Annotated in this window: 25 protein-coding genes and 1 pseudogene (1 of these 26 running past the window's edge); 12 read left to right on the top strand and 14 right to left on the bottom strand. The window is 47.2% G+C overall.

What is annotated here, in order from left to right:
* Positions 1-544: 544 nt before the first annotated feature.
* Positions 545-1,654: pseudogene (locus QUB39_RS14240) on the top strand (IS630 family transposase).
* Positions 1,655-1,920: 266 nt separating this feature from the next.
* Entirely contained in the window at positions 1,921-2,640 is a 720-nt protein-coding gene (locus QUB39_RS14245) for a PHP domain-containing protein (protein WP_333209391.1), read from the top strand.
* A gap of 482 nt (positions 2,641-3,122) precedes the next feature.
* Here QUB39_RS14245 and QUB39_RS14250 read toward each other — a convergent pair whose 3' ends face one another.
* Together QUB39_RS14250 and QUB39_RS14255 are read right to left on the bottom strand one after the other, a co-directional pair.
* Positions 3,123-4,289 (bottom strand): CO2 hydration protein, encoded by a 1,167-nt coding sequence (locus QUB39_RS14250; protein ID WP_333209389.1) that lies wholly within the window; start codon positions 4,287-4,289, stop codon positions 3,123-3,125.
* 312 nt (positions 4,290-4,601) lie between these two features.
* On the bottom strand, positions 4,602-6,116 hold the full coding sequence (locus QUB39_RS14255) for an NADH-quinone oxidoreductase subunit M (RefSeq protein WP_333209387.1): 1,515 nt from the start codon (positions 6,114-6,116) through the stop codon (positions 4,602-4,604).
* Between the two features lie 230 nt (positions 6,117-6,346).
* Between QUB39_RS14255 and QUB39_RS14260 the strand changes: the two genes are divergently transcribed.
* A complete protein-coding gene (locus QUB39_RS14260) occupies positions 6,347-6,958 on the top strand; it encodes a Uma2 family endonuclease (RefSeq protein ID WP_333053456.1) in 612 nt (203 codons plus the stop codon).
* Positions 6,959-7,081: 123 nt separating this feature from the next.
* On the opposite strand, the gene QUB39_RS14265 is transcribed toward QUB39_RS14260, so the two are convergent.
* Entirely contained in the window at positions 7,082-8,956 is a 1,875-nt protein-coding gene (locus tag QUB39_RS14265; protein WP_333053457.1) for an NAD(P)H-quinone oxidoreductase subunit F, read from the bottom strand.
* A 623-nt stretch (positions 8,957-9,579) separates the two neighbouring features.
* Between QUB39_RS14265 and QUB39_RS14270 the strand changes: the two genes are divergently transcribed.
* The 7 genes from QUB39_RS14270 to QUB39_RS14300 all read left to right on the top strand — a co-directional run bounded on the left by QUB39_RS14270 (position 9,580) and on the right by QUB39_RS14300 (position 16,396).
* Positions 9,580-9,891, top strand: coding sequence for a carbon dioxide-concentrating mechanism protein CcmK (locus QUB39_RS14270; RefSeq protein WP_006635059.1), 312 nt, complete (start codon positions 9,580-9,582; stop codon positions 9,889-9,891).
* 96 nt (positions 9,892-9,987) lie between these two features.
* On the top strand, positions 9,988-10,329 hold the full coding sequence (locus tag QUB39_RS14275) for a carbon dioxide-concentrating mechanism protein CcmK (protein WP_006635058.1): 342 nt from the start codon (positions 9,988-9,990) through the stop codon (positions 10,327-10,329).
* A gap of 404 nt (positions 10,330-10,733) precedes the next feature.
* A complete protein-coding gene (locus QUB39_RS14280) occupies positions 10,734-11,039 on the top strand; it encodes a EutN/CcmL family microcompartment protein (RefSeq protein ID WP_006635057.1) in 306 nt (101 codons plus the stop codon).
* A gap of 118 nt (positions 11,040-11,157) precedes the next feature.
* On the top strand, positions 11,158-12,795 hold the full coding sequence (locus tag QUB39_RS14285) for a ribulose bisphosphate carboxylase small subunit (protein WP_333053458.1): 1,638 nt from the start codon (positions 11,158-11,160) through the stop codon (positions 12,793-12,795).
* A 289-nt stretch (positions 12,796-13,084) separates the two neighbouring features.
* On the top strand, positions 13,085-13,783 hold the full coding sequence (locus QUB39_RS14290) for a carbon dioxide concentrating mechanism protein (RefSeq protein ID WP_333053460.1): 699 nt from the start codon (positions 13,085-13,087) through the stop codon (positions 13,781-13,783).
* A gap of 348 nt (positions 13,784-14,131) precedes the next feature.
* Positions 14,132-14,905, top strand: coding sequence for a BMC domain-containing protein (locus QUB39_RS14295; protein ID WP_333053461.1), 774 nt, complete (start codon positions 14,132-14,134; stop codon positions 14,903-14,905).
* A 450-nt stretch (positions 14,906-15,355) separates the two neighbouring features.
* The gene (locus QUB39_RS14300; RefSeq protein WP_333053462.1) at positions 15,356-16,396 is read left to right on the top strand and encodes a tetratricopeptide repeat protein; all 1,041 of its coding nucleotides are present in this window, start codon (positions 15,356-15,358) and stop codon (positions 16,394-16,396) included.
* Positions 16,397-16,700: 304 nt separating this feature from the next.
* On the opposite strand, the gene QUB39_RS14305 is transcribed toward QUB39_RS14300, so the two are convergent.
* From QUB39_RS14305 to QUB39_RS14355, 11 genes are all read right to left on the bottom strand, one after another.
* Positions 16,701-17,888 carry an aldo/keto reductase gene (locus tag QUB39_RS14305; protein ID WP_333053463.1) on the bottom strand — a complete coding sequence of 396 codons (1,188 nt, stop codon included), beginning with the start codon at positions 17,886-17,888 and terminating at the stop codon, positions 16,701-16,703.
* A gap of 58 nt (positions 17,889-17,946) precedes the next feature.
* Entirely contained in the window at positions 17,947-22,296 is a 4,350-nt protein-coding gene (locus QUB39_RS14310) for an amino acid adenylation domain-containing protein (RefSeq protein ID WP_333209384.1), read from the bottom strand.
* A gap of 191 nt (positions 22,297-22,487) precedes the next feature.
* Positions 22,488-28,223 (bottom strand): amino acid adenylation domain-containing protein, encoded by a 5,736-nt coding sequence (locus tag QUB39_RS14315; protein WP_333209382.1) that lies wholly within the window; start codon positions 28,221-28,223, stop codon positions 22,488-22,490.
* Between the two features lie 136 nt (positions 28,224-28,359).
* Positions 28,360-31,602 carry an amino acid adenylation domain-containing protein gene (locus QUB39_RS14320; RefSeq protein ID WP_333209380.1) on the bottom strand — a complete coding sequence of 1,081 codons (3,243 nt, stop codon included), beginning with the start codon at positions 31,600-31,602 and terminating at the stop codon, positions 28,360-28,362.
* 22 nt (positions 31,603-31,624) lie between these two features.
* Positions 31,625-32,674: a TauD/TfdA family dioxygenase gene (locus tag QUB39_RS14325; protein WP_333209378.1), complete on the bottom strand. Its 1,050-nt coding sequence runs from the start codon at positions 32,672-32,674 to the stop codon at positions 31,625-31,627.
* Positions 32,675-32,847: 173 nt separating this feature from the next.
* Complete coding sequence (locus tag QUB39_RS14330; protein ID WP_333209376.1) at positions 32,848-34,392, bottom strand: condensation domain-containing protein; 1,545 nt, start codon at positions 34,390-34,392, stop codon at positions 32,848-32,850.
* A complete protein-coding gene (panP, locus tag QUB39_RS14335; protein ID WP_333209374.1) occupies positions 34,379-36,067 on the bottom strand; it encodes a pyridoxal-dependent aspartate 1-decarboxylase PanP in 1,689 nt (562 codons plus the stop codon). Before panP ends, QUB39_RS14330 begins: the two co-directional genes overlap by 14 nt.
* Before the next feature lie 204 nt (positions 36,068-36,271).
* Entirely contained in the window at positions 36,272-39,544 is a 3,273-nt protein-coding gene (locus QUB39_RS14340; protein WP_333209372.1) for an amino acid adenylation domain-containing protein, read from the bottom strand.
* A gap of 1 nt (position 39,545) precedes the next feature.
* Entirely contained in the window at positions 39,546-44,285 is a 4,740-nt protein-coding gene (locus QUB39_RS14345) for an amino acid adenylation domain-containing protein (protein WP_333209370.1), read from the bottom strand.
* A gap of 34 nt (positions 44,286-44,319) precedes the next feature.
* Positions 44,320-53,097 (bottom strand): amino acid adenylation domain-containing protein, encoded by an 8,778-nt coding sequence (locus QUB39_RS14350; RefSeq protein ID WP_333209368.1) that lies wholly within the window; start codon positions 53,095-53,097, stop codon positions 44,320-44,322.
* A 94-nt stretch (positions 53,098-53,191) separates the two neighbouring features.
* The gene (locus tag QUB39_RS14355; protein WP_333053475.1) at positions 53,192-53,356 is read right to left on the bottom strand and encodes a hypothetical protein; all 165 of its coding nucleotides are present in this window, start codon (positions 53,354-53,356) and stop codon (positions 53,192-53,194) included.
* 551 nt (positions 53,357-53,907) lie between these two features.
* Here QUB39_RS14355 and QUB39_RS14360 point away from each other — a divergent pair.
* Positions 53,908-56,676, top strand: coding sequence for a TonB-dependent receptor domain-containing protein (locus QUB39_RS14360; RefSeq protein ID WP_333209365.1), 2,769 nt, complete (start codon positions 53,908-53,910; stop codon positions 56,674-56,676).
* A gap of 273 nt (positions 56,677-56,949) precedes the next feature.
* A protein-coding gene (locus QUB39_RS14365) for a PepSY-associated TM helix domain-containing protein (protein WP_333053477.1) crosses the window boundary here: on the top strand, positions 56,950-57,671 show its 5' portion. 460 nt of this gene lie beyond the right edge of the window; only the first 722 of its 1,182 coding nucleotides appear in the window; the start codon lies at positions 56,950-56,952; its stop codon lies off the right edge, out of view.

Consider the following 57,671-nt stretch of genomic DNA (forward strand, 5'->3'; position numbering starts at 1 on the left):
TTTGCCCAAAAATAGCTCAAAACCTCTGCCCTAGTATTTTTGGGTATTTATACTCATTGCAAAAGTGACACGCTCCCAAAAGTCGAACCACCAGTCAGGCTTCTTCGATTCCTCCATCACACGATAGAAGTGGGAGTAGGAACACTCCAAAAGACCAATCAACGAGTAGCAGCAGCGGTAAAGCCAGCTATAAATGCACTGTGGAAATGGGCGTGCAATCAAATGTTCATGTAGATGAAACGCTAAGAGTGTTTGATGGGGGTTAAAGAAGGGCTATGGACGGCTAGTGGAGAGGGATTCTGTTTATTCCATTCCGCGGATACTTTTGTGACGTGTGGAACTAGAAACCATGCTGGGTACAGAATTTGCTGGGGTCTTAAGCTCAGATGATTTCAGCGTTTATAATGGTGGCACAATCACAGCTCAACAGAAGTGTCTAAGCTGTTGTGCATTTAAAACGCATATTGGTATAATATAACATAATGATATTCAGAAAAAGTGAATGCCTGCTAAAAACTTTCTCAGTTCCGAGACAAAGTAAACTCTGCAACAAGCATTAAAAGACCATGAGCATCCAGACATTCGACAAAGAGCGTTAATATTTTTATTACTAAACAACGGAAATACACAAGCTCAGACTGCTGAACTAATTGGATGTTCTCTCATAAAAGTTGCCTACGGTCGCATTCATGGTCATCCTGATAATTTAGACAGTTTTAAAGATAATAGGATGAAGGGTAATTACCGAAAAGCCACATAAAAATACATTGATTTACTTTTAGAAACAGTTGAAATAGAGCCTGAGAAATATGGTTATGAGTTCGGAATATGGACAACAGCTAGACTTGCAATACATCTAGGAGAGCAGACAGGAATAGAGCTGAGTAGTACCCAATTTAGGAGGATTTTAAACTCAAAAAAGTATGTTTTCTTTTCGGCTAAATCTAGCTTAGAGTCTAAGCAATATACGGTATAAAGGGGGTTGATTTAAAAATAAATTAGCGGAGTATTTAAAAATAGAAAAGTAATATCCAAACCTTTTGCAGGTATGGTTTTAGAACGATAGTGCATTTAGTTTAAGGGTGATTAGAAGGAAGAACTGGTGTATAAAAGTAACTCGAAGTAACATTCATAGGAGAGCGACGAAAAAGTCGTATTAATGTTATGGGTGGAGTAAGATATTAAGATAAAAAAAACGGGTATATTTTATTCCATCTGGGAATTATGCTAATTTTTATGCAGTGCTGAAAAAATTTTATGAAGATTTAAAAGCCGAGTGGATATTGCAAGTAAATTTAGCGGAAGACTTTCAAGATAAAGGCTGTAAGTTTGTGAGATTTTTGGACAACGCTAGTTTTCATATAAAAGCAGAGACTTTGCAGAAAATAGCGTCATAAATGCCGAATCTAATCATAGAGTTTTTGCCAAAATATAGCCCGGACTATAACGTAGTTGAATTAGTATGGCATTCCGCCAAGGAATATGTTGCTAATAGATTATTTGAATTGAAAAACTAGAATCACTGTTACATAAACTTTTAAATGAGGGCGGGCTAAGAGTGCCCAACCCTACTCCCTACAAGAAAATTTACTCTTTGTGGAAGAGGCCGGAAAGCTTGTTGTTAAGAATGATGCAATATTGTGGGAGTAATTGATATCTGCTGGCATTTTCCCCAAACCTGTAGAGGCGAGTTTTACCAACTATAAATTGCCTAAAATCAATAATCTCATAAACCCGCCCCCACCCGACGATAAAATGCTGGATAGAGAATTGTGCAAGATGTGCGAGTGAATTGATATCTTGTGCCGAACGCCACAATCAGCCAGATGTTTCAATCCTACAGCCGACTATTGCCACAGGTGCAACATATGAATTTATTAGATATATTAAACAAAGCTAGTTTTTTCTATAATAACGCTTATGGCTGTCAATTTCGCTACGTCCCCCGCTTCTAGTCTCAAACCAGAAGCCCAGAATATCTCAGCACTCAAACAAGTCTTCCAGACAATTGATGCCGATAGCTGTCCGGGTTCCTATAATTTTCATATGCACACAGTCTACTCTGACGGGCGATTGCAGCCAGAGAAATTGATGGAACAAGCCATAGCCCGCGGTCTCAAGGGCTTAGCTATCACCGACCACCACAGCACCGAAGGCTACGTTAAAGCTCAAATTTGGCTGGATAATTGGAAATTAAACCATCCTGACAAAAATAGTGAAGCACCTAGTCTCTGGACAGGCGCTGAAATTAATGCCGAATTGCTCAACAATGAGGTACACATTCTCTGTTACGCCTTCGATCCGCAAAATCCCAGTCTCAAACCTTACTTGCGAGGTAAAAGTACAGAAGGCACCTATTGTTATTCAGCAGCCAGGGTAATTGAAGCTATTCATGAAGCAGGAGGTTTAGCAGTTCTAGCACATCCTTGCCGGTATCGATCGACTGCAGATAAACTAATCCCAGAAGCAGCCAGTTGCGGCATTGACGGTGTAGAAATTTACTATGCTTACGGTAATCCAAATCCTTGGAAACCGAGTCCCAAACAAACTGCTTTAGTCAAAGATTTAGCAGAAACTTATGGTTTGCTGGGAACTTGTGGCACGGACTCTCACGGCCTGAGTCTTTTAGTCCGAATCTAAATAGTTCGGAAATAAGAAGTGCTTTATCCTGTCCTTGCCAGTCTAAGCGTTAGCGGATATATCTCTTATGAAAGCAATCACCATGAGCCGAAAACAAACAGTTGATCAGGTCAATCGATTTTAGATTTTAGATTTTAGATTTTAGATTGACTGCACGGATAAATACGTTCGGCAAGTTTCATTTGATACAGGTTTTTTATTTCTGGACGGATGAATCACGTGGCGGGTATCCTGGATGCTTGATTGTCATATTAGGTGCGCTAAAATGACTATAAAATTGTTTGGTAGTGAGGACTTCAGTCCTCATAAAAGTCTGTGGACTGAAGTTTTTACTACTTGCCTGATAACGGCTATTTTACGGGACGTGAGATAATTGCGATCGCCAGAATGAGCTTTCGGTATCCAAAAGTAAGCAATTGCTTTCTTCAGGTAATATTCTTGCAACTCCGAGAGACATTGCGCCCTAAAAACCAGTCGCCCTTCTACCGTTCGGGGAACAACTGACAGGCCCTGTTCGTTGGCTGATTTGCCCACTCCAAGCGAGAATTTCCAAATCGATCCATCCAACCTTCCAAATAAGCGCGATTAGCCTTTTTTTCCTCTGGATCGGAGGTATTCATGGGATGAGGTGCTAAACCAAAAATAGTCGCCGTCGTCACGCAAAACATCGACTTCTGAAAACTTTGGCAAATTTGCACCCGCAGATCATCTTCACCCCGACAGCTAGTGCGATAAACTGCGTGCAAATACTCCGGCAAATAATGCCGCATATCTTGCATCAATTGAGTTGGCGGAATCCCTGCACCTCCAATAGGTAATGGATCAGCAAACAAAGCCCCGTAGGCAAAATCTTTTTGTTTTTCCGGGATTTGATGGGCTTGAGCGTTGTAGGAAACTGTGCCAAAAAAAGCTGTGCCCCGAAAGAAAACAGCCTCTACATAAGGCACCGCTACATCTGGTAAAAATGTCAAGTTAGCCGAGGCCGGAATGATATCGTAGACTTGACTGTGAATCTTGACGCTGTAGGTAATCGGTAGGCTGGCGGCGGCGACTAAACCGGCTTTGACAAAATCAACTACATCAGAAATAGACTTAGTTTCCCCTCGATCGTAGGAATCAGATAAGTCCATAAACAAATCGCTCATTACCCGCCAAAACTGACCGAGACCGGTGTAGTAAGCCAGCATCCGCACTTGTTCCGGCAAAAAATTAGGAAAGGTTTTGTTTAGTCCCTGCATGAAAAAATTGCCTTTCAATTTAGCAGCGATCGCCTTTTCGACCAAACTGCTAAATTCCGGGGAATCCAAATAACTGTCCAAACCGCCGCCGCCGTGCCAAAGCATTGTTCTCATGCAATACTCAGCATACTCAAAATTTATGCGATCGTGCCACAAATAGCGAATTAATTTCGGCAGAGTCACATCTCCGTTGAAATATTTAAAAAACGGAAAAAGCACTAAAAACTGTTCTTCTGCAATATAGTTGAGATTGCGAGAATAGGCATCTAAAACAATAGCATAACTTTTCAGTACGCCGACAACTTCAACTACATTTTCCGTAGATTCAGGCAGTAAAGCTTTGCCTGATTCCAAGATGTCAATGTATGCGGATAGGGGATGGGAAGATGGTTTTAATACGGTACTTGTCATTTTTATTTAACCTTAATTGAAGGAAGGCACGACACGGATTTGAACACGGATACACTGATGAATGGAATAGGTAGGGACACGGCAGTGCCGTGTCCCTACAGCAGTCTGCTGTATTTTATGGGATTGAAAACTGCCATAGGACTAAAGTCCGATGCTACTGATATCTTGCACCATTCTCAATTAGCCCTAGGGGCGGGTTCGCCAACAGCCTTAAAGCTTGCAAATAGGTTATATAAGCCCGCCCGACCCCACGAAAAATCCTCTTATTGATATTGCTGCAAGATGTCAGATGCTACAAACTTAGGTCATATTTTATTTCAAGTTTTGAGCAATCACTTTAACTTGGGGTGGCACATTAGCAACCATTCCGATCGCAGTTTTTTCGCTCAAAGCAACTAAAACTCCCGGCTGCACTCCCATGATGGCAATAATTATTGCTAAAACCAGCGAAGGAATGCGATCGTCCCAGCGGACTTGCGGCAAATTTACCACCACATCAGAAAGGCGGCCGAAAAAGGCGCGGTTGACCATAATTAAAAAGTAAACTGAAGTTAAACCAGTGCCAATCATGCAGAGCAAAGTTTGCAGGGGAAACACTGGCAAACTGCCCCGAAATATCAAAAATTCAGCAATAAATCCAGCCAAACCAGGAATGCCGGCACTAGCCATCACGCCGAGGATCATTAAACTGCCAATCATCGGCAAACCGCGATCGGGATTGAACAAACCTTTGAGCACATCGATGTTGCGGGTGCCGGATTTTTTGTAAATAACGCCGACACTCAAAAATAGCAGCCCTGAAATTAAACCGTGGCTAACCATTTGCAAAACTGTTCCCAGCATACTAATCGGAGTAGCTGCGGCGCTAGCTAACAAAATGTAGCCCATGTGAGCGATCGAACTGTAAGCTACAATTTTTTTCATATCTTTTTGGGCGATCGCGCAACTCGCCCCGTAAAGCACGCTTACCACCGCCCAACTCGCCAACCAAGGTGCCGCCACCGCCCACGCATCTGGAAACAAACCCAAACCAAAACGCAGCATCCCATAAGTTCCCAGCTTCAAAAGCACCCCCGCCAGCAGCACCGAAACCGGCGTCGAAGCTTCTACGTGAGCATCCGGCAGCCAAGTATGAAAAGGCACCAAAGGCATCTTAATTCCAAAAGCCAGCAACACCCCTGCCAGCAAAACAATTTGCCTTACCAAAGGCAATGGCAATCCTCCTTGTAAATGCGATGCGCCCGCTGCACCAACCATATCGAAACTCGAAGCACCGCTAAGCCAACCAGTACCCAAGAAAGCAGCCAGGAGCACAATTCCCGAAAATGCAGTATAGATTAAAAACTTAGTAGCAGCATAACCCCGGCGCTCGCCTCCCCAAATCGCAATTAACAGGTAAAGCGGAATCAATTCTACCTCAAAAAACAGGAAAAACAGCAGCAAATTTTGAGATAAAAAAGCCCCTGTTACGCCGCCGGTAATTAACAAAATCAAAGAATAATAAAGTCGAGGTCTGCGGATCGACTCATCCGTAGCGTAAATAGCTATTCCTGTCAGCAGAGTATTTAAAATTACCAAAGGCAGAGCCAAACCATCAACACCGAGATTGTAATTCAATCCCAAAACATCTATCCAAGGAATGAATTCCGCAAACTGCAACTGACTGGTACTGGCATCAAACTGAACTGCCAAAATCACCGAGAGAATAAAAGTTATACCCGCAATGGCGATCGCTACATTCCGAACTATTTTAGAACTCACTGAACCAGGCCAGATCCCAATCAGGGCAGCGGCCAACATAGGTATCCAGATTAAAGCACTGAGCATCAATTAAAACTTTCCTTTATTACGCAGTTTTTAGAGATATAGCAATCCTAAATCATTTGTGAATTTCTTACTCCCTCCCCAAGGCATCGGGGAGGGTTGGGGTGGGGTAAAAAAATTACGACTCCTGCAAGGATTGGTATATATTTAACATTAACGCAAAGCAACTGCATAAAAAAGCGATCGGCCCATTTTCTTGTTAACATAGATTCAAATGTGTCTGGAATCCTCCTATGACCTCAAGTCTTACAGATCGAGAAGATTTGCAAATTAAATCCGGTTCTCCTTCCACCCGCCTCACCGTTGCCGACTTGGAACAACTGCAAGGTATACTCTCGGAAGCGCATCTAGACTACCAATTAGAACTCGTAGACGGGAAGATTATCCTTATGGGCCCATCAGACATTGTATCGAGCGAAATTGGGGCAGAGTTAGTCAGACTTTTACTAAACTGGGTCAAACCCCGCAAACTTGGACGAGTGTTTGAGTCCAGTGGCGGGTTTATTCTCCCCAATTCAAATCTTACAGCACCCGATGTTTCGTTTGTAACCGCCGATCGCCTCAAACAAAGTAAAAGGTATTTTGCCGAACTCGTTCCCGACTTAGTTGTAGAAATCAAATCTCAGTCCGATCGCCTCAAACCCCTGCGAGAAAAAATTTTATCATTTATCGAACTAGGAGCCAAAGTAGGAATATTAATCGACCCTGACAAGCGCACAATAACAATTTACACTCCCCAAGCAGATCCAGTGGTATTGAGAGACGGCGACATGATTTCAATTCCCGAACTTTTGCCCGGTTGGGAAGTTCCAGTGATCGAATTGTGGCCGATCGAGTTTGAATAAAAGTAGATAAAAAAGCAGACAAACCCAGAATAAAATCATCTGCGTTCATCTGCGGTTTAAAATTAAATAACATCAGACAAAAAGCAGACAAACCCGAAAAATTCATCTGCCAACCTCTGCTGTTTAAAACTGCCAAATAATCAACCCCAGCAACACCGCAACCCCCCCCACAATAGTCAACACATAAAACTGCGACTGACCGGTGCCGCTGTACTTCAACCCTTCACCGCTGAAAATTGTGGCAAAACCGAACAAATTCACCGCCCCGTCCACCACATACCTATCAGTCCAAGCGCTGATTTTAGAAATAAAAGCCACAGCCCAAACGACAGTCAAGCGGTAAACTCGATCGATATAAAAATCGTAAGCAAACAAATCCTGCAACGCTGGCACCGGCAGCCGTACCGGTCGAGGTAAAACCCCGTACCAATAAATCGCTACCCCAACCGCAACGCCAATCAACCCAGATAACAGCAACAGCGGCGTATCCAGCGTCTTCAACAGCAAATTTAAAGTATCAAAATCTCCCGTTTCCGCCCAAGGCCCAGTCCAACTAATTAACAGTTGCCACTGCTGCAACATCCAAGGAACCAACAGCCCCATCACTGTCAAAATTACCATCGGCAAAGCCATCGGCCAACCAACTTCTGGAGCTCTGCGAGTTTTCGGCTGCGGTTTTCCCACAAACACTAAACCGAATATGCGGGTTAAATTTAGGGCTGTCAAACCGTTAACTAAAAGCAGCACTATTACCAGCCACAAAGGCACCGTCCAAAAACCGTTGAGCCAGCGTCGCATCGCCCAAAAGTTGCCCAGAGGCAACAACGCTACCATCCCCGCAGCGCCTACTAAATAAGCCGTAGTCGTGGCAGGCATCTTTGACCACAACCCACCCATTTCTGTTAAATTTTGAGTGTTAGTTGTGGTAATAATTGACCCTACGCTCATGAATAATAGGCCTTTGGCGATCGAGTGCGCGAACAGCAACAGTAAAGCAATGTCAACTTGATTTAGCCCCACGGCGATAAACACCAAACCCAAAGAAGCGCTGGTAGAATGCGATAGTGCTCTTTTGAGGTCGATTTGGGCGATCGCCACCAAGGAAGCGCCAACAGCCGTCACCGCCCCCAAAACCACCAGCACCCCATCCGTCACGGGCGACAGCGCTAAAACAGGCTGAAGTTTAATCAAAACATAAGCCCCAGCGCCCACAACTACCGTATTCCGCATAATCGAAGCCGGGTTTGGCCCTTCCATCGCCTCGTCGAGCCACAAATGGAAGGGAAATTGAGCGCACTTGGCTGTAGGGGCGGAGATTAAAGCCAAACCTAAAAGAGTCGCCACTAGGGGAGACAAAGTTGCAGTTTCCGCCCATGTTTCTAAATCGGAAAAATTCAAACTTCCTGCTAAAGTTGAAAGCGTCACTACTCCCATCAGCAGTGGCACGTCTCCTACACGCTTGGTTAAAAACGCATCTCTAGCGGCTGTTACTACCAGCGGTTGAGCGTACCAAAACCCGACTAGCAAGTAAGTTGAAAGCGTCAGCATTTCCAATAAAGCGTAAGTTAGAAGCAGTGAGTCGCTAATAGCAATGCCGCTAATTGCTGCTTCAAAAAAACCGAGCAGCCCAAAAAATCGAGCTAGCGCCCAGTCTTTTTCCATGTAGCCTAGAGCGTAAATTTGTGCTAGCAAACTCAGAAGTGTAACTAACTCCATTGCTCCGACGCTGACCGTGGAGATTTCTATTGCAAAAGACAAATCTAAATCGGCTGCTTGCACCCAGTGCACGAGCAACTGTTGCGGCGGTTGATCCCAAGTCGCTGTAAAAATAACTGATCCGTGTATGAAAGCCACCACTGTCATCAGCAAATTGAAGTAAGCTGCTGGTCTTGGGCCTGTTCTGCGAATGGTGCCGGTAGACCACGGCAAAGTTAAAATTGCGCCTATTAAGCCATATAAAGGTACCCACCAACAGGCTTGGAGGAGAAATTGAGTCATTTAATTTATGCCTTAAACTTGAAATTACTGGCTGCTTTTATACAAAAACAGTAGCGGGCGATCGCGCGAGGCCCTAAAACTTTGACTAAACCCGATCGTATAGTTGTGGCAAAATAATTTGCAGTCCAGATTAACTATACATGAAAGCATCAAAACTGATAATTATCTCAACACTAATTTATAAGCTGAGCAGAGGAGGCACTCAAAGAAAAAAATGTCTGCCGATGGGCCAAGACTGCCTTTTTTGGCTATTTACCCGCGATCCCCATTTTGAACTCCCCTAATTTCCTGCCAGCGATCGGCTCCGGCTTCGCATACCGAACTCTACTTTATGAGTATTCTTACTTACTTTAATCCCCCCTCGCTCTCGGTATCTACCCCTCTAAATATTAAGATTATTAAATAAATATGAAATTATTTTAAGTAACATAAAAAATTTTAATTTTTGTTATTAAACATTATGATGTTAGTTTATATTGTCAAGGTGGACAGCTTCCCCTATTCTTATAGGATAGGAAGCTTTACACTGCCTTACTAAAAAATGTGGGCCTCCCCGTCCAAATTTTTAGATTTCTCAAAGATTTGTAACGGTAATTTCGCTCATCCTCAAAGGAGATTCAAAAATGTCAATTGCCGTGGGAATGATTGAGACAAAAGGTTTTCCCGCTGTGGTGGAAGCTGCCGATGCTATGGTCAAAGCTGCCCGCGTTACCCTCGTGGGGTATGAAAAAATCGGCAGCGCCCGCGTCACCGTAATTGTGCGCGGCAACGTGTCGGAAGTCCAAGCCTCAGTCGCAGCCGGAGTGGAATCCGTCAAGCGGGTCAACGGCGGAGAAGTCGTCTCTACCCACATCATCGCTCGCCCCCACGAAAACCTAGAATACGTTCTGCCGATTCGATATACAGAAGCAGTAGAACAGTTCCGAGGCTACTAAGTTCTTAGCGCACAAAAATTTCGTTAAAGAAAAATTTGTGCGATCGTCAAAAATTAACTGTTTAGTTCCCCAAATATTCAATCAGGAGTAAAACCAATGGCAATTGCAGTTGGCATGATCGAAACCCTAGGCTTCCCCGCAGTGGTAGAAGCCGCTGACGCGATGGTCAAAGCAGCCCGCGTCACCTTGGTAGGCTACGAAAAAATCGGTAGCGCTCGGGTTACGGTCATTGTAAGAGGAGATGTCTCGGAAGTGCAAGCTTCTGTCGCAGCCGGAGTAGAGTCAGTGAAGCGCGTTAACGGCGGACAAGTGATGTCCACCCACATTATCGCCCGCCCTCACGAAAACTTAGAGTACGTGCTGCCGATTCGCTACACCGAAGCTGTAGAACAGTTCCGTGAAGGCGTGAGTGGCATTCGCCCTCTCAACAGATCATAAGATAGGCGATTCCCTACGGGATAGCTTCGCTTCACGGCTGTTAGGGGCGTTTGGTAATTAAAAATTAAAAATCGCGATGTTTTTGATTTAGCATTTTTAATTTTTAATTGAGGTGGGCATGGGATATTGGTTATTAGTCATGAATCATGAGTCCGTCGATTTTAGATTTTAGATTTTAGATTTTAGATTGACTCTCGCATTGAATTGGGGAGCTTGAACTCTTAGTCTAAAATTTCGATCTCGTCCACTTAAGTGGGGAATTTTACCCGTTTCTGGCGAGTCATTAGTTACTAGACGAAAAACTCTAAAAGACGCAGAGCAGACAGAAGAAAGCAAATCTAAAAACGACAAGTGACTAAGTGAAAAAATGACAATTACCAATTACCTATTACCTATTACCTAAAATGCAAATGGCCAAAGTTCTCGGCACAGTTGTCAGTACCCAAAAAGAGCCGACACTGAGAGGATCGAAATTTCTACTGCTGCAATTCATCGATGAGGAAGGTTCGCCAGTTCCCGGCTATGAGGTAGCCGCTGACTGTGTGGGCGCTGGTATAGATGAATGGGTTTTAGTAACCCGAGGCAGCGCAGCCCGGATCGCGCCCGGAAGCGAAAACCGTCCGATCGATGCTCTAGTAGTAGGCATTATAGATACTGTCAATGTAGAAAACCGCCTCATTTACAGTAAAAAAGACGACCCGTACGGCTAGTTGCAACCGTTAGCAGTTAGCAGTTAGTGGAAAAATAACTAACAACTAACAACTAACAACTAACAACTAACAACTAACAACTAACAAAAAGATTTTTCAGCTTAGGAGAACTTAATTTATGGCAGTCCGCAACGTTGCGGCTCCCCCGACGCCTTGGTCGAAAAACTTGGCTGAGCCTAAAATTCACGACACCGCCTTCGTACATTCCTTTTCTAACATTATTGGGGATGTGCATATCGGTTCTAATGTGATGATTGCCCCCGGGACATCTATCCGCGCCGATGAAGGCACTCCTTTTTATATCGGACAAGGAAGCAACATTCAAGACGGAGTAGTGATTCACGGCCTAGAACAAGGCCGTGTCACAGGAGACGACGACAAATCCTATTCTGTGTGGGTGGGGAAAAATACTTCCCTCACCCACATGAGTTTAATTCACGGCCCGGCCTACGTGGGCGACAACTGCTTTATCGGCTTTCGCTCCACGGTGTTCAATGCCAGAGTGGGCAACGGCTGCATTGTCATGATGCACGTACTAATTAAAGATGTGGAGATTCCCCCCGGTAAGTACGTACCTTCGGGAGCCATCATCACTAATCAGAAGCAAGCCGATCGCTTGCCTGACGTTCAAGATTCTGACATTCAATTTGCGACCCATGTCATCGGCATCAATGACGCTCTGAGAACGGGTTATCGCTGCGCTGAGAACATCGCCTGTCTAGCACCAATTCGCAACGAGCAAACTAAAAACCCAAATATGACTCAAACCAAATATTCTACCCATGCCGGCACCCAATTGAGTTCAACTCTTGCCGATAGCATCCGTAATTTACTAGCTCAAGGATACAGCGTGGGAGCCGAACACGCCGACGCACGCCGCTTCCGTACCGGTTCTTGGCGTACTTGCGGCCCGATTTCCTCAACCCGTGACTCTGAAGTGATCGCGGCTTTGTCAGCTTGCATGGCCGAACACCAAGGAGAATACGTCCGCTTGATCGGGATTGACACCAAAGCCAAGCGCCGCGTACTAGAAGAAATCGTCCAAAGACCGGGAGACAACGGCTCTAACGGTTCTAACGGTGCGAAAACTCACCAATCTAACGGTAAAGTTGCACAACAAGCTTCATACCACAATAGCGGTTCCGTGTCAAGCGGAAAATTGAGTGCCGAAACAGTGACTCAGGTTCGGGGCTTGCTAGCTCAAGGCTACAAAATTGGCACGGAACACGCCGACGCGCGCCGCTTCCGCACCAGTTCTTGGCAAAGCGGGGCTTCGCTGCAAGTCAGAAACGAATCTGAGGCGATCGCCGCTTTGGAAGCTGTGATGAACGAGTACCCCGGTGAGTACGTGCGCTTGATCGGGATTGACCCGAAAGCTAAGCGACGCGTGGTTGAAGAAATTATTCAGCGTCCCGACGGCCCAGTTGCTCAATCGGCTAAGCCTGCAGCAACATCGGGATACAAAGCAGCTTCGACTGGTTCGGCCAGCAGCGGCAGTTTGACCGGCAAGACGATCGACCAAATCCGCAACCTGCTTTCCCAAGGCTACAAAATTGGCACGGAACACGCCGACGCGCGCCGTTTCCGCACCGGTTCTTGGAGCAGTTGCGCCCCGATCGCATCCAACCGCGAATCCGAAGTGATTTCTGCCCTCGAAAGCTGTCTCAAAGAACACAGCGGCGAGTACGTCCGCTTGCTGGGCATCGACTCCAAGGCGAAGCGCCGGGTACTCGAAGAAATTATCCAGCGTCCTTAATTTGCTAGGTAATTAGCTTGTTTCTCCCGTTAAGCCCTCGCGTTGGGGCCAACGGGAGAAACCCCAGCGGATTTAAGTTGGATTTGAGATAGTTAAAAAGCTCGAATGAGAAATGTTGGTCAAAATCTAGAATCTTCGGAAAGTTTCTATAAAACGTTAAATCATCAAGCTTCTCAGTATTAGTAAATTATCGTTTCTTAGATTGACATGGTTAAATTTATCAGTCGAGAAAACCCATAATTTAAAGTCGTTTTATCGAAAAAAATAGCTCCTTTCATGGTGAAGTCGAATGTATTTATCGCCACTGCAATTAAGTAGCAACTCTCAGATTTTGATGAGTGGCGATGTAGTTGTGAATGAGGGTGCGGCGATCGCCCCTGGAGCAATCCTGCAAGCAGAGCCCGGAAGCCGGATCTCGATCGCCGCCGGTGCCTGTATCGGTATGGGAGTTATCCTTCACGCCCGTGAAGGTACTCTGGAAATCGCGGCGGGCGTAATTCTGGGTGCAGGGGTGCTGGTGGTAGGTGCGGGAACGATCGGGGAAAATGCCTGTATTGGCGCCGCGACGACCCTAATCAATCCTTGTATCGACAAAATGCAAATTATGCCAGCAGGTTCTCTAATGGGAGATACCAGCCGCCAAGTCGCCGCAGAAGCAACAGCAGCAGCGCCAACAGCAGCGCCAACAGCAGCGCCAACAGCACCAGAACCCCCCGAAGCCACTACGCCACCAGTCGATCGACCGATCGAGCCTTTCGAGCCGATCGAGCCGCCACAACCCGCCCAAACACCGCCTCAAACTGCGCCGGAGACTGCCCCAGAGCCACCGGAACCCACCACCGCAGAGCCGCCCCAACCAGGGGAAACGCCAACTATTCTATATGGCCAAGCTCACATCAATCGGCTGTTGGGGACGCTGTTTCCGCACCGGCAAGCTTTTAATCGATCGGAGGAAAACGGCCAAACTCTATCGGGCGGTTCCGGGTAGCCGTCAATCGATTGCGCGATTTTCGATTTTAGATTTGAGATTGAAGCATTGACTTGCGCGAGATAAATTCGGGGTTCCTTTATGGGATACAGGTTTTTTATTTCTGGACGGATGAATCACGTGGCGGGTATCCTCGATGCTTTCGGTCATTTCGGCAAAAGCCAGCTATGCTAAAGGCAGAAAGATCAAATATAAATAGGTAATCTCATATTATTGGTAGCTCAGCAATTTGTCAGACCTTGCAGCAGCAATCAGTGTCTTGTAGCTCGTGCAGTCTGTCTTCTCATCTGAGAAACTATAAACTATCAACAAATTTTTATTTTGGGAAGTTTCTAAGGGTAATAGAAGATGGACGGACAAACAGATCGTAACAGTCACCAAGAGCGATCGCAGCGCCAGGAATACTTCAAAGACACTGCTTTGGGTTTGGTATCGACCAAGAGTTTTCCGGCAATTGTCGGGACTGCTGACATGATGCTCAAGTCGGCAGGAGTGATTTTAGTAGGATACGAAAAAATTGGTTCCGGTCACTGTACCGCGATCGTCCGGGGCAGAATTTCGGATGTGCGTTTGGCTGTGGAAGCTGGAGCTCAAACTGCCGAACAGTTCGGGCAGTTTGTTTCTAAGTTAGTGATTCCTAGACCTTTGGCTAATTTGGAAGTGGTTTTGCCGATCGGCTTTCGGCTGACTGAACTTTCGGAAAAAGGCAGTTATTCTCGGCTTAGCAATCAGGCGATCGGTTTGCTCGAAACCCGCGGATTTCCGGCAATGGTCGGTGCTTGCGATGCTATGCTCAAATCTGCAGACGTACACTTGGCAGCTTACGAGAAAATAGGCGCCGGCTTGTGTACGGCAATTATTCGCGGTGCAGTTGCAGATGTAGCAGTAGCCGTAGAAGCCGGGATGTACGAAGCTGAGCGAATTGGCGAGTTGAACGCGGTGATGGTAATTCCGAGGCCTTTGGAAGATTTGGAACAAACTTTACCGCTGGCGAGTTGCTGGATCGAGCAGCGTAAACCTGTGATGATGCCCATGTCGGTTAAGGAAAAGGAACAAGAATTGATCGAACTTCCCGATTTGGAGAAATTGAGAGTTTATGTGGAAGAGGAAATCAATCGGTAATTGGTAATTAGGCAACAAAAGTTTGTAGAGACGTACTGTCGCAAATACTGAGACGAAATTTGTCAAAAAAATAGAGAGTTTACTCGGTAGGACTGCTGGCAACAATTTATACTGAGTAGCGGTCTCAAACTTAATTTGCCGATCTAGCCGATCGTCGCTGCATCAAGAGACACCGAGCACCAAGTAAAACTAGACTTTTGAGAGCAAGTCGATCGAGTAAACAATCGAACTGACTAATAAGTAAATCCAGCCGACGTGCAAAGCCTTTCCACATGATTTAACTACTGTTAAAATAAACCAAAAATCCTGTTTACGGTAGATTGCCCGGAATCATTCAAGAGTTACTCTGACCGCAGGTGGATGCTCTTTCAACAGATTAACGGCTGTCGAACTCAAAACTGACAGCACAGGAATCAACCCCCAGAATCAAGCACTCCTGAAAGTTGACCTATGAACCTCAAACAATTTTACAAGCGCGGTTTGCACAGCGCCAAGAAAGGAAACTATGAAGCGGCGATCGACGATTTCGATCGCATACTGCAACTCAATCCCGCCGATGCCAAAGCCTATAACAATCGCGGCTTGGTGTATTATTACATGAAAGACTACCAAAAAGCGATCGCAGACCTCAGCCAAGCCCTAGATATCAATCCTAATTTCTTCGAGGCTTACCTGAATCGAGGCAATGCTTGGCGTCATCTCGGAGAACACGACAAAGCCATTGAAGATTTAAACTGTGCTTTAGCAAATAAGCCTAACAGCCACGCTATCTACAACAACCGGGGACTGGTACTTGCTAATTTAGGAAACTACGAAGAAGCAATAGAAGACTACAATCGAGCTCTCTCTATCAATTCCAACAATTATAAAACCTATTACAACCGGGGGCGCGCTTACTACCTTTTGGGAGAAAAAGAGGCAGCAACGGAAAACTTTAACGAAACGCTGCGGTTGAATCCTAAATATATCAAAGCTTACATAAATCGAGGTCTCTGTTACCACCAACTAGGAGACAATACGCAGGCGATGGCCGATTACAACATTGCACTCGCCATCGATCCACAAAATGTTTATGCCTATTATAACAGAGGTTGCGTTCGCTATAAATTAAAACAAATGCAGCTTGCAATTGAAGACTTTGACCAAGCAGTAGAACTCGATCCGAACTATGTTAAAGCTTATCTCAACCGGGGTTTAGCGCTGTATAAACTTGGAGATGTTGCGGCAGCAAATAAGGATTTTTACCACGTAATGTGCATTAATGCTGAAGCTTATGTATACTACCAAGCCCAGCGGTGCACGCCTGATATTAATTCATACTTCAAGGAAGCGCCGCAGGTGGAACTTAATAATGCTGCGGAATACTACAACACAACATTAAATACGATGTCAACTTCCTTAAGTTCTGCAGCATTAAACGCGGTCTGGAATCAAGAAGATTTGGAGAACAGAGACTCGATTATCTGTGAAGGTGAATTTATTAATGATTGATTTATTCAGTAATCAGGGAGCTTGCGTACTTAGTCGGCTAAAATGTTACAATAATATCTCATTTTAGCACACGATCGGGAGCATCTCATATTTGTAAAAACACTTCTTCTGGCTCCTTCCTTCTTCCTCTTCCCTCTTCCCTCCTGCCTCCTGCCTCCTGCCTCAAAACTCCAATTTCTAGCGGAGGCCTGCTTTCATTGAGATGCTCCCACACTAAGTATGGAAGAACCATAAACATTAACTGAAACTATTCCATAATGCCATTGAAGATTTTAAGTTCAGCCGTTCTCCGGCAAGGGCAACTTCAATTTCCGTTTAACACTTGAACAATTGAATCAGTAAGTTCCTGAAACCTTGCTCTCCCAAGCCGCCCGACAGCAGCAAGGGCTAGGTTCTCTTCTATATGTTTTGGCGCTTTCATCCCTACAAGGGCACTCAGGAGGCCAGGGGCGCTGCGGGTATATTGGAGCGCCCGCTGGCAGTCTGTCCGCAAGCTTTCGCCAAAGGCAGAAGCAATCTTTTCTGGGATCTGACCGATAACCTGCGCTTCACAGATCGACCTACTGGCGATCGCCCAAATGCCTAAGCGATCGGCAGCTTCCAATACTGAGACTTGTTCTCCTTTGATTGTTTGAGTTGGGCTTAGCACAGCTTCCGGCATCCCCATATTCAAAGGAAGCTGGATAAACCGAAACCCATCCTCTTTGTTCCCAGCTACTTCGCGAGCAATGGACTTCGCACGCGCCAGATCGATATGGTACTTTTCAGTTGGAGGTACGCGAAAAGCATTCCAAGTTGCCACACCGTAATTAGCAATTTTTCCAGCTAAAACCGCACCTTCAAGTACCTCAAAAACCTCTCGCAACCGATTGTAAAAAATATCGGGTTCAACTTGAGAAAGTAGCTTTTCTGGATTGTGAAGATAGTAGACATCGATTGTCTCAATGCCGAGGTTGGCGAGGCTCCAATTAAGCTGATCTTGAATGTATTCTGGGTGGATGCAGTAACGCTCCTGGGCCAAATCTGCCATGCTGATAGTAGAGTTGTTTGGCTCGACGTACTGCTGATAAAACCACTCTACATGGTTGGGAGTTGGATGGGGAACAACGCCGCCTTTCGTACAGATAATTAGTTCATCCCTTGAGGCTTCTCCCGATTCCAGGAGACGGCGGATAGCCTTTCCTACGCTCCGCTCTCCGTACTGGTAGCGGTAGTTAATTGCTGAGTCAATTAGGTTGGCACCCCGCCGAACCGATTCCACTACAGCTTCCGCCACCAGAGTGTCAGTATACTCATCTGGTTCCCCAAGGTAAGTGCCAATTCCAATCGAGCTGGCCACAAGCGAACCAGTTTCTCGGAAGTGATCGGCTGCACAGTTTTTGTTGTGCCGTTCCCTGTAACGCCGCGTTCCTTCTGCGGTAGCTCTGCCTGCGATCGCGATCGCATTATTATTTCCTAAGCTAACATTCATTAAGTTTAAGCCCTCCTTCATTGAAAATTTTCCTCAAAGTGACCAAGGTAGAAACGCGATCGCTCGCGCCTCTACATTTTTAGACCAGATGTTTGGGAGCCTCTATTAACTGGCGATCGACAAGATAGGAAAAATAAGTCCGAAACAAACTCGCATCCGCTTGCGGGCAGATAATGTCCGTTCCAGAAAGTCCCTTCAACGCATTCTGGCAATCAAATTGCAGCGTCGCAGATTTAGCCATGTCTGCATCAGAAACTTTTTCGGAAAAAAGACCGACAAGCGGGTACAAAGCATGAGCGGGAGAATTTCCAGCGCGATTGATTATTTCTGCTTGCCAAGTCTCAGACGAAACTCGTTTGATTGGATAACCCATTGAGCAAATCCAGCCAAGCAATTCGCTCATTTGAAAGGACTGAGTGTTGACTAAATGAAACGTCTTTCCGAGCAATTCTTTTTGGCTCGAAAGATGAACGATCGCTCCGCTCACATAGTCAACAGGCGCTACATTCATCAGCTTATCGTCATCGGGTGCACATCCAAGTTGCACGCAACCAGCGATTAACCTGTACAGTAAATCACTGGGATTGCAGGCCCCTGTTTGGCTGTCCCCAGAAATGCGACCTGGCCTGTAAATGGTAACAGGAATGCCGCGATCGCGCGCGACCTCTACTAACTTTTCTGCCACCCACTTAGTCTGAGTGTAAGCGCCTTTGAGACCCTCTCCCGGAGTGAGTTCGTCCTCCTCTCGCACGTGCTTAATCCCAGATTCTCCCTTTGCCGAAAAAACGGAAATAGTAGAAATTAAATGGACTGGTTTTAGCTTACTTTGACTCGCCAATCTCAGAACTTCCTGCGTCCCCAAAACGTTAGCCGGTTTGAGAACAGAGTAGGGATAAGTAAACTTGACAAACGCGCCATTGTGGTAAATGACATCAATTTTACTGGCTAAAACTCCGAACTGCTCCTCGGAAAGCCCCAAAAGTGATTGAGACAGATCTCCAGCAATTGGGATAATGCGATCGCTGCTGCTTTCATCCCAAATTAAATAGGATTCGAGGCTGCTTTGAATCCGCTTTTTAGCTGATTCTGCATCGGCAGAACGGACTAGGCAATAAATTTCTGCTTGAGTTTGTTGCAAGAGATCGCGGAGTAAAAAGGCTCCCAAAAAGCCCGTCGCCCCTGTTAAGAAAATGCAAGCTGGTTCAGTTTTTGGCTCGCTCAATGGAGTTGCAGGGCGAATTGCCGGATCTAAAACAACTTCAGCATTAATATCGAAACTTGCAGTGCGATCGCCCGCTGTGTTGCCCCCTTGCTGCATTTCGATTTTTTCAGCTAAACCAGCTACAGTAGGAGCTTCAAACAAAACGCGCAAAGGCAATTCCACCTGAAAACATTCTCGCACTTTGGCTAACAACTGAGTAATCAGTAATGAGTGTCCCCCCAAGTCAAAGAAATTGTCGTGAATTCCTACCTGTTTAAGGTTGAGAAGCTGGCTCCAAATTTCGGCAAGAATCTCCTCAGCGGGAGTGCGAGGGCCTACAAACGTATCTGTAAAATTGGCTGCTACGGACGGTGCAGGAAGCGCTTGACGGTCTATTTTGCCATTGGGAGTCAGTGGCAGCGCTTTCAGAACCACAAAAGCAGAAGGTATCATGTATTCGGGCAGTTGTTCTTTGAGGAATGAACGCAGGCTTTCAATTAGTTGTGAGTCCTGAATGCTGGGTTTTGAGTGAGAAACAATATAGGCGACTAAACGCTGATTTCCCGGTTCATTTTCTTGAAGTAAAACGGCTGCCTCGCGTACAGAGGGATGATGAGACAGCCCCGCCTCAATTTCTCCTAATTCAATGCGGAAACCTCGCAGCTTTACTTGGCGATCGACGCGATCGATAAATTCTATATTTCCGTCTGGCAAATAGCGAGCTAAGTCGCCAGTTTTGTAAAGTCGAGTTTCCGGTTCCTGATTCAATGACTTGCAAATAAATTTTTCTGCGGTGAGTTCTGGTTGGTTTAGATAGCCGCGAGCCAATCCCGCACCAGCAATATATAATTCACCGGCTACCCCTACAGGAACCGGCTGCAAGTGCGAATCGAGCAAATAAATCTGCGTGTTGGGTAGTGGGCGACCTAAAGGAACTGTCTGGGAAATGCGATCGCCTTGCATTTTTACCTGATAAGTCAGCACGCCTACAGTTGTTTCTGTCGGCCCGTAATGGTTGAAGATCGAGCAGTCTGGATTGTATTTCTGAATTGTTTCAATTAAATTCCACATCAAAGGCTCACCGCCGAGAATTAATCGCTTTTTCGGTAAGATTTGCGCGGGGTTAGAAGCGCTCAACAAAGCTTTTAAGTGAGAGGGAACAATTTTCAAACAATCGATAGAATGTTGCTGAAAATAAGCCGCAATTGCTTGAGGATCTGTTGCGCGTTCTTGAGAGATAATGTGCAGGCATCCACCCGAACACAAAGCGGGAAAAATAACAGTGTGTCCTAAGTCTGCTGCGAAGGTGGAAACGGTGGCATAATTTGCACCTGATGGCAGGTTTAATCTTTCTTGAATGCCGTGCAGGTAATTGAGCAGTTGGCGGTGTTCAATAGCGACTCCTTTGGGTGTGCCGGTGGAACCGGAGGTATAGATAATGTAAGCTAAATTTTCACCAGAAGCAGAGACGAAAGTAGTAGGAGAAAAAGAGAGAATGTCTGTATCTAAGCAGACGATCTGTGCCTGAGTTTCCGGCAAATTTGTGATTAGATGCTGTTGCGTTAACAGCACTGGAGTCTGAGCGTTTTGCAACATCAATGCTAGGCGCTCTTTGGGCATGGCTGAATCGAGCGGTAGGTAGGCGCCACCTGCTTTGAGGATGCCTAGAATTCCAGCGATAGCCTCTAAAGAGCGATCGACGCAAATGCCGACAATCACCTCTGGCTTGACACCTAATTGTTGCAAGTAATGGGCAATTTGGTTAGCGCGGGCGTTGAGTTCGCTGTAGGTAATTTGCTGATTTTCACAAACAGCAGCTATACTGTTGGGCGATCGCTCTGCTTGTTCTTCAAAAAGCTGGTGCACGCACTTATTGAGCTGGTAATCTGCTTTGGTGCTGTTGAATTCTAGTAATAATTGATTTCGGGCGCGATCGCTCAGCATTTCGAGCTTGCCGATTGCGGTTTGTGGGTTGCTGGCTACACTTTGCACTAAGGCGTAAAATTGCTCGGCCAAGCACCGGATACTGTTGTCTGCAAGGAAGATAGGATCGTAGTGAAACTCAGCGGCGAGCGAGTCATTTTGGCGGTGGCAAGAGAGTTTAACTTTGAAGCGATCGCAGCACGCATACTGCTTGTAAATCGAAAAAAATACGCCACTAGCCGAATGCTTTTTGAGGTGTTCCTCAAACTCGAAACCAAATGGAAAGCCGGAAGAGTTGCCTAGATATTCGTGGGAGAAATATTCTTGATACTTGTATGCCTCGCATTCTTCCTGCTGAATTTGGTGCAAGGTTTCCGCGAAGGAAAAGTTTTCTGTTAGTTGGCTCGACAGCGGTAAAAATTTGGCAAACAGCCCAAGCGCTGGCTCTAGTTCTTCGTATTTTCGACCGTCGAATGCCACGCCAACAGTGAGCTCTGATTGGCCAATCAGTCGCCAGAGCAAAATTTTCCAGCAAGCGAGCAAGAATGTAGAAAGTGAGGTGTTGTACTGGCGGGCGATATCTTCCACTTGAACCAGCAAAGCTGACTCTAATTTGACCTCAAAAGCTTGGGGAGTAAATTGAGATGGCGCGTTAATTAATCTATTTTCAAACGGCAACCTTAAACTCGCTAGCGCCGATAAATCTTGTCTAGTCCAGTATTCTTTGCCCTCCGCCGCTTCCTCATCTTCGAGCAATTCATTTTGCCATTCGGAAAATTGAATGTATTGCACAACTTCATCGGTAATTTCTTCGCCGTGAAGGCAGGCGGCATAGCACTGGCTGATTTCTTGAACCAGATTTTTTAGTGTGCGACTATCGGCGCACAGTGCGGGCAAACTAACCAGTAAAATGTGCCTTTCAGATGAAAGTGTAATTAAAGACAAGTGCCAAACAGGATTGCGATCGAATTTGAAGAAAGCGCTCTTTTCTTGCTGAAAAATCTCTTCTATTTTGGCTTCTTGCTCCTGGGGATTTACTTCACTCAAGTTAACCCAGTTCCACGAAACAGAGCTATGTTCGGAGATAACTTGTATAGGAATTTTTAGCCCTGCCTTTCCCTGAAAGCTTGTGCGGATAATTTCGTGGCGATCGCTAACTTTTTCTAAAGCTTTCTTGAGGTTATCAGTTTGAAGACTTCCCTCGATCGAAATAGCGGATTGAATGCGGTAAGCAGGGCTGTCTTGCTGCAAAAGCCACAGATATTTTTGCTGGGGTGAAAGGCGAAATCCATTAATTGTTTGCATTGTTCCTCTTTATCAAAGCACTACTTTATTCTCGTTACATTTGCCTGGAAGAGATGATATTATGCCCGATCGATTGACCATAATATCCCGGCCGGGCGGGTTTTTGAGATTGTCAATTATTGGCAGATATTGTTGGTGAACCCGCCCCTACAGGAATCAGGCTAATCGACCGGACATGATATGAGAGGGAATTAAATTCCTGATTCAGGAATCATTTCGCCCATCGCTACAACAATTTTTCGCGAACCGATAAATGGATTGCGACTGTGAGCGGCAAGCATATTATCTAGCATTAAGATGTCTCCTGCTTGCCAGGGAAAACTAACAGCAGCTTGCGCGTACACTGCCTGAATTTCTTCCATTACTGAGTCTTCAATAGGAGTGCCGTCACCGTAATAAACATTGCGGGGGAGGTTCTCTTCTCCAAAAACAGAGAGCAAGGAAGCGCGGGTTGCCGCATCTAAGCAGGAAATGTGGTGCAAGGGAAGTTGATTGAAAAATACCATTTCTTTGGTTTTTGGGTGCTTGGCAATTGCAGGGCGAATTTTGCGAGTTCTCAAATTATTTCCTGCTTTCCACTCAAATTCCATCCCAGCTTGTCGGCAGTATTCCTCAACCACAGATTTGTCTTCTGTTTGGAAAAAATCTTTCCAGCTTACATCCAGTCCGTCTGTGTAGTTACGGACGTACATAATTTGCTTTTGGGCAAATTTTTCTCTGAGTTTCGGGTCTAGCAACTGGTAAATTTTACGGCAGTCAACAATCGGCGTTTCTCCGCCTTGTTGCGCTGGCTGAACGCAGAAAAACCAGATTTTCATCGGCCAGCGGTGCAGGTGCGAACTCTCGCTGTGAAATAAGATAGCTTTATCTGCTGGGTAAGGAGTTGAACCGTAAACTTTTCCGCTAACTCCTTCGCGTGGCAAATCCCCGTACTCCCCAAATAATTCCGAACAAATTGAGAGTGCAAACTGCTCGAATGCGGAAACCACAGGGCCGGTGAACCCTCGAAAAAGAATCCCTCCATGCTGTAGCAATTTTGCTTCTATAAATTCGCGGTTATTTTTCGCCCAGTCTGCGAGATCGACATCGGCTACTGCGGGTTTTGCCACTAAAGGAAAGAGTTCGTCGGGGTGCAGGTACTCGGTTTTTATCAATTCGCCTTGCGGCAAAGCCACTGGCTTCGGCTTGACGCTTTTGAACTTACTAAAATTGCTTTTTTCACGCTTTAATTCTTGCATGGCTTGTTTCTGCTTCTGGGCTTCTGTGAGTATTTCTAAAGTGTTCAAACGACTGTCAGGCTGCGCCACAATGCTGCCGAGGAGGGTTTCAAAGCGATTTGACATTTGAGCGATCGTCTCTCTGTCAAATAGGTCGGAATTATACTTCCAACTGCCGACAATTCCTGTCTTTGTTTCCGACACAAATAGCGCCAAATCAAATTTAGCCGTGCCGCTATCAATTTCAACCGGGATTAAAGTTAAACCCGCCATTTCTAAATTCGGCATAGGCGCATTTTGCATGACGAATAAAACTTGAAAGAGCGGTGTTTGACTCAGGGTGCGATCGGGACGCAGTTCTTCTACCAGTTTGTCGAAGGGCAAATCTTGGTGAGTGTAAGCTTTTAATGTCACTTCGCGCACGCGATCGAGCAGTTGGCGAAATGTAGGATTGCCGCGCATATCGGTTCGCAAGACGAGGATATTGACAAAGAAACCAATTAAAGCTTCTGTCTCAACTTGTGTGCGGTTTGCTAGGTCAGTACCGACGACAATATCTTCTTGATTTGTGTAGCGATAAAGCAGCGTTTGGAGTGCTGCCAACAATGTCATAAATAAGGTGACATTTTGTTGCCGACTGAGTGCGTTTAGCGCTTCTGAAACTTGCCAATCAAGCTGAAATTCTTGAATCTCAGCTCGATCGCTAGAAACAGCAGAACGCGGTTGTTTTGCTGGCAATTGCAGCGGGGGCAAATTTTGACCCAACTGCTGCTTCCAGTCAGCGAGTTTTGCTTCCAAAACTTCGCCTTGCAGCCAGTTTATTTGCCAAACAGCATAGTCTGCGTACTGTACAGAAAGTTCGGGTAGGGGAGAAGGTTTGCCACTGCAGAAAGCTTCATAAAGCGCCGCCACTTCCCGCACCAGTACCCCCATCGACCAGCCATCGGCTACGATGTGGTGTACTGTCACTAACAGCAGGTATTCTGTCTCGTCAAGATGTAACAATGTGACGCGCAGTAACGGCCATTTTGTGAGGTCAAAAGGCTGTCGCGCTTCTTCAGCGGCGAGTCGCATTGCCTCGGCTTCTCGTTCAGCTTGCGATAACTCTCTTAAGTTTACGATCGGCAATGTGAATTTAAAAGATGAAATAATAACCTGAGCGGGTCGTCCTTCCACCGAATTAAAAGTTGTCCGCAATGCTTCGTGTCGCTTGATAATCTCCTGAAAAGTTTGCTCTAGAACCGCTACATTGAGCGCCCCCTTCAAGCGCACGGCTGCTGGGATATTATAGGCAGGATTTCCCGGCTGCAATTGGTCGAGAAACCACAGTCGTTGTTGTGCAAAAGAAAGGGGTAATTCTTCCTGCCTTGACGCAGGCTTGATGGGGGGTGCTTTCAGTTTTTGATCGGCGCGATATTGCAAGAGGCTTTCGGTGACTGTTGCGACGGTAGGCGATTCAAAAAGAGAGCGCAAGGGTACTTCAATTTGAAAAGCTTCTCGCAGGCGAGAAATCGCCTGAGTAGCCAGCAATGAATGACCTCCCAATTCAAAGAAGTTATCGTGAATTCCCACTCGCTCTAAACCGAGAACTTCCGCCCAAATTTCTGCTATTAATTGCTCGTCGGGAGTTCGAGGCTCGGTAAAATTGCTCTCTAATTCGGCTGTGTTTGTGTCAGGTGCTCTTAGCGATCGCCGATCGATCTTTCCGTTAGGCGTTAAAGGCATTGCTTCCAGCAGCACAAACGCTGACGGCATCATGTACTGCGGCAGTTTTTGTTTCAGGTAAGAGCGCAAATCATTAATAAGTTCTGAGTCTTGAGTTTTGAGTGCTGAGTTAGCAACGATATAAGCTACTAAACGCTGGTCGCCCGGATTGTCTTCTCGAACCAGTGCGATCGCTTCTCGCACGGCTGGGTATTGGCTGAGTACCGCTTCAATTTCGCCTAATTCGATGCGAAATCCGCGAACTTTCACCTGGTTGTCGCTGCGCCCCATAAATTCAATGTTTCCATCTGGGAGATAGCGAGCCAAGTCCCCGGTTTTATAGAGGCGTTCTGAAAGAATAAACGATGAAGAATTAAGGATGAATGAAGCATGAGTTGGGTCTTCTGCAAAGGGGTTAGGAATAAACTTCTCTGCGGTCAGTTCCGGTCGGTTTAGGTAGCCTCTAGATAAGCCGGCACCGCCGATGTGCAGTTCGCCAAAAACGCCAACGGGAACCGGCATTAAATAGCGGTCTAATATGAAAATTTGAGTGTTAGCGATCGGGCGACCGATGGAAACTGATTCATCTTTGCGATCGACCTGATAGAGAGTTGACCAGATCGTGGTTTCTGTAGGGCCGTATAAATTCCACACAGAAGCGCCGCGCAAAAGCAACTGATTGGCGAGATGTCGGGGTAAAGCTTCTCCCCCGCACAGTATTTTTAATTGATTGTTTCCCTGCCATCCTGCTGCTAAAAGCATTTTCCAACTGGCTGGAGTAGCTTGCATAATGCTTGCGCCAGAATTTGTTAATGTTTCTAAAAGCTTTTCGCCGTTAGATGCCACTTCTCGGCTGGCTACAACAACGCGAGAACCTGTTGTAATAGGCAGGAACAGTTCCAGCGCTGCAATGTCAAAAGATAAGGATGTTACTGCTAGCCAAACATCGCCGTCTGCGATCGCGAGTTGTTGGCGCATAGAACTCAAGAAGTTAACGGCAGAGGCGTGGGAAATTTGCACTCCTTTGGGTTTACCTGTTGAGCCTGAAGTATAGATGACATAGGCTAAATTGGAGGAATTTTGTAAACCCACGAGTGGCTCGTCGCCGCTCGATATGCCTTCCAAATCTGCGTCCAGAAACACGAGGGAGGCGCTATTTTTGGGCAGGGTTTCTAATAGCTTTTTCTGAGTGAGTAACACTGAAATTTTCGCGTCTTCCAGCATGAATCCCAGGCGCTCTGGTGGATACGCTGGATCGAGGGGAACGTAAGCGCCACCAGCCTTGAGAATGCCGAGAAGCCCTACCATCATTTCTAGGGAGCGATCGACATAAATTCCCACCAAAACTTCTGGTTTGACACCGATTTTTTGCAAGTAACTGGCGAGGTTATTTGCTTTTTCGTTCAGTTCCCGGTAAGTCAGATGTTCATTTTCAAAGACGACTGCGATCGCATCCGGCGTCCGCTCTGTCTGCGCTTCAAATAGTTCATGTATGCACTTATCTTGCGGAAAATTCGATTGAGTATTGTTCCACTCGAACAGCAGTTGCTGCTGTTCAGGTTTCGTCAAGATTGGCAAATGTGAAATGCGCTGTTCGGGATTGGCAGCTATACTTTCTAGTAAGGTTAGAAAATGTCCGGCTATCCGTCGTGCAGTGCTAGCATCAAACAAATCTTGGCTATACTCAAGCGTTGCATTAATACCCTCTAATCCTTCCTCCAAGTCAAGCGCTAAATCAAATCTCGCCGTTTTCCGTTCTATTTCCAAACTGCTCAACGTCAATCCTGGCAATTTTATCTGCGGCGTCCGAACATTTCGCAGAGAAAACAACACCTGAAATAGGGGATTATGACTTAAATCTCGTTCGTGGTGTATAATTTCTACCAGTTTCTCGAAGGGCAAATCCTGGTGGTTATATGCGCCGAGAGCTACTTCTCGCAGGCGACCCAGTAACTCTTTAAAAGTCGGGTTGCTCGACAGATTGGTGCGGAAAACTAAGGTGTTAGCAAATAAGCCAATTACTTCCTCGATTTCGCGTCTATTACGGTTAGCAATGGGGGAGCCGACTAAAATATCTTCTTGCCCGGTGTAGCGATAGATCAATGTTTTAAACGCTGCCAGTAGCGTCATAAATAAAGTCGCTTTTTCCCGCTGGCTTAATTGGGCGATTTCCTCTGCTATTGCCTTGGGAATGGTGAATTTATGCACCGCACCTCGGAAGGTTTGTACTGCCGATCGCGGGCGATCGGTTGGCAAATTTAGTACCGGGAGATTCCCTCCGAGCTGTTTTTTCCAGTAAGCAAGCTGCGTCTCTAAAACTTCTCCCTGCAACCACTGGCGCTGCCAACTTGCAAAGTCTGCGTACTGTACCGACAGTTCGGGAAGGGGAGAAGGTTTGCCAGTGCAAAAGGCTTGATAAAACGTGGCGAGTTCCTGGATGAATATTCCCATTGACCAGGCATCGAAAATGATGTGGTGCGTACTCAATAGCAGCACCCAGTTGGAATCGCTCAAGTGCAGCAATTTGGCACGCAATAAGGGTGCTTGTGAGAGATCGAAAGCAAGCTTTGCTTCTGCGGCGATTAACCGTTCAACTTCGCGCGATCGTTCAGTTTCAGGAAGCGATCGCAAATCTATTTCTAAAATTTTCAATTCCAGATTGGAAGCGATCGCCTGAACGGGTTGCCCGTTTATTGTCTGAAAAGCCGTTCGCAAAACTTCATGACGCTTGACAAGTTCATTGAGACTGCGATCGAGAGATGTCGCGTCAAGTGTTCCCGTCAAACGCACGGCGGCGGGGATGTGATAGGTAAAGTTGCCGGGATTTAGTTGCTCAAAAAACCACAATCGCTGTTGAGCAAACGACAGAGGAAAAGTGTTAGACTCTCGACTTTGAGGCAGAATTTTTTCTAGCGAAACGCTTTCTTTTTTCTGGTTGAGTCGCTGCAACAGCAACTCGCGCTTTTGGGGAGAAAGAGCCGCGATGCGTTCGATTAAATCACTCATTTTCTGACAAGCGAATTTCAAAGGTGGTACAATGCCCCGGATTTATGCGTGGAATCAATCCCAAATCTCAAATCTCAAATCCTCAAGCCCCCGCATTTATCTCGCGCAAGTCAATCTAAAATCTAAAATCTAAAATCTAAAATCGATTGACTCCTTGTTGGGCGAGAATTTCCTGTATTTCGGTTTCTGACAGTTGATCGAGGTCTGCTAAAACTTGAGCTAGCATTTCACTGTCGCTTTGTTCGACTTGCTTTTGCGCGATCGCTACTGCAAAATCGGCGACAGTGGCCGACTCAAATAAACGGTGCAAAGGCAACTCGACCTGAAATGCTTGGCGCACTCTGGAAATTACTTGAGTTGCTAATAAGGAATGCCCTCCTAATTCAAAAAAGTTGTCGTAAATGCCGACTTTTTCAATTTTGAGAACTTCAGCCCAGATAGCGGCTAAAACTTCCTCGATATTTGTGCGAGGCGCGACAAAGTTTCCTATCAACTCCGGTCGCATTTCATCAGGTGCGGGCAGCGCTCGTCGGTCTACTTTTCCATTAGAAGTTAAAGGAAAACTTTTGAGTATCACAAAAGCAGAAGGCACCATGTACTCCGGCAATTTTGACGTTAAAAAATTGCGAATTTCCTTGTGGGTAGGTGCTTGTTTCTGATTAGAAACAAAATAAGCCACGAGACGCTTTTCACCAGGCGCATCTTCCCGCGCCACCACTACAGCCTGCGCGATATCTGGATGTTGCCCCAGCACCGCCTCAATTTCTCCCAATTCAATGCGGAAACCGCGAATTTTTACCTGATTGTCAATTCGCCCAATAAATTCGATGTTTCCGTCTGGCAAATAGCGAGCCAAGTCGCCGGTTTTGTACAGTCGCGTCTTTGCTTGCGTGTCAAATGGATTGGGAATAAATTTTTCTGCGGTTAATTCAGGGCGGTTAAGATATCCGCGCGCCAAATTATCACCGCCGATGTACAGTTCACCAGGTACGCCGATCGGCACCGGCTGCAAGTAAGAATCCAAGATATAAATCTGAGTGTTGGCAATCGGAAGACCGAGTGGAACTGTGTCAAAATCGCACCCAATTTTATCAAATTCGACTTGATAAGTCAGGACACCTACAGTTGTTTCTGTTGGCCCGTAGTGATTGAATAGTGAGCAACTGGGAGCCAGATTGCGAAGAGTTTTAATTAAGCTCCAATTGGCAGATTCACCTCCTAAAATAAGCCGTTTACCAGGCAAAATTGACTTGGGTTGAGAGGAATTTAAAAGGGCGGCTAGGTGAGAGGGAACTATTTTGAGGCAGTCGATGGGATTGCGGCAGAAATATTCACCCAGTGCCTCTGGATCGGTGGCGCGTTCTTGGGAGATAATATGCAGGCAACCGCCGAAACAAAGGGCGGGGAAAATGGCTGTGTTTCCTAAGTCGGCGGCGAAGGTGGAAACGGTAGCAAAACTGGCATCGGCTGGTAGGTTTAATTTTTCTTGAATGCTGTGCAGGTAATTCAGCAGTTGCCGGTGTTCGATCGCGACTCCTTTGGGGATGCCAGTGGAACCGGAAGTATAGATGACGTAAGCTAAATTTTCTGTAGAAACACGGGGCGTGTAAGATGCAGAAACAGTGGGAATGTCTGTATCGATGCAAACAATATTTGCCTGAGTTTTCGGCAAGCTTTCGATGAGCCGCTGTTGTACGAGCAAAACCTTCACCTGAGCGTCTTCTAGCATTAGCGCTTTACGCTCTATTGGGGTCGTTGGATCGATCGGTAAATAGGCGCCACCGGCTTTGAGTACGCCCAGCATTCCTACGATTGTTTCTAAGGAGCGATCGAGGCAAATGCCAACAACGACCTCTGGTTCAACTCCCAAGTTTTGCAGGTGATGGGCGAGTTGATTGGCGCGATCGTTGAGTTCTCGGTAGGTGATTTTTTCACTTTCAAAGACGACGGCAATGCTGTCTGGGTTGCGTTCTGCTTGTTCTTCAAAAAGCTGATGAACGCATTTATTTTTCGGGTAATCTTTTTGAGTTTGGTTAAAGTCAATGAGAAGTTGCAGCCGATCGCGATCGCTGAGTATGTCTAGCTGACTGATAGCGACTTCTGGATTTTTGACTGTGCTTTCTAAAAGCGCCTGAAAGTGTTCTGACAAGCGCTTTATATCTGCCGCAGCAAATAAAGCGGAATCATAGTGAAATTCAGCGCTTAGGGAATTGCACAGGCGAAGGCAGGAGAGCTTGATTTTGAATGGTTGTAGGCAGGCATCTTGCCGAATAAGGGAAAATGAAACGTCTGAGTTATCATCGTTGTTAGGCTCTGCTTGGAAGTCAAAGCAGACGGGCCAAAAGCTGCTGGTTTTTTCGTTTTCTAAGATTTCTTCCCTGCTAAAATATTCTTGCCAGTTGTACATCTCGTTGAGATTAAGCTCAACTTGCTGCCTCACTTGTGAGAAATTTAACTCGTCTTGCACTGGGCATCGTAGGGGTAAGTATTTGCACAGCAGCCCCAGAGAGTGTTCTAATTCTTCATATTTTCTGCCGTCAATCGCTACGCCGATTATCGGGTTTTGCTCTCTGGTAAGCCGCCAAATGAGAATTTGCCAGCAAGTCAGCAGGAAGGCAGAAATATCGCTTTTGTGCTTTGGGGCGATCGCTTCTAGGCTGTTCAACAAATCACCGCGAATTTCCACCCTTTCTACTTGTGGCTTAAATTCCGCTTCTCCATTCTTCTTTTCCCAAGGAAGTGTTAATAAATCCCAAGATTCAAGGTTCAGCTTTCGCCAGTATTCTTGGCCGATTGCCGTTTCTTCTGATTCGAGTAACTCATTTTGCCACTCAGCAATATCGGCATATTGCATTGACTCATCAGAGAACTCTTCCCCGCACGCGCAGGCTGAGTAGGAAAGACTGAGTTCGCGGGTGAAATTTTTCAGGGTGACGCTATCTGCAATTAAGGCAGAGAAGTTCACCAGCAATAGCTGCTTGTTTTGCGCCAGAGTGACTAAAGAGAGATGCCAAAGTGGGCCGCGCTCAAAATCAAAAGGAAGCAGGTTTAGTTGCTGAAAAAGCGCTGCGATTTTAGCTTCTTGTTCTTCGGGAGACAAACCGCTGAGATTGTGTTCCGAGATAGGAACTTCACCAGTGCTGGCGATCGCTTGCAGGGGTAGTGTCATCCCAGGCAAGCAGTGAAAGCTAGTCCGCAGGATTTCGTGCCGATTTACGACATTTTGCAGCGCCTTTTTAAGAATCTTTTTGTCGAGATTTCCGGTAATTAAAATTGCACCTCGAACGCGATAGATTTGTTTAGGATTATTTTGCTGTAACCCCCACAGATGCCGTTGCTGTGGAGAGAGTCTAAACCCTTCGATTGTTTCGTTTTGCATTTCTAAAGTTCCTTTAATAAGCCTAAATATCTTGACAGCTAAACGGTTCTGCCATACCGACAACAACCCGACGCGAACCAGAGAATGGCGTGCGTCCGTGCGCGGCTAGCATATTATCTAGCAGCAAGACATCTCCTTCTTCCCAAGGGAAAACAATCGTTTCTTGCTGATAGCAGCGACGAATTTCGTCTAATATAAAATCTTCAATGGGCGAGCCATCGCCGTAATAAGCATTGCGGGGTAAATCTTCCTCTTTAAAAGAAGTTAAAAGCTCTTTGCGAACGGCGGGTTCGAGATTGGAAATGTGGAAGAGGTGAGCTTGATTAAACCACACCATTTCCTGCGTGTGTGGGTGTTCAGCGACAGCTTGACATATTTGCCGAGTTCTCAAGCCATCGCAACTTTTCCATTCTAACTCAATTCCGGCTTTTTTGCAATACTCTTCTACCTCAATTTGGCTATCAGTATTGAAGACATTTTGCCAGGGTAAATCTACGCCACCGCCGTAATTTCGCACATACATAACCTTTTTTTTGGCAAACTTTTCTCTAATATTTGAATCCAGGCTTTCAAACACTTTGCGGCTGTTAGCGATCGGAGTTTCTCCTCCCTGTTCGGCTTTCTTGACGCAGAAAAAAGCGATTTTCAGCGGCCAATTTCGAGAATAAGCCATTTCATTGTGCAGGGGGATGAATTGCTCGGCAGGATACTCGGTGGAAGTGTAAATATTTCCGCTCACCTGGCTACGCGGAGTCGAGCGAAAAGAATATTCCAACAAGTCGCCAGCAAGAGTTTGAATAAACTGCTCGAAACCATTCACCCCGCCGACTTCAAAGCCTCGAAAAAGTATTCCTCCATGCTGCCATAACTGCGTTTCAATTAATGAGCAATTGTTCGCAGCCCAACCCGCGAGATTTAATTTTTCTACTGTTGGCTGAACCACTAGAGGTAGAAAGTTTTCGGGCTGGAGGTAGGCGGTTTTGACTAATTCCTCTGAGGATAGGCTGACGGCTTTGCGCCTAACCGATCCTAACTTTTGGGAATTGAGATTCTTTGTTTCTGTATTTGTCATAATTTTTGCTTTGGTGAAAAATTTATCTCTTTTTCCCGAAAAAACCTGAGAGATTGATATCAAATCCGTTAGCATCGGAACTATTCATCTCTCTGTTCTCTTCCTCTGCGTTCTCTGCGTACTCTGCGGTTTAATCATTCTAATGCAACCGGAATTGATATGAGCCATCCTTTTCAACTCTTCATAACTTTGCGTTTAGCCATTTTTAATTTTTGAATTCCCGAAAGATGAATTTGTTTTTGCTGCTCGATTTGGTGCTGCCTTTCTGCTTCGGCAAGAATTTCTGCCAACTCGTCGATTCTGATATCTGGCTGAATGACTACCTGGTTGAGGAGGATTTGAAAACCTCTCACCATTCGGGCAATAGTCGCAGCCTCAAATAAGTCTGTTTTGTACTCAAATAAGCCTTGAATTCCTTCTGAATCCTCCCAGAGAGTGAGGCTTAAGTCGTGTCTCGACATACCGACATCGGATTCCAGAATGCTCAAGGTCAAACCAGCTAACTCCAAGGGTGGCATGGGTGCATTCTGGAGTACAAACCACACTTGAAACAGCGGGTTATAGCTGAGATTTCGCTCCGGCTGCAATTCCTCCACGAGCTTTTCAAAAGGAACATCCGGGTGAGCGTAAGCTGCTAACGCTACCTCGCGTGTTCGACCGAGTAGTTCGCGGAAAGTTGGATTACCTGCGGTGTCAATTCGTAGCACTAAAGTATTGACAAAAAATCCAATCAGCTCCTCTAATTCCAGGCGGTTGCGATTGGCAATGGGAGAGCCAATAGCAATGTTATCTTGCTTTATTTGGCAGGATAGCAAGGATTGAAATGCTGCTAACAACGTCATAAATAGGGTGACATCTTGTTGCTGGGCGAGCGTTTTCAGTCTTTCAGTTAAAGAAGCAGAAATCACAAAAGATTGCTGCGATCCTCGGAAAGTTTGCACGGGAGAGCGCTGCTTATCTGTTGACAGCACAGCTAAATCGCCTCCCAATTGCTGTTTCCAATAAGCGAGCTGTTTTTCTAATTTCTCTCCCTGGAAATGCTGCCGCTGCCAACTGGCGAAGTCGGCATACTGCACGGAAAGTTCAGGCAGCCCAGAGGGTTTGTCAGTGGAAAAAGCTTCATAAAGTGCGGCCACTTCTCGCACCAATACCCCCATAGACCAACCATCAGAAATAATGTGGTGTATCGTCAGCAGCAACACATATTCTGCCGAACTAAGTTGCAGCAAAGTGCCTCGCAGTAAGGGCGATCGCGTTAAGTCAAAGGGGCGTTGGGCTTCTTCTAAAGTACGCTGCTCAATTTCAGCTTGCTGCTCAGTTTCTGGTAAATGTCGCAAGTTTACTACCGACAAAGCGAAATCCAAGGAAGGAGAAATCAGTTGAACAGGTTCCCCGTCCATTTCTGCAAAAGCAGTTCGTAAAACTTCGTGACGCCTGACAATTTCATTGAGTGTTTGTTGCAGTGCCGACAAATTCAATTGCCCTTGCAACCGCACAGCAGCCGGAAGGTTGTAGGCAGGGTTTTCGGGAGACAATCGATCGAGAAACCACAGCCGTTGCTGGGCAAAAGAAAGGGGAGCAGAATTTGGCTGCGATCGCCTGGGAATACATTTAGATTGCTCAGCCTGTACTGCCTCTTTGCCCAATGCTTTGACGAGGAGCGCTCGCTTCTGGGGCGAGAGGTTTTTTAGTCGTTCTGAACGATTAGTAGACATCATAATTCACTTCCTCGCAGTGGTCGCTGTTTGTGATAGTTAAGGAAAGTTTTGCTGCTATTTTTAGCTGGTCATTTAAAACAAAATTGATATCTGCTTCAGTAGTAAGGGGGTTGGCAAGGACGACTCGAAAAGCAACAATGGGAATGGTTTTGCCATAACAGGTGTTTTGTAAGGTTGTTCGCGAGACGAAGGTGTGACCGGCTTGCCGCTGGGCCTCCTGAAGGCGCTCGTTAAATTCATTAATGAAGTGGTTGTCTGCTTCGGTTAGTTGTTTTTTGGCTGCTTTTTCCCTGAAGGTTTCTGGAATGTAGCGGTATAAAAGAATATTAATTTCTGGTTCTAGCAGCAATTCAAAGGCTGGATTTTCCCGAAGTAAATTGGCTAAGTGCTGCGTTTTATGGATGCCTCCATCTATCAAAAACTCATAGCCTTGATGGCCGATGATATTCAAGGCGGCTTGCAAGAACAAACTCGCACCCGATCGAGAGCCTTCGAGAGAGCGCTTGCCTAGATCGATCGAGTCTTTTCGCACCGTGTAGGGTGCGTTTTTTTCAATAACTTTGGCGGTTTGGGGATTGCGGAATAAAACCATGCCGATTCCCATTGGCAAATACATTTGTTTGTGTCCATCTATGGTGACGGAATCTGCTAGTTGAATGCCTGCTAATTTGTGCCGGTGACGTTGGGAAAAAAGCACGGGGCCGCCCCACGCGGCATCGACGTGAAAGTGAGCGTTTGCGGATTGGGCGATCGCGGCTATTTCTGGTAGCGGATCGATACTTCCCGAATCGGTGCTGCCGGCGATACCGATAATTGCCAGAATGTGCAGGTTGCGATCGCGACATTCGGCTACAGTTTGGCGCAGCGCTGCCAAATCCATGCGGTGATTGGAATCGGTGGGGATTTTTAGGAGATTGCGATCGCCAATGCCTAATAAACCGGCAGCTTTTTCAAAAGAATAGTGCATCAAACTCGATCCGATTATCACCATTCCCTTGTAGCCGTAAAATTCTAAAGCTGCGTACAAGCCTTCTTTTTCAATGCCACCAAAGTCATTTTTTGGCCCTAAAGAAGCGTTGCGAGCGCACCACAGGGCGGTGATATTAGCTAGGGTGCCGCCCGTTACCATGATACCCAGCGTGCTCTCATTTTTTTGAATGTGCTGGTTATAAAAATCCTCAGAAAAATCGTAAATTAATCGGTGCATCATTGCCAAAGTCTGGCGCTCGCAGGGGCTTAAAACTTTGGCCGTTTCCATCTTGACTAAATTTTGATTCATCGCGGTTACAAGCTTCGCGATCGGGCGCACAAAATAGGGAAGTGCACTCGTCATGTGACCGATATATCGCGGGGAAGATGTGTGGATGGAATGAGCAACGAGGGTTTGGGTCAAATCATCGATATAATTCCCAACATCTGTAGGAAGGGCGGGAATTTTGTTTTCCCTAAACTGCTGAATAATTAACTCTAAGTCAATATCTGTACTAGCGGTTTTTGCGTACAAAAAGTCTTGAACTAGGGCAGAAATTCGCTCCTCCATTGCTTCTTCTGCCAAAAATGACTTTTCTGAGGCACTGAATAGCTCCATTAACTTTTCTTCAATTGGGATAACAGAGGCTTTTAATTGCTGCATTACCTCTTGAGACTTTGTGGCTTTTACTGTTAGTTTACTCATGCGAATTTATCCTGTTATATCAAATTCGTTAACATCGGAATTATTCATCTCTCTCTTCCCTTTCTCTGTATCCTCTGTGTCCTCTGCGGTTTAATCATTCCGATACAACCGGAATGGATATTAAATGGGATTTTTAAATCTCCAATTACCCACCGAACCCTTAAGGAGCAAAGGGCTTTTTGTGTTTTTTGACCCACCCGATATTTACTCAGCCACCATCACAGTTTGTGCTGACTCTTCATCCACTTTTTCTAAGAGATCGAGCAATTCATCTATCTGGTTAGCATCGGCGTTTGCCAGAATTTCTTCCTCGATTAGTTCAGCTAAATTCTGAATGGTGGGAGCAGCAAAAAAATCGCACAGTGCTAACTCTACCCCAAAGCACGATCGCACTCGCGATATTAACTGTGTTGCCATCAGAGAGTGACCGCCGAGGTCAAAAAAGTTTTGGTTAATTCCTACTTTTTCTATCCCTAAAATAGCAGTCCAAATCTCAGCAATTTCTTTCTCTGTGGGCGTTTTTGGCTCAGTGAATGCTGTTTCATCAGAAACGTAATCGCACCTTTGAGATAAGGCGAGACGGTCAATTTTTCCGTTGGGCGTTAGTGGCAGCGCATCTAATAGCATAAAAGCTGAAGGCACCATGTAATCGGGCAGTTTTTGCTTCAAGAATGAACGCAGTTCGGAAATAAGTTCTGGGTGCTGATTTCTGAACCCTGAGTTAGGAACTAGGTAAGCGACTAGGCGTTGACTGCCCGGTGCATTTTCCTGAAGCAAAACAGCAGCGGTGGACACAGAATAATGTTGAGAAAGTGCTGCCTCTATTTCTCCGAGTTCGATGCGGAAACCGCGAATTTTTACTTGGGAATCGCCCCGACCCAGAAATTCTATATTACCATCCGGCAGGTAACAACCGATATCGCCTGTTTTGAACAAAAGTTTTTGATGATAATTACCGACAAAATCTAATTTTTCTTGCCCAAACGGGTTAGAAATGAATTTTTCCGAGGTTAAGTCGGGGCGGTTTAAGTAGCCTTTTGCCAATCCATCGCCCCCGACGTAAATCTCGCCGGGAACTCCTATCGGAACGGGTTGCAAATTGCGATCGAGCAGATAAATTTGCGTGTTGGCGATCGGGCGACCAATTGGCACTTTTTCGACACAGTGAGTTGCATCGTACCACGTCACGTCCGCAGCTACTTCAGAAGAGCCATAAAGATTGATTAATACCCGCTGGGGCATCTGCTCTCGAAATTGCTGGCAAAGTTCGATCGGCAGAGTTTCTCCGCTGCAAATCCAATACTTTAATTGAGGCAAACGCCTGTCTAAATCAGGGAAAGCATCTAAGATAGCGCGCAACAAAGAAGGAACCAGTACCAGTCGGGTTACTTTTTGCTTTGATAAGGTTTGAAGGAATTGGTTAATATCTTTGACGGAGCGATCGCGAATAATGACAGTGGGCAACCCATGCAGCAAAGGAGCAAAGATTTCCCAAACCGAATCGACAAAATTTAAGGACGTTTTTTGACAGCAAATATCAGATTCGATAAAAGGGTAGGGGTTCCAAAAACAGCGATTGACTGTGCCTCGGTGGGTGCCGAGTACGCCTTTGGGAGTGCCTGTCGAGCCGGAAGTGTAGAGGACGTAAGCGAGGTTTTCAGCTTCCACTTTAACAGCGGGGTTGCGATCGATCTCGCGGCAAATTTCCTGCCATTCGGCGTCGATACAGACGACTTTAGCGCTGTGTTCGGGGAGGGTTTCTAGGAGGTTTTTTTGAGTCAAAAGCACCGGAACTTTTGCGTCGGCCAGCATGAACGATCGGCGTTCTTGGGGATAAGCAGGATCGAGAGGAACGTAAGCGGCACCGACTTTTAAAATGCCCAAAATGGCCACCAGCATCGACAGCGATCGCTCTAAGCAAATTCCCACCAAAACTTCGGGTTTTACGCCTAGAGATTGCAGGTAATGCGCGATTTGATTGGCTTTGGCATTCAATTCGCGGTAAGTCAATTGTTCATTTTCGCAAATTGCAGCCACTGCATCTGGGGTTCGCTCTGTTTGCGCGGCAAATAATTCGTGAATTGAGGAATTTCTGGGATAATCCGCTTGGGTGTCGTTCCACGGGACAAGTAATTGCTGGCGTTCGGCGGCGCTCAATAGGGACAATTCTGACAGTTTCCGCTCAGGATTGGCAGTCATTTCCTCCAGTAAAGTGTGCAGGTGTCCGAGCATTCGCGCGATAGCAGCGTCTTCAAAGAGGCTGCTACTGTAACCAATTTTTAGCGTCAATTGGGCACCGGGCATTGCCATCACGGTTAGAGGATAATTCGTTGTTTCCCAGGAGCGAATATTCTCTACTTTTAAGTTTTGAATCTTCTCCTGCAAAGAAGCATCCGAAGGATAATTTTCAAAAACGACAAAACTCTCAAATAGAGGTAAACTCCGAGGAACTTCGCTCCACCCCTGCACCTCAACGAGGGGGCTGTACTCATATTGTCGCGCCTCAACTTGTTGCGCTTGGAGTTCTTTCAAGCAGGATAAAATAGAATCCTGTGGGTCAATTTTTACGCGCACTGGCAGAGGATTTACGAACAGCCCCACTACCGATTCAGCACCCATTAACTCTGGCGGTCGCCCGGAGACAACCGTACCAAAAACCACATCTTCCTCGCCGCTGTATCGGCTCAAAAGTAGCGCCCAAGCTGCCTGTACGAGGGTATTTAATGTTAGCTGATGCTGTCGCGCGGCAGATTGCAGTGCGGCGGTGGCTGTTGCAGAAAATATCACCTGCTGTTCGCCACTACTTTCTAAACGGTTTCCCGCGACAATATTGCCCCGGCCGATCGCAGTTGGAGCTGCAAAACCTTTGAGAGTTTGCCGCCAAAATGACTCCGCCGCAGATAAATCTTGCTGGTGCAGCCACGCGATGTAATCCCGATAAGGGCGAGGGCGTTTGAGGTGCAATTCCTCGCCCTGGGAGAAGGCTTGATAAAATGCAAAAACTTCCTCAAGCACGATCGCCAGCGACCACCCATCTAAAACCAAGTGGTGGTGGCTCAAAATAAACTGAAAACTATCTGTTTCTAACTGCGCCAGTGTAATGCGAATCAAGGGAGCTGATTTCAAGTCAAAGCCCTGCTCGCGATCGGCTTTTAGGAACATTTCTAGCTGCTGTTGTTGTTCGGAGGCCGAGAGCGATCGCCAGTCCATCTGCTGCCAAGATAATCCAGCCTGCTTACGCACCGCTTGTACGGGTTCTTTCAAATTTTCCCACACGAAACAAGTCCGCAAAATGGGATGCCTGTCTACAACTTTTTGCCAACTATTTCTAAACGCAGAAACATTGAGTTCGCCGCGCAAGACGCACAGCAGTTGCCCGAAATATACGCCCGATTCTGGCTGGTAAAGGGAATGAAAGAGAATGCCCTGCTGCGCTGGGGAGAGGGGATAAAAATCTTCGATATTGCCTTTGCTCATATTAAAGCTCTGCCAAAATTGCGGTAATGTTGTCTAAATCGTCCTGGCTCCACTGGCTCCACTTAAACTCTGCAAAGTCAGAAGGAGTGCAGCCGCCTGCGTCGGGGGACTGACAGTATTGAATTAGCGATCGCAGTGATTCTATAAAGCCGGTTGCTAAATTTTCAATGCTTTCTCGTCGGTGAATGCTTTCGCTGTACGTCCAATCTAATTGCAGCTTGTTGCTGGCAACAAATCCGTTAATTTCCAGCAGGTAACGCCGATTTCCGCGCGGGCTGCGAAGGGGGCCAACAGGCTCGGATGACAGCATAAATAATGAAGATTTCGGCAGCACTTGGTCAAACTGTCCGAGATAGTTAAAGCTTACCTCAGCTTGCGGCAATTTGTGCAAATTCTTTACATTTTCTGGGTTTAAATATTCTAGGACACCGCAACCAACGCCGCGATTAGGCACGGCGCGTAATTGCTCTTTCACTGATTTAATTGCTGCTCCTAGATCGGCAGGTTTTTTTAAATTCAACAGGACGGGAAAAACAGATGTGAACCAGCCGATTGTGCGCGACAAATCTACTCCCTCAAATATATCTTCGCGCCCGTGACCTTCTAAGTCAAGTAAAAGTGAGTTATTGCCAGTCCAGCGTTCAAATGCTTGACCTAAAGCAGTTAGCAATACATCATTAATTTGAGTGCGGTAAGCGGCAGGTACTTCTTGTAAGAGCAGTTTTGTTTCTTCAACACTCAAAGCAACGGATACTGTCTTTTCAGATGCAACTAAATTAGCTGCGGTTGGGAAATCCACCGGCAAGCGAGAAGTTGGTTGGTGAGAAAGGGCGAACCAGTAATCGAACTCTGCCTGCAATTCGGGCGATCGCGCCCACTCATGCAAGCGTTCTGCCCACTGCTTAAAGGAGGTTGTTTTGGGCGGTAGCGCCACTGTTTCGTCGCGGCTAATCTGCCCGTAAGCCGTCTGGAAATCCTCAATTAAAATTCGCCACGAAACCCCATCAACCGCTAAGTGATGAATGGCCAATAACAAGCAATTTGGCTGATGTTTGCCGAAGTCAAATAGGGCAGCGCGAAGTAATGGCCCCTCTGACAAATTCAAACTGGCTTGCAACTGAGTGGCGGCGGTTTGGAAAGCGGCTTCTCGTTCTTCTGGAGGTAGCGACGACAAATCAATGCAGGTAAAGGTCGCAACCTCGTCGGGATGGGCGAGTTCCTGCTGCCAGCCAGATTCTCCTCGCACAAAACGCAGGCGCAGCGCGTCGTGGTGCTTCAGCAATTCTTGCAAAACTGACTCAATTAATGCAGGTTCGAGAGGTTGTCGCAACTCGAAAAGCACCGCCTGATTCCAGTGGTGTGGATCGGAGAGATTTTGCTCAAAAAACCAGTGCTGAATTGGTGTCAGAGGAACGTCGCCAATGATTAATCCCTGTTCCGATTGTTGGGTTCCAGTTGTATCGGCGACGGCTGCTAACTGTGCAATGGTTTGGTGTTGAAACAGTTGTTTTGGAGTGAGTCGCAACCCCGCTCGATTGGCTTGAGAAATTACTTGAATGCTGAGGATAGAATCGCCGCCCAATTCAAAGAAATTGTCGTCAATTCCTACTTGTTCTAACCCCAATACTTGCGCCCAAATTTCTGCCAGGATTTTCTCAATAGCTGTGCTTGGCGTGGCGAATGCCTCTTCGAGTTCTGGCCGATCGCGATCCGGTGCAGGTAGTGCTTGGCGATCGACTTTGCCGTTGTTTGTTAAAGGCAGCGATTCCAGCAGGACGAAGGCAGACGGCACCATATACTCTGGCAAGCGTTCTTGCAAGAACTGACGCAGCTCGCTAGAAGATAACTGTAGGGGCGGTGCCCCCGTGCCCGCCCCTAGGCGGGCGTCGGGGACGAGGTAAGCGACGAGACGCTTGCGAGCGTTTGCCTCGAACCACACCAAAACCGCACTTTCGAGCACTGCCGGATGCTGGGAGAGTGCCGCCTCAATCTCTGCCAGCTCAATGCGGAACCCGCGAATTTTCACCTGATTGTCAATGCGACTGACATATTCGATGTTGCCATCAGGTCGATAACGAGTTAAGTCTCCAGTTTTGTAGAGGCGCGAACCAGGTTCATTGCTAAAGGGGCTGGGGATAAATTTTTCTGCCGTCAGCTCGGGACGGTTGAGGTATCCCCGTGCCAAACCAGCGCCGCCGACGTGCAACTCGCCCGGAATGCCAGTGGGTACAGGCTGCCCGTTACAATCTAGGATGTAGGTTTGGACATTGCCAATAGGGCGCCCGATCGGCAACTCCCTCAATGTGGCGTCGGCTGCCGATAATTCGCATATCGTTGCCACCACAGTGGCTTCTGTAGGGCCGTAAGTATTCACCAGACGTACTTGTTGCCCTACACGCTCAATCCAAGTTTTCAATCGTTCGGGGAGCGCTTTTTCTCCGCCAATGATTGTCAAGCGTAATGACGGGGCAAGTACCAAGGTTTCTTGGCTCAATAAGGCTGTCAGTTCGTGCCAGTAGGCTGTCGGCAAACTCAGAACAGTTAACTTCCAAGTCCTGCACTTTTCCCAAAATACACCCGCTGAATCCAGCATGGAATCAGTACGCAATACGAGTGTTGCGCCCGAAGTCAGGCAGGGGTACATTTCTTCGGCACTGGCATCGAAACTAATAGAGGCAAACTGCAAAACGCGATCGCGCTTTTCTATTCCATATTCAGCGATCGCAGCCGTCGTGTAATTGACTAGCGATCGATGTTCGATTAAAACGCCTTTGGGTTTTCCTGTAGAGCCTGACGTGTAGATAACGTAGGCCAGGTTTTCTGGCTTTACGCCGCTGCGAGGGTTTTCTGAGCTGTAAAAAGCAATTTCTTCCCAGCCCGAGTCCAAGCAGACAACACGCGCCGAGTGTGGGGGAAGTTTTTCGAGCAGCTTTTCTTGCGCCAGCAGCACCTGCACTGAAGAGTCTTCTAGCATGAAAGCCAAGCGCTCTTTAGGATAGTTTGGATCGAGTGGGACGTAAGCACCGCCCGCTTTGAGGACGCCCAACAAGCCGATTACCATCAAGGGCGATCGCTCGACGCAAATTCCCACCAGCACTTCTGGCTCCACTCCCAGAGAGCGCAGGTGGCGCGCCAACTGGTTTGCTCTGGCGTTCAGTTCCCTATAGCTGAGTTCTTCTCCTTCAAACACCACTGCCACAGCGTCAGGCGATCGCGAGACAGCCTCCTCAAATAACTGATGGATGCACTTATCCTGGGGATACTGGGCAAAAGTATTATTCCACTCCAGCAATTGCTGCTTTTCGACAGCAGTCAGCAGGGGCAAGCTCCAGAGGCGCTGCTCTGGATTAGGGACGATACCTTCCAACAAGGTTTGCAGGTGTCCGAGCATCCGGGTAATGGTGGCGCGATCGAACAAATCCGTGCTGTATTCCACTGAGGCTTGCAGCCTTTCCCCCAATTCTTCTAAATCCAAGCTCAAATCAAACTGCGTCGTATTCGTTTCGACATCGAGCAGACTTAAAGTCAATCCGGGCAGATCCAAGGGCGGCATGGGGTTATTTTGCAACTGGAACATAACCTGAAATACCGGGTTATAACTCAGACTGCGATCGGGTTGCAGTTCCTCAACCAGTTTCTCAAAGGGCAAGTCTTGGTGCGCGTAGGCTCCCAAAGTCACCTCGCGCACGCGTTGAAGCAATTCTCGAAAAGTAGGATCGCCGGAAACGTCAGTTCGCAACACCAGCGTATTGACGAATACGCCAATGAGCCCTTCAATTTCCGCGCGGTTGCGGTTGGCGATCGGCGAGCCGACTAGCAAGTCTGTCCGCCCTGTATAGCGGTAAAGCAGCGCTTTAAAGGCCGCCAGCAGCGTCATAAACAGGGTAACGTCCTCCCCCTGGCTGAGGTTTTTGAGGGCGGCTGTCAGCTCCTGAGACAGCAATAGCGACTGGGTTGCGCCGTTTGATGTCTGAATTGGAGGTCGGGGTCGATCGGCAGGCAGTTCCAGCAACGGAGGCGCTCCCTCCAACTGTTGCTTCCAGTACGCAAGCTGAGTTTGCAGCACTTCGCCCCAGAGCCAGTTGCGCTGCCAGATCGCAAAGTCGGCATACTGCACGGGAAGCTCTGGAAGCTGGGGTTGGTTTCCGGCGGATAAGGCTTCGTAAATTGCCGCCAGTTCCCGCGCCAGCACTCCGATCGACCAGCCATCTGAAACGATGTGGTGCATCGTCAGCAGCAGGACGTATTCTTCTTCGCTAAGCTGTAGCAAAGAGGTTCCCAGCAAGGGGCCTCGTTCTAAGTCAAAGGGCTGTTGCGCTTCCTTTGCAGATAGCTGCTTTACGGCTGCCTCTCGATCGCTCTGGGGCACTTCTCGCAGGTCTATTACTGGCAGCAGCAGGCGAGAAACAGGGGGAGCAATAACTTGAACGGGCTGTCCCTGAACCTCAGTAAAGGTCGATCGCAAAGCTTCGTGCCGGTTGACGATTTCGTTGAAAGTTTGCTCCAACACAGCCACATTTAATTTGCCTTTGAGCCGGATAGCGCCTGGGAGATTGTAGAAAGATTTTCCAGCCTCGAATTGGTCGAAAAACCACAGCCGTTGCTGGGCGAAAGACAAGGGGATCGAGTCGCCTTCTTTCCTTCTAGGAATTCTGCGATCGCTTGAGGATTCTACCCCCTTTTCTCGCAGCATCACTTCCAGCAATGCGCGTTTTTTTGCAGATAGTTTCAAATAGCTCATTGGGCTTTTGTTTGTTTTGGCTTAATTTCTGGGATTAATAACTAGAAAAAGCGGAGATCGTCAATTCCCGATCGGGGAGAGAAATTTTCTCGGCTAGCATTCGCTCTACTTCTTCATCGGAAAGTTCCGCAAGACTCAGCAGCAATTGAGCGGTATTTTCAACTTTCTCTCGCTGCGCGGGATTTTCCACCAGGGCCGCGGCTTGCTCGGATGCCGTGGGCGACTCGAAGAAAGAGCGCATGGGGACATCTACCCCGAAGGTGTCGCGCACGGCTGAGATGATTTGCGTGGCTAGTAGGGAGTGCCCTCCTAAATCGATGAAAAAGTTGTCGTGAAGGCCGATTTTTTCCACTCCGAGTATTTCAGCCCAGATGCCTGCGAGAACTTTTTCAACCGGGGTGTTAGGCGCGACAAAGGTTTTCGGAAGGAAGGCGGCATCCGGTGCGGGCAGAGCTTTGCGATCGACTTTGCCATTGGCAGATAGCGGCAGCGATTCCAGCATGACAAATGCAGATGGCAGCATATATTCGGGCAGTTTTTCACTCAGGAATTGTCGCAATTCGCAAGTTTCTGGCGCTGCATTTTGTTGGGGAACCACATACGCCACTAACCGTTTCTGACTGCGATCTTCCCCGAATGCCGTTACTACACACGATCGCACTGCCCGGTGCTCGTTCAAAGCAGCTTCAATTTCTCCGGCTTCGATGCGGAATCCTCGAATTTTAAGGCGGAAATCTTCTCGCCCTAAAAATTCGATATTGCCGTCAGGGAGGAAGCGCCCTAAATCTCCCGTTCGGTACAAGCGATCGCCCGTGACGGGGTGCGTGAGGCAACTGGCGCGGGTTTTTTCTTCATTCCGCCAGTATCCTTTTGTCAGTCCAACTCCGGCACAGCACATCTCGCCGGCAACCCAGACGGGACAGTCTTCGAGCCTTTCATTCAAAATGTAATAGCGTGTATTGGCGATCGGCGATCCGTAGGGAATGCTTTTCCAAGAAGGGTCAACAGTTTCTACCGGATACCAGATGTTCCAAAGGGTAGTTTCGGTTGGCCCGCCAACGCTGACAACGCGACATTCACGGACGATCGCCCTTAACCTCTGAGGCAGTGTGACTGGAATCCAATCTCCGCCGAGAAACGCCCAGCGCAAGCACTCTGGCAACACTTCAGAACGTCCGCCAGCGTAATCGAGCAGCATTTCCATCATCGGGGGAACCGAGTTCCAAATGGTGACGCGCTCTTTTACCATCAATTGCGCCCAGTGAGCGGGGTCTAGCCGTTGGGCGGCATCGGGAATGACGATCGCTCCTCCGGCTGCTAGGATGCCGAAGATATCGTAAACCGACATATCGTGGTGCAGTGCGGTGACGGAGATCGCGCGATCGCACTCGGCCACATTAAACACTTGGTTGGTCTGAGCGATCGCATTGACTGCACCGCGATGGGCGATCGCCACGCCTTTCGGCAAGCCAGTTGAGCCGGAAGTATAAATCACATACGCTAAATCTTCCGCTTCCTGCACTGATTCCAAAGCTTCGCCGCTTTCTGTTGCTAATTCCTCAGTATCAAGACAAATTCGCCGCACATTTTCCGGCCATTCCAATCGCTGATTTAACTGAGATTGCGTCAAAACAATCTCAACTTCACCATTTTCCAATAAATACCAAAGCCGCTCTTTGGGCAGCGCCGCATCGATAGGCAAATAAGCGGCTCCAGAGGCTAGAATTCCCAAGACAGCGGCGATTTGCTCCCATCCTTTCTCCATGACAACGGCAACCAACTGGTTAGGGCGAGCTCCCAGCTTTCGCAAGCGATGACCGACTTGATTCGATCGCCGATATAGTTCCTCGTAAGTGAGGGTACGATCGCGCGTAATGATGGCTGGTTCGTGCGATCGCAAGGCGACTTTCTCAGCAAACAATTCGTGCAGCAATCCATCGGGAATGGGTGCTTCAATGCTGTTAGCAAAAGCTTGCTGAAACGACACGGTTTCCTGCCAAGTTTCCTCCTCGTTAGCGAGGCGTTGCAACAAGCGGCAATAGGCGTCAAACATCTCGTCAATCATCCCTGGCGGGAAAAGTTCTTCCACTGCATCCCAGCTAAAAGAAAGCCCCTCAGCAGTTTCGGTAAATTGCGCGTCTATCCAAACTTGCGGAGTTTGACCGATAATGTGAACCAATTCTCCCAATTCTTGAATCAGAGAAAAGATAGAAGAATCTTCCCCAGGCGCGTTTTGCGGATCGATCGTAAACACGACTGGCATCAGCGCTGCAGTTGTACCTTGCGCTTGAGCGAGTTCTCGCAAAACGCGCACGCCGCTGACATATTGGTGTTCTAAATCTTGCCAAAGCTGTTCTTGCAATCGCTTGGCTCGTACTTCAAAACTCTCTCGCTTGGAGTTATCTATTTCTAGCAGAGTAAATGACGCAAATTCTCCAATAATCTCCTCAACTTGAGGATGCAAAGGCAACCGATTAAAGCGCGGCACGTTGAGGGTAAACCGAGGCGTTTTGCTCCACAGAGACAGAACCTCCGCATAGGCGGCCAGCAATAAACCCGTAGGAGTGAGGCTGGCGCGAGCTGTGCGCGTTTTGAGGCGCTCCCAAGTTGAGAAATCTAAGCGATCGCTCCAGCGTTTAAATCGCGGCTGCGTTAAGGAATTCGGGTGTTTGGCGAGGGGCAATTCCGGCGCTGGTGGCAGGGTTTTGAGGCGATTGCGCCAGTAATCTAAGGATTGCTGGTAAAATGGGGAGTTTTCTAAGGCAATCGCGGCTAACACGCAATCGCGAAAAGACAGTTGCAATGGCGCGATCGCAGTATTAGGATTGCGGTAAAACTTGACCAAATCACCAAACAAAATTTGAAAACTCCAGCCGTCTATGCACAAGGCGTCAATGCTGATGTGGAGCCGGGTGCGGCGCCCCTTAATTTGGGAAGCGCAAATTTCAAATAGCGGCCAACGATCGAGCGGTAGCACTTGGTGGGAAAGGCGATCGCGAATTGCTTCGAGTTTTTCGCCCGCAACCTCTGGATCGATCGATCGCAAATCCAAAACCTCAATTTTATAAGCGGGTACGTTTTCCAGAATTTGCTGCTGTCCATTCGGAAGTACGATCGCCCGCAGCATATCGTGACGCTGTACAACTCGCTGCCACGCGAGGCTAAACCGCTCTAAATCTAACGAGTCGCTTTCAATTTCTACATAGCCGTGAATGGCCACATTGCCCATTTCAAAGAAGCTATTTCTCCCGATCCAGTAAGCCTGCTGCATTTCATTGAGCGGAAATGGTTTGTAGCGATTTTGAGGATCGGGGGCGATTGTCGGCAGTAATTTAATAGGTTGTCGATCTGGCTCGCTTTTAGTTTCCGCGATCGTCGCTGCTAGACTAGCGACTGTGGGGGATTGAAACAAGCAGCGCAACGATAGCTCGACTTGAAAGCGATCGCGCACCTTGGCAATCAGTTGAGTTGCCAGCAAAGAGTGACCTCCCAACTCAAAGAAATTGTCATTAATTCCCACCTGTTTTAAACCCAGAACCTCAGCCCAAATCTCCGCTAATACTTGTTCTTCTAAAGTCTCAGGAGCGATAAAATCTGCATCTAAACTGTTGGTTTCCGGTGCGGGAAAAGCTTTGAAATCTACCTTGCCGTTTGGCGTTAATGGCATGGCTTCTAAAAACACAAAACTGGCAGGAACCATATAATCTGGCAGTTGTTCCCGGAGAAAAGAGCGCAGATTTTTAATCAGTGCGGAGTTGCCAATGCTGAGTGCTGAGTTTAAAACGAGGTAAGCAACTAAACGCTTTCCGCCTGAATCTTCGTCACGTGCGAGAATGACTGCTTCTTGCACGTCTGGATGTTGGCTGAGTGTGGATTCGATTTCTCCTAACTCTATGCGGAAACCGCGAATTTTTACTTGGCGATCTGTGCGATCGAGAAATTCTAAATTGCCGTCGGGGAGATAGCGGACTAAATCGCCTGTTTTGTAAAGGCGAACGCCTTGTTTGCTGCTAAAAGGATCGGGAATAAATTTTTCTCGATTCAACTCTGAACGGTTGAGATAGCCTCTGGAAACGCCCGCACCTCCGATATATAGTTCGCCGGGGACTGCGATCGGAACTGGTTGCAAGTTAGCATCGAGTACATAGGTGCGGGCATTTGGAATTGGGCGTCCGATCGGCAAGGTTTTTGGGGAGTTTTTAACCGCAGAGGGCGCAGAGGGCGCAGAGGGGAGAGAACAAGAGGAGGAAAAGTCGCACCAAGTGGCGACAATTGTTGTTTCTGTGGGGCCGTAAGTATTGACAAGTCGTACTTTTTCTGAAACGCACTTTTGCCACTGATTCAGCGACGCCGAAAGCGCTGCTTCTCCGCCAATGATTGTCAAGCGCACTGATGGGGGAAATTCTGCTTTTTCGGTGCTGAGTCTGGCGGTTAATTCGCGCCAGTAAGCGGTTGGTAAATCTAAGACGGTGATTTGCCATTCCCGGCATTTTTTCAGGAAGGAAGAAATGCTGTCTAACATGGAATTTCCGCGCAGTACCAATGTTGCGCCTCGCGTTAAACAGGGATAGATTTCTTCGGCGCTGGCGTCGAAGCTGAGGGAAGCGAATTGGAGAATGCGATCGCCTGGTTCGATGCCATATTCGACACTTGCAGCTTGGGTATAATTCGCCAAAGATTGATGCTGCACCATCACTCCTTTTGGCTTGCCGGTAGACCCGGATGTATATATGATATAAGCTAGGTTTTCTGGCAAAACGGCGCTTTCAGGATTTGACTTGTTTTGTTGAGCGATCGTCTGCCATTCTGCATCCAAGCAAATCACAGAGATATTATTTTGGGCTGGCGTTTCTGCTTTTAATTCTGCTTGTGTTAGCAGTACCTGAACGCCAGCGTCTTCTAACATGAAAATAAGGCGTTCTTTAGCATAGATGGGATCGAGGGGCAAATAAGCGCCGCCTGCTTTTAATACGCCTAAAATCCCGACGATCGCATCGAGCGATCGCTCCATATAAACGCCGACTATCCCATCTGGTTTTACGCCGAAAGAGTGCAAATAATGGGCAAGTTGATTCGCGCGAATATTTAATTCTTGGTAAGTCAAACTTTGGCATTCAAATTGCACCGCAACCGCATCAGGTGTTTTCGCAGCCTGCGCTTCAAACAAACGGTGAACGCACTCATTTTGGGAGTAATTTATCCCAGTGTTATTCCACTCAAATAGAAGTTGCTGGCGTTCTGTTTCTGCAAGCAGGGGCAAATCTGATAGACGCGCGGAGGGATTCGCCACGATGCCTTCTAATAAGTTCTGAAAGTGTCCTGCCATTCGCGCAATTGTAGCCGATTCAAATAAGTCTAAGCTGTATTCAAACCAGCCTCTAATATCCGTTGCTGTGGCTTCTAATTCCAAGGTTAAATCGAAATTGGCTGTGCCGCTGTGAATCTGTTGGCAGTTCAGGCTTAAATCCGGCAATTCTAAGGCGAATTCCGAGGCATTTTGAAAGGCAAACATCACCTGAAATAACGGCGAGTGACTTAAATCTCGATTCGGCTGCAATTCTTCTACCAACTTCTCAAACGGTACATCTTGATGCGCGTAAGCGCCTAATGCAACCTCTCGCACTCGACTCAGCAACTCTCGAAAAGTGGGATTTCCGGTTAAGTCAGATCGCAGGACTAAAGTATTGACAAAAAATCCAATTAATGATTCGGTTTCGCTGCTGTTGCGGCTGGCAATTGGTGAACCGACGAGGATATCTTCTTGGCCCGTGTAGCGGTAAAGCAGTGTTTTGAATGCCGCCAGCAATGTCATAAAGAAAGTAGTTTTTTCGCGGCGACTCAATTGCCTAATTGCCTCGGTTAAGTGCTCTGGCAATTCAAATAATTGCCGACCTCCCTTGTAACTTTGAACAGCGGGACGAGAAAAGTCTGTTGGTAAATTTAGCACCGCTGCGCTGCCACTTAACTGCTGCTTCCAGTAAGTAAGTTGAGTTTCTAATATTTCTCCCTGCATTTGTTGGCGCTGCCAAGTTGCAAAGTCTGCATACTGAATTGGCAGAGGTGGAATATCGGCTAAACTCTTATTAGTAAATTCTTCATAAAATGCCGCTAATTCCCGTAAAAATACGCCCAAAGACCATCCATCAAAAATGATATGGTGGGCAGATAAAAGCAGGGTATGTTCTGTTTCAGATAAACGTAGAAGTTTGGCACGGATCAGATTAGTTTGAGTTAAATCAAAGGGCAATTGTGCTTCTTCCGCCGACATTTTTTGCGCTTTTTTCTCGCGTTTCGCAGGGGAGCAATGGCTCAAATCTATCAGCGGTAATGGGAAACTTTTCGCATCAAAAATAACTTGTATCTGTTCTTTTTCAACACCAGCAAACGCAGTTCTTAAAATCTCGTGTCGCTCGATAATTTTCTCAATACTTTTCCTAAGTGCTTCTGCATTAAGTTGCCCTGTGATCTGAACTGCACCGCAGAGGTTATAAAACGGGTTTCCGGGTTCCAATTGGTCGAAGAACCACAAGCGCTCTTGGGCAAAAGACAGGGGAATATTTTGTAGGCGAGAAACTGGCCTTGGGACGACTGCTTTGGTATTTCCTGTCAGTTGCTCTAGAATTTGCACTGCTAGTCGAGCAATGCTCCTATCTTCAAACAAATCGGCAACCGATACAGTAACGCCAAAGTCGCTCTCTATCTGATTTTTTAACTCAAAAATTCTTAAAGAATCTAGTCCAAAGCTACTGAGAGGTCGATCGATTTCAGTCGGCTTTAGCCGACTTTGGCTATTAGCCGGGGAATGAATTCCCCGGCGGTTTACCTGCTGCCAAAGGTAAGCCTCAAGCAGCGGCTGCTGTTCTTCTAACTCGGCTGTCAGCAGAATTTCTCGCGTTAGTTGATTGTCGATTTCTACCGAATCAGCTAGCTCTAAAATGCTACTGGCAACAACTTCCAAATTGTCAGCTAGAAAGTCAGCATAGGCGGCGCGACGTTGAATTTTACCGCTGGTCGTTTTCGGAATGCTTCCGGGCTTAATCAGCACTACTCCATAAACTTGCACTTCATATTCTTGAGCAATGCGTTCGCGGATGGCGCTGATAATTTCCTCGGCATTATCCGGCGCTTTGCGAGATTGTAATTCTGGCACGATAACGAGCTGTTCTTCGCCTGCGACTTCCACCGAGAATGCCGCGATCGCCCCCGGCCGCAAACTGGGATGGCTGCGTTCTGCTGTTCTTTCTATATCTTGGGGGTAAAGATTGCGACCTCGGATGATAATTAAATCTTTGAGTCGCCCTGTAATAAACAGTTCTCGATCGCGTAAAAAGCCTAAATCTCCTGTTCGCAAAAATGGCCCTTCGCTGGTATCTGAAAGATATGCTTGAAAGGTTTTTTCTGTCTCTTCTGGGCGATTCCAATAGCCTCGCGCCACTGTTTCGCCAGCTACCCAAATTTCTCCGACTTGTTGCGGCTGACATTGTGTCAGAGTTTCGGGATTGACGATCGCAACTTTAGTGCCAAATTCAGGGAAACCGCAGCCGACTAAAGTTCTCGCGCCCCCCTCGCCTTCGACAACTTCTACAATGTGATTATTTTCCAGCGCCCCAGCGTCAACAGGTAAGAAAGTCGGTGTTGTCCCGCTGCGAACCGTGGCAATTTTTAGCGTAGTTTCTGCCATTCCGTAAGCAGGACAAAAGGCATCGGCCTGAAAACCGCAGGGCTCAAAAGCTTTGGTAAATCGCTCTAGGGTTTCTTTGTGGATGGGTTCTGCACCGTTATAGGCCACGCGCCAACTACTCAAGTCGAGCATTTTTTGGCCATCGCCCAAAATTTCGCGCTGCATAATAGCGGGATGATTTTGATTGTTTTGTGGGATGGGCGTCCCGCCCGTCCGGTGTATTTTCACAGCAGGCCCGACGCCTACCCCACAATAATCATCCTCAAATTGTGCTAGCAACATTTTGCTGATTTTGCTAGCACACAAGTCGTAAGCAAAATTTGGCCCGCCGCTGTGGGTAGCTTTGTAACGCGAAATCGCTTCCAACCAGCACATCGGGTTCTGAATAAACGCCGCTGGCGGCATGAAGTAAGAGGGAATTCCCAGATACAAAGGTTTGAGCAATCCGTCAATTAACCCCATGTCGTGAAAGGGGGGAAGCCACGTTACGGCAACGCTTTCGGCATCGTGATCGAAGCCTCGGTGAATGTATTCGATGTTGTACAAAACGTTGGCGTGGCTCACCATTACGCCTTTGGGGGTGGAGGTTGAGCCGGAAGTGTACTGAAGATAAGCTACTTCGTCGGGATGGATGGGTGGCTGCTTCCACTTTTCGCCGTCATCCGAAAGCGCCTCTGCACTCAGCCAGCGCAGCCCTTTGAGTTCCGGCGCTTGTTCGCATAGCTGTTCTAAATTTTCCAGGTGTCGCGCGGGTGCGATCGCAACTGTTGCTCCTGCATCTAGGGCGATCGCACTAATTTTCGCTAAATTCCGTTTCAGCTTCGGTGGATAGAGGGGAACCGCGATCACTTTGGCGTACAAGCATCCAAAAAAGGCGGCGAGATAGTCCAATCCTGGCGGGAAAAGCAGTAAGGCTCGTTCGCCACTGAGCCCCAATGTCTGAAGTCGCACGGCGTGCGATCGGGCGATCGCATCTAACTCTCGATAAGTCAAACTGGCGGTTTCAGTTTTTCCGTCTAACAGAAATGTATATTTCTGCTCTGGTTGGTGTAACGCTCTGTTTTGTAGGAGTTCTACTAAATTCGTACAACTTTCGGTGAGTTGGTTTCCCTCAATTCTTGCGTCACTCATCGATTCTTTTTACCTAATAAATCTTGTTTGCAGTACGCCAACCAGTCCCGCCAAATTCTTTCCACATAGACTTTCTGTGAATAGCTTTCGGGCGTTACGAGTCTCTCATCAGCGCGTTTGAGTCTTCAATCCGTGTATTAGCGCTTCTTTTCACGTTTTGTTGTCGATCGGGCTGTTCGGCAATGGCTCCGGGGCGATTTGGGTCCGAGCCAGCTTCGATATCAGCTTCAGGGGCTTTACGGCTATCGACTTTAAGCATAGTAGGCTAGATGATATTTATTGTCAAGAGTAGTTGAAAAACTTTATTGACTCCTATCCTTCCCTATATGACAATATTTTCTAACTCTTGCCATAGCATTTTAGGCGATCGTTTGTCTAGCCCTGACAAACAACCATAATAGGCAAGTGGCGTGTCACTAGATAGAGGGGTGACACCCCCTATCTTAAACTGCAATATATTTTCATTAGTTAACTCTTGACAGATGCAAGTGCTCTGTTATCTAATTAAGGCACTTTCTCATTAAGCACCCAGTGGCTACTTCCTTTAACCGAGGAAGGTGCCAACCGTGGGCGATCGTCCAGAGCGCCACCGGACTGAGGCTTTCGCCCTCACGCGCCTGCTGTGTTCCCAGACAAAGGCTGCTAGCGACGGGAGAATCGGATCGAACTGCGCCCGACAACTAGGTCGTATCTTCCGCAGGTCAGTTTTAGGAGCCAGAGAAGAGCAGCAACGCTCTCACTCACACATTTTGTTGTGCAAGCAACGCAAACCACATATCCGAAGTTCCATTAATTGTTGATTAAATAGTAATGAAGAGATCGCAGAAATTATTAAATAGCCTTGGGCTGGCAGGAGTCGTGTCGGCGTTAGTCGCTCAGTCGGCGTGCGCTTCCAACATCGCGCAGGTGACGGGCGTTCGCCTCAAGCCCACGTCAGAAGGCATTGAAATCATCCTAGATACTGAAGATGGAAGACCCCTGCAAGTCTTCAGCGCCAGCTTTGGCGAAACTTTACAAGCTGATGTCATCACCGCTCAACTGCGACTACCGGGGGGAAATGAGTTTCGTCAAGACAAGCCTGCAGCCGGAATTGCTTCTGTCACCGTTACTCCTTTAGATAACAACAGCATCCGAATCAAAGTCGTTGGCGAGAGGGGTCAACCAGTGGCACGGGTGATTCCTAATGCTGCGGGTCTGATTCTCAGCTTAAAACCCACCTCGGAGATGACGGCTCGCCCGGGGGCACCTGCTCCTACAACACAGCGGCCGGGGGCACCTGCAGCACCCTTCCCACAGACAGGGCAGCCGGTAGAGATACCTGCAGAACCTTTACCGCCGACAGCGCAGCCACCTGGAACACCCGGATCACCCTTGCCACCTACAGCGCAGCCACCTGGGACACCCGGATCACCCTTGCCGCCGACAGCACAGCCACCTGGGACGCCCGGATCACCCTTGCCCCCGACAGCGCAGCCACCTGGGACGCCACAGGCGGGGAGAGACCCGATTGAAATCGTCGTCACTGCAACACGAACCGCAGAAAGAGTGACCAACGTGCCGCGCTCTATAACGGTGGTAGACTCCGAAGAACTTCAGCAGCAGGTAGGGCAATCAAGAAATATCGGGGAAGCTCTGGCAAATCAGGTTCCCGGTTTCGCGCCCCCGACTCAATTGACTGCCACTTATGGACAAACTTTGCGGGGTAGGGACGTTTCCGTTCTGATTGACGGCGTGCCACAAACGACCAATCTTCAATCGTTTGGCAGAGAATTTAGAAACATCGATCCTAGCGCGATCGAACGCATTGAAGTAGTGCGGGGGTCTACAGCAATCTACGGCGCTCAGGCTACAGGTGGCGTGGTTAATATTATTACTCGTCGGCCAACTGAGGAAAGGCTAAGTGCTGTTACTGAAGTGGGCGTCAGTAGCGGTTTAACAAACACGGATGATGCTCTAAGCTTTAACGCTCAGCAGACGGTTTCTGGCCGAAGTGGCAATGTCGATCTGACGGGCACTGTCTCGCTCTCTAGAAGTGGAGCTTTTTACGATGCCAAAGGCTCGCGCATTCCCTATTTTGAACTCGGCGGAGATAGCAGCACCCTCTTCAACGTGATGGGCAAAGTCGGGGTAGATTTGGACACCAACCAGCGGCTGCAACTAACTGTCAATCACTATCGGGAAACTCAAGATCCCAATGTGATTCCAGACTTTAGTGTTGACGACCAGGAAGGACGGCAAAAAGCCCGCGCCATCCGAACCGGAGATTTGGATATTGACGGGGAAACACCGGGAAATAGAAGTACACAGCTCAACCTCAGTTACACCAACCAAAACCTTTTTGGCAGCAGCCTTCAAAGTCAAATTTACTATCGAACGAATTCCAATGTAAGTGTTCCCTCTGATTTTCGCACGTCCGATTTCTTTGGCCCGTTTGTCGGCGTTGCTCGTTCGCGAGCCGAGAACGAACAAATAGGAGGAAGGCTTGCGGTCACCACTCCTTTATCCAGTGCCGAAAATCTTCGATTAACTTGGGGTTCAGACTATGTTACTGAAGATAGCAAACAGCGTTTCGACCTGTACGACCCAGAGAGAGTTGACGCAAGTGGTGGCAGGGTTTACCGGAAAATTTCCGAGCGTCCTTTCGTCCCTCCTTACACTTACAACAGCCTTGGCTTTTTCGGTCAATTGGAATGGAATATTGACGATATCGTGATTCTAAGTGGGGGGATACGTCACGAACGCGTCGGGTTAAACGTCAATGATTATACCACTTTTAACGATCGCCAGATCGAAGGAGGCGATCGCAAATTTAACGCCACCCTATTTAATACAGGGGCTGTCTATAAAATTAATGACACCTTCAACGTATTTGGCAACTTTTCTCAAGGTTTCTCAGTTCCAGATTTTGGCCGCATTCTCCGCCAACCCCCCGACGATTTTGTGGGAATTGAATCCTCGTTAGAAGTAACTCAACCGCAAAAAGTCAACAGCTACGAAATTGGCATTCGAGGAGGGTGGCGATCCGTGCAAATGTCGCTTGCCGCTTTTTACAATACCTCCGATCTAGGCATCAGTTTTCAACCAGTTGGCAACACAGGTCGCCTGGAACTAATCCGCGCCCCAGAACGCATTTACGGCTTAGAAGGGACTGTGGATTGGCAACCTGCACGAGCATGGTCGATCGGCGGGACTGCTACCTATCTTCATGGCGAATATGAGGAGGACAACCGTTACATCGCCCTCGATAGCAGCAGAATTCCACCCCTCAAGCTAACAGCTTATGTTCAAAACGAAACTTTGCCGGGATGGAACAATCGGTTACAGTTATTATATTCTGGAAATCGCGATCAAGCCTTCAAAGACGGCTCGGATGGCGGCCCGATTAGCAGCTATCTCACACTGGATTACGTCAGCGCGGTTAAAATTGGATCGGGGCTGCTACAAGTCAAAGTCGAGAATTTATTGAATAATCAATATTTTCCCGTGATCTCCCAATACTTAGCTGGATTTGGATCGGACAGCGCTAATTATGCAGGCAGAGGTTTGACTCTCAGTGTTAATTACCGCCTTAACTGGTAATTACAGCAGATTGCAGGTTTATGAAGTAGATTCAATATCCCCCGTAGGGACACTCCAAGAACCCATTGGTGTCAATTTAAGCTGTTAGTCTGCCAGTCCTCGCGGCCACCCGCTAGTCCGCCAGTCCGCCAGGGGTTGAAACCCCTGTCTAATAGCTAAAGTCCTCTAAAAGAGGACTAATGAGTTGAAAAGTGTTTTTCTCAGTCCTCATAGCGAGGACTTTAGCTTTGAGACAGGGAATTCATTCCCTGTCGGACTACCGATTTTACCTTAATGATAACAGTTAACGGCTTTGAGAAAAATCTAGAGATGAAGTTCCGCAAACTCGCATTCAAACTGCACTTGTATTTGGGGTTGGTAGTAGGAATATTTCTAGCAGTAATTGCTTTAACGGGCAGCTTGCTGGTTTTTAGTCCAGAAATCGATCGGTTCTTCAATCCCCAACTCCTGCAAGTAATTCCTCAAGCCGAACGAATACCGCTGGAAAATGTCCTGCATATTGTCGAAAAAGCTTATCCGCAAAATCAAGCTCTTAGTATTTTGCTGCCACGCTCAGGGAAGGATATTTGCCAAGTTTCAATGCTGTCTAAGAGTGAAGAAATAGTTAACGTTTATGTCAATTCTTACAGCGGAAAAATTAATGGTTCGCGCCTTAAGAAAGAAACTTTTACAGGTTTTATTTTTACGTTACACGCGGAATTAGCGGGAGGAGAATTCGGTCATCTTGTGGTCGGTATTTGCGGTCTAGTAATGCTATGCCTAACTTTTAGTGGTTTGGTATTGTGGACTGGCTGGCGCAATTTGGCTCGCGGATTTTCTGTTAATTGGAAAGCTCACTGGCAGCGGACTGTATTTGATTTACATAACGTTTCTGGCATTGTATCGGTCGCTTTTCTCATACTCATCTCCGCTACAGGGACAGCGATAATTTTTTATGCGCCGGTTGAATCGACATTGTATTGGCTAACCAATGAAAAGCCACAGCCCGCCTTGAA

The sequence above is a fragment of the Microcoleus sp. AT8-B5 genome, from assembly GCF_036705565.1.
Lineage (GTDB): Bacteria > Cyanobacteriota > Cyanobacteriia > Cyanobacteriales > Microcoleaceae > Microcoleus.

Excerpts from the sequence above, each read along its gene's own strand:
- QUB39_RS14345 (WP_333209370.1), bottom strand. The coding sequence starts at position 44,285 with ATGAGCTATTTGAAACTATCTGCAAAAAAACGCGCATTGCTGGAAGTG.
- QUB39_RS14310 (WP_333209384.1), bottom strand. The coding sequence starts at position 22,296 with ATGCAAACAATTAATGGATTTCGCCTTTCACCCCAGCAAAAATATCTG.
- QUB39_RS14315 (WP_333209382.1), bottom strand. The coding sequence starts at position 28,223 with ATGAGTGATTTAATCGAACGCATCGCGGCTCTTTCTCCCCAAAAGCGC.
- QUB39_RS14270 (WP_006635059.1), top strand. The coding sequence starts at position 9,580 with ATGTCAATTGCCGTGGGAATGATTGAGACAAAAGGTTTTCCCGCTGTG.
- QUB39_RS14320 (WP_333209380.1), bottom strand. The coding sequence starts at position 31,602 with ATGCAAAACGAAACAATCGAAGGGTTTAGACTCTCTCCACAGCAACGG.
- QUB39_RS14350 (WP_333209368.1), bottom strand. The coding sequence starts at position 53,097 with ATGAGTGACGCAAGAATTGAGGGAAACCAACTCACCGAAAGTTGTACG.
- panP (WP_333209374.1), bottom strand. The coding sequence starts at position 36,067 with ATGAGTAAACTAACAGTAAAAGCCACAAAGTCTCAAGAGGTAATGCAG.
- QUB39_RS14300 (WP_333053462.1), top strand. The coding sequence starts at position 15,356 with ATGAACCTCAAACAATTTTACAAGCGCGGTTTGCACAGCGCCAAGAAA.
- QUB39_RS14260 (WP_333053456.1), top strand. The coding sequence starts at position 6,347 with ATGACCTCAAGTCTTACAGATCGAGAAGATTTGCAAATTAAATCCGGT.
- QUB39_RS14290 (WP_333053460.1), top strand. The coding sequence starts at position 13,085 with ATGTATTTATCGCCACTGCAATTAAGTAGCAACTCTCAGATTTTGATG.
- QUB39_RS14245 (WP_333209391.1), top strand. The coding sequence starts at position 1,921 with ATGGCTGTCAATTTCGCTACGTCCCCCGCTTCTAGTCTCAAACCAGAA.
- QUB39_RS14275 (WP_006635058.1), top strand. The coding sequence starts at position 9,988 with ATGGCAATTGCAGTTGGCATGATCGAAACCCTAGGCTTCCCCGCAGTG.
- QUB39_RS14325 (WP_333209378.1), bottom strand. The coding sequence starts at position 32,674 with ATGACAAATACAGAAACAAAGAATCTCAATTCCCAAAAGTTAGGATCG.
- QUB39_RS14355 (WP_333053475.1), bottom strand. The coding sequence starts at position 53,356 with ATGCTTAAAGTCGATAGCCGTAAAGCCCCTGAAGCTGATATCGAAGCT.
- QUB39_RS14295 (WP_333053461.1), top strand. The coding sequence starts at position 14,132 with ATGGACGGACAAACAGATCGTAACAGTCACCAAGAGCGATCGCAGCGC.
- QUB39_RS14265 (WP_333053457.1), bottom strand. The coding sequence starts at position 8,956 with ATGACTCAATTTCTCCTCCAAGCCTGTTGGTGGGTACCTTTATATGGC.
- QUB39_RS14280 (WP_006635057.1), top strand. The coding sequence starts at position 10,734 with ATGCAAATGGCCAAAGTTCTCGGCACAGTTGTCAGTACCCAAAAAGAG.
- QUB39_RS14305 (WP_333053463.1), bottom strand. The coding sequence starts at position 17,888 with ATGAAGGAGGGCTTAAACTTAATGAATGTTAGCTTAGGAAATAATAAT.
- QUB39_RS14340 (WP_333209372.1), bottom strand. The coding sequence starts at position 39,544 with ATGAGCAAAGGCAATATCGAAGATTTTTATCCCCTCTCCCCAGCGCAG.
- QUB39_RS14330 (WP_333209376.1), bottom strand. The coding sequence starts at position 34,392 with ATGATGTCTACTAATCGTTCAGAACGACTAAAAAACCTCTCGCCCCAG.
- QUB39_RS14360 (WP_333209365.1), top strand. The coding sequence starts at position 53,908 with ATGAAGAGATCGCAGAAATTATTAAATAGCCTTGGGCTGGCAGGAGTC.
- QUB39_RS14285 (WP_333053458.1), top strand. The coding sequence starts at position 11,158 with ATGGCAGTCCGCAACGTTGCGGCTCCCCCGACGCCTTGGTCGAAAAAC.
- QUB39_RS14250 (WP_333209389.1), bottom strand. The coding sequence starts at position 4,289 with ATGACAAGTACCGTATTAAAACCATCTTCCCATCCCCTATCCGCATAC.
- QUB39_RS14255 (WP_333209387.1), bottom strand. The coding sequence starts at position 6,116 with ATGCTCAGTGCTTTAATCTGGATACCTATGTTGGCCGCTGCCCTGATT.